The sequence below is a fragment of the Ewingella sp. CoE-038-23 genome (assembly GCF_040419245.1).
In the GTDB taxonomy this organism is placed as follows: domain Bacteria; phylum Pseudomonadota; class Gammaproteobacteria; order Enterobacterales; family Enterobacteriaceae; genus Ewingella; species Ewingella allii.
Genome location: NZ_JAZHOH010000001.1, coordinates 459,821 through 514,969 on the forward strand (window position 1 = coordinate 459,821; position 55,149 = coordinate 514,969).

Below are 55,149 nucleotides of genomic sequence, written 5' to 3' on the forward strand. Positions count from 1 at the left end.
CTGGATAATTTGGGGATGATCTGCATAGCAGCTCCTTTTTGGCTCATGACAAAACGCCCGCAGCTAATGGCAGGCTTCTTTGCGATGGATAAAAAAAAAGCCCTCGGGGCGCGAGGGCAAACACACAGCATGGAGAGTTGTTAGAGAGTCGTGCGGCTGGAGTCGAACCAGATCCGGGGTAGGGAACCCCGCGCATTGCCTTTTATGCTACCGACACAACGGCCATGCCCACTCATCTGCATCCACGGATACGCACGAACAATGAGTAAGGGAATGAGTAGGCATGCCGTTGTGTGCTGGGATGATGCCCAGCTATCCACCGCCTTTACTTTTAAGCCCAACGAACTGCTGCGGTACTCCGGGCTTTACTGCTGTTTTACTGCGGCAGAGAAGGAGTAAACGGGAATTTTGCGGCTTTGCCGTAACGGTTCTTGATCATGACGTTTTTGTAAATCATGACCTCTGCATAAAGAGATGCCTTATCGACTTCAGCTTTTAAAGCGCCGGAACCGATCGTAAGATTCGGATCTTTGAAGTCATCGTCATCAAGAAAAATGATGGTTACGTTTTTAACTTCGTACATGGAAACCTCAATGGAAATTAAAGGTGATTTTTTCGTGCTTCTGTACAGTGAGTCCCAAGACGTTTTTGTCTCAGACACCTTGTCGGGAATGGTAATAAAAAATATGGATGCCTTTACCAAAGGCAGAACCAGCGACTACTTGGTAATCGCAATGGCTGATACCGCAGAGGGGCTGGAGGAGAAAAAGCAAAAATTGCTCAAGCTTCGAGCCCTCAAGAATGAAGGGACGCTTTAAGATTGCCTTGGGGTGATAAGCACTCGTTGTATTCCGCTTCGCTCATCGCCTCTTCACCTTCTTTCAAACTGTCGAAATATTGTTCGTAGCTGCTCATGCTGTGTTCCTCATTCAGTGGTCTTGCCAAAGCCCCCGGCATAACAGGGGCAGTGGTAAAAACACTTCTCCCTCAAAGAACTAATTTGCGGTCGATCCCTCTCGGGGCCGGAGATGATTGCGTCGCTCACCTCATCGCGTGCTGCTTAGTTGGCGTCCTGCCGTTTCGATGAGGTGAATATACCCAAGGTTATTTCTCGTGACAATACCCTTAGTTATTTAAATTATAACTTTGGGTTTAATTGGTTGTAAAATAAGAGAATAAAGTCTGTAAGTTTTTTTATTGCTCGCTTTTGCGAGTTTTATTCCTGCTGGCTTGATTATTTTAATTTGAAGGGTAGTATTGGGCTGTGATTATATACAGTTGTTTTGCTGGGGGTGGCAAGTGAGGGCTTCATTCGTACGGGTTGCAGCTGGGGAGTATGTAGAGGTTTACCCTGCGTCGGACTTAAAACGCAGGGCTTTTAAAGAGATTTACTTTTTGAGGGAGCGGGCCATGTACACGACTACGCCGATGATTTTAACTTCTTCATCCACAGGCACCAAAGGCAATCGAGAATCACCGACATCCAAATAACTGTTTGATCCGCGTGATAAATATTTGTAAGCGGATAGCTCACCTTTCACATTGGCGAATACAAAGTCATGGTTGCCTGGTTGCATTTCAGTGTCGACAACGATGATGGAGTCCTCTGGCAATTCAGGGAATCCAGTCGGAAACCTTATTTTATAGGCTCTAGCGTTTCGGGTATCGACTATATCAGGAACGACCGTAAACATTTGAGTCGGGCCTGACTCGTTCCACATTTCAACAATGCGGGAAGGGTCATAGTAGATTTTCTCAGGCGGCTCTTTATAACTTGTTTCAGAGATATTTTTAGCCAAGCGATATGGACGCATGTCGCCAGTGCCATCAGCTAACCACTCTGGACGCACCTTAAGCGCTCTGGCTATATCAATCAACTTGACCGAGCTTTGAGTCCTTCCCGATACGATTTTCCAAATACTGGGCTGTGAAGTACCCGCAGCTTCAGCAAGCGACGCCTGCGTAAAGCCACCTTCTTCCATAGCCAACTTTAATCTTTGAGCGAGCGTCGTCTTGTTCATGCCAGCGAACATATAACCACGGATATTTTTAGTCAAATATCCATGGGTATTGCTTTTGTTTAGTCTCATGGTTATTATTTTCACGTGTTCAATCTCAAGGTTATTAAAATGATTAACGAAACCATCAACAAAGCTATTCAGATGGTGGGGAGTCAGAAGAAGCTCGCGCTTAGAGTTGGAGTTAGCCAGCCAAATGTCTGGTGTTGGCTGCATAACAAAAAGCGAGTATCGCCTGAAAAGGTTCCTGCGATCGTCGAGGCGACAGATGGGCAAGTGAAGGCTCATCAAATCCGCCCTGACCTACCGGAACTGTTCCCACACCCAAACGAAACTAACGAAGCCGCATAACCGCCAATTAACAAGGAGATGATAAGTGGAAACAAACGCAATAACGCGCAATTCAGAGCTACCAAAACTCAAGCCGCGTGACATGGAACAACTCGTTCTTCGCCAGCTTCAACTGCATGGGCAAAAGCCTATCGCTGATGAAATTGGGATGGATGAATCGACGCTGAGCCGCTGGAAGGCTGGCCATATTGAGCAGTTCTGCAAGTTGCTTGCAGCGCTCGGTTTGCAGCTCGCGCCGCCTGAAGCTGTCTTGGTTCGCCGGGATTATCTTTTTTCGATGGAGACGCTGGCTGAGATAGGCATGAAGGCTGAGCGCATGCGGCCTGAGCCAATAGGATTCAATTGAGGTGGGGGGATGGTTTCGTTAAGCCAAAAAAAAGCCGCACTGCGCGAACAGTACGGCCGTCACTTCTCAAAACCACTGAGGTTTTAACCATTATGCACAAGAACAAGCGCCCAGCGCAACCCCGAGAATATACCCGCTATGACTTTGTCCGGCCTGCCGATCCTATCGGCGCTGCGCCTAAAGCTTTTCAGCAACGCTTTGCCGCCGAATGGCGCAAGGTGCAGGCGCAGCATGAGGAAAAGGCAGATGAATAGCACCGCTGAAATACTTCAATTTCGCGCTAAAGAAGAGCGCGAGGAGCGTCGCGTGGCTGATACCGAAGATGGGTATTTCCGGCTGGCAAATATGCTCGTGGAAGAATATGCAGGCGCGGATTTAACCAAGCGTCAATTCAAAGTGCTACTGGCCATTTTAAGGCTGACTTATGGCTGGAATAAAAAAATGGACCGGATCAGTGATTCTCAGATTTCTGAGATAGCACGTCTCCCTGTGAAGCGTTGTAACGAAGCAAAGCTACAACTGGTTGAAATGAATGTTCTTCTACAGCAAGGGCGCCAGTTTGGCCCGAACAAAAATGTCTCTCAGTGGGTTATCCCTCAAAACGAGGGATTATCCCTCAAATCAGGGGATAAAAAATCCCTCAATTTAGGGGAGCGCCATCCCTCAAAACAGGGGGACACCAAAGACATTATTCCAAAGACAGTAAAAACAGATCCCCCTAAAGCCCCCGAGGGGCAGAGCGGGAAGGAATTTTCAGAACACGTTCTGGCAGAAGCAAAACAGGCTCTGGAGTATTACAACGAGCTGACAGATGGCAGTTGCCGTTCTGCTGAACCCTTCGCCGTGCTGCTGACTGAAACCAAGTCTCGCAGCGCCTACACCCTGCAAGACTTGCAGTTGGTCGTTCGCTGGGTAGTTCGCACTTGGAAGCGCCGAAATAACACCGTGGCCAAGCCGATGAACATCTGCCGTGTCAATCGCTTCGACGGTTACCTGTCCGACGCAGAAGCCTGGCAGAAAACCTGCGTTGATATCGACTGCCAAGCGGTGATTGACACCTACAACGCGGTAACCGACGGACGCATGGCGCCAGCCGAGCTTTACCGCGACCGTGAGCTGGCGATCCGCGAATTAGCCTGCCACCTCGCTAAACAGACCGTAGACGGCTTTAGAGCTTACTTCGAGGCATTCCTGACCGATGCACGGGAATTCCACTTCGGTGGCCCTGACGGCCTCGGCTGGCGCGCTAATTTCGATTATCTGATGAAGCCTGAGACGCTGCGCAACGTGAAGGAAGGGACACTGTGATCAATCAAGAAATCGAAGCGAGTGTGATCGGTGGCCTGATGGTGAGCGGACTCACCCCCGACGCTGGCGATGTTCTGGCAACGCTCGAGGCTGATTCGTTCAGCGTGCCGTTCTACCGTGAGACGTTCAAAGAGATTAAGCGGCAAGCGAATAACCGTGGCCTGATCGACGCGCTAATGATTGCCGAAGCAATGGGGGAAGAGCACTTCGCAAACGTCATGGAAACCATGCGCAAATGCCCGTCGGCGGCGAACCTTAAAGGCTATGCGCGCATCGTGAGCGAGTTCTCGCAGATCCGCCAGTTCCAGCGGCTCATGGAAACCTATTACGACCAGATCACCACGTCGAACAACCACGAACGAGCGATCGACACGATTCAGGAATTCGTCAGCCAGGTGATGAACATCAACCGCTCGCACGATGAGATACAGCCAGTTCACATCGATGAGCTGCTCGGCTCGTATGGCGAGTTACTTGAACACCGTCTGCTGAACGGCGAAGAGTCCGACACGCTGAAAACGGGCATTGCCGAGCTGGACGAAATTACTGGCGGCCTGAACAACGAGGATTTGATCGTGGTGGCCGCGCGTCCGGGCATGGGCAAAACCGAGTTTGCGCTGAAGGTTGCCGAGGGCGTCGCTGAAAGCAAGGTTCGCATTGGCGAGGAAGACCTCCCGCGCGGTGTTCTGATTTTCTCCATGGAAATGAGCGCCCAGCAGGTTATCGAACGCCAGTTAGCTGGTGCGTCCAACATGCCAGTATCTTCACTGCGCAAGCCTTCCCGCATGAACGATGAGGACTGGGCGCGGATCTCCATGGGCATTAGCCGCCTGCAAGGGCTGCAAGTTTGGGTTGTTGATGCGTCAAACCTTACGGTTGAGCAGATGAGGGCCATTGCCGAGCGCCTCAAGCGTAAGCATCCAAACCTTTCGCTGATCATGGCCGACTACCTTGGCCTGATTAAAAAGCCGCGCGCTGAGCGCAACGACCTCGCTATCGCCCATATCTCCGGCAGCCTGAAGCGTATGGCGAAAGAGCTGAAAACGCCCGTTATCTCCCTGAGCCAGCTCAACCGTGACGTTGAGAGCCGACCAAAGGGGCAAAAACGCCCGGTTAACTCAGACCTGCGTGACGGCGGCTCAATCGAGCAGGATGCGGACGGGATTTACATGCTCTACCGCGACGGCGTTTACGAGCCGGACAGCCCGGCCGCACCATTCGCTGAAATCATCGTGACCAAAAACCGCTTTGGTGAACTCGGTACCGTTTACCAAGAATTCAGAAACGGCCACTTCATGCCGACCGACCAGGTCCGCGCAGCCGAAATCTGCAAGGTTCGCCCGCAGCCGGCGGCGTCACAACGCACTTACGCGAAGAGGGATATCTGATGGATGACTTCTGCCTGCACGAAACGACGAAAGCACAGCTCTGGCCTGTTCTCAAAGAGCTGGTTGCGTCGGGCAAGCGCTACCGCGTCAGCATCGTTGAGTGGCGCGATAAGCGCTCGCTGAGCCAGAACGCGCTCCTGTGGAAATGGAACGGTGAGATCGCCAGCCAAGTGGCGCGGGCCGGAAAAGGCAAGTTCACTGCCGAGCAACTGCATGAATACCTCAAAGACCTGTATTGCCCGCCAAAGGCGATAACCGTCATGGGCGAAACGCGCTACGTGAAGTCCACCAAGCTGCTCGATACAGGAGAAATGACCTTGTATCTCGAGCAAGTCGATGCGTGGGCACATCAGCGCAACTTTCGCCTGACAATCCCCGCGCGCTGCGAATACCAACAACTCAGAAATCAGCAGGTGGCATAAATGCTAGAGACGCTAATTCGATTCTTTGCCGTGGTGGGCTTTGTTGCATGCGCCGGCGGCCTCCTGGTGGTTGTCCCTATGGGCGCTAACTGGCTTAAACAGCTACTGCGCAAAAAGGAAGCATGATGAAAACATACGTGATCACGCCTATCCCGAAGCCTCGCATGACACAGCGTGACCGCTGGGCGCAGCGCCCGCCAGTGCTCCGGTACCGTGCGTTTTGCGATGAGGTGCGGCTCAAGGGGATCTCATTGCCTGAGAGTGGCTGGCACGTCACGTTTGTTTTGCCGATGCCCGCCAGTTGGAGCAAAAAGAAAAAGGCTGACATGGCGGGCAAGCCGCATCAGCAAAAGCCCGATAAAGACAATCTGGAAAAAGCGTTGCTCGATGCGATTTTCGTGGACGACTGCCGAATTTGGGACGGTCGAGTAACAAAGGTTTGGGGTGAATCCGGTCAGATAATCATTGGAGAAATTAGATGAATCTTGAAGCAGCTGTTAAACATTTTTCCCCGAAAAGCCTGATGATTAGCGATTCATCTCGCGCGACAGCATCTGCGGCGCTGACAGGTACCGATGTAATGGCTGCACTGGGAATGGCCCAGTCCCGAGCAGAGCTTGGGTTTGCGCTGTTCTTTGCCAAGCACATGAAGGACCAAGAGAGCAGGGATAAGGCAATCAAGCTTCTTGCTGTTGTGGCATTACGGATAGCGCCGAAGTCAATCGGGAAAGTGGCTGGGCGGCAGATGGCAAAAGCCATGCTGATCATGTGCGGGCAAGCAGTTGATGTTTACTGCCGCACCGCTGACGATCCTCACGCACGATGCCCTCAATGCAAAGGGCGCCGAAAAGTGGCTCCAATTGCTCTCGCTAATGGCGGAGGATTGATTTGCGATTATGCGCTCATGGGCAAGGCTGAGGGGCAGATAAGCGAGCCTGGCGAAAGGGATTGCCCGCGCTGCCATGGTACCGGCCTGAAAGCATCACCATCTTCGCGCACCTATCGCGCCATTAATGCGCTGCTTCCCGATTTACCACAGCGGACATGGTCGCTTAACTGGAAACCTTTTTATGACCAGCTCATTAGCCACTGCGATGCGGAAGAGTCACACGCAGACTGGCAGTTTATAAAAATAACCAGTGGTAGCACGATAGCCGCTTGATGTGTGTTTATCGGTTATTTTGCATTCACGATGCTTGCAAAGTTGCCAAAAGTGTTATAGATTTCGCTTAACGATGGGATATTAATACCCACAACACATTTAAGCCTCGGCACTCGCCGGGGCTTTCGCGTTTCTAGGGCTGCCAAATTGGCGGCCTTTTCTCGTTTTAGCGCCCAGTCAATCAGCACCTATCTCACCATTCCCGCAAATCGACTGCGGCGCTAAATACCTACCGACTACGCACCCAACCGGAAACCCGGAGGGGGAGACTATGAAAATGGACAAATTAACTACTGTCGTTGCATACGGAGCATCGGCGGGTAGCGTCCTGAACGGCCTGTTAAACACATTTAGTCCGGATCAGTGGAATGCTATCGGCGTGCTGGCAGGCATCAGCGTTGCGGTGCTGACGTATATGACCAACCTCTATTTCAAAATCAAAGAAGACCGCAGGCGCGCCCGCGCGCTAGGCGGTGAGTAATGGCCGTTTCGCCTGGTGTTAAAAGCAAGCTCAGCAAGGCTGTGATCGCTCTAATAATTTCTGGCGCTAGCGCCTCGGCGATACTCAGCCAGTTCCTCGATGAGAAAGAAGGCAATCGCCTCAACTCCTATCAGGACGGAAAAGGCATCTGGACAATCTGTCGCGGCGCCACGCGCGTTGACGGGAAGCCAGTAGCGCAGGGTATGCGCCTTACCGCGCAAAAATGCGACCAGGTGAACCAGATTGAGCAGGAAGCGGCGATCGCGTGGGTTAAGAAGAATGTCCACGTACCGCTGACTCAGCCACAAATTGCCGGAATTGCCTCGTTCTGCCCGTACAACATCGGCCCCGGCAAATGCTTCCCCTCCACGTTCTATCGCAAGCTTAATGCTGGCGATCGTCGTGGGGCATGCGCCGAGATAAAGCGCTGGGTGCGGGATGGCGGCAAAGACTGCAACATCCGCGCGAATAACTGTTTCGGCCAGATCGAGCGCCGCGACCAAGAGAGCGAGCTGACATGCTGGGGGCTTGATGGTTAACAAAGCGGCAGTGATAGCCACGTTGATTATCTTTTTGCTGATTGGCCTGCTGCTGGCGCTGGCATTCCATTTTTATGGCGTTTCTGTAGAGGCGAAAGGCAAGGTTAGCCAGCTGCAAAGCGATAACGCCTTGCAGGCGCAGACAGTGGCCACGCAGGCGTTTAACTTCCAGCGCTCAAACCAGATAGCCAGCGCCGCGCAGCAATACGCCGTTCAGATAACGGGAAAGAGTCAGGAGCGTGAAATTGAATATCGAACGATTCTCAAGAGCGAGCCGACTTGTGCTCTGCCTATCCCTGCTGACATTGCTAACAGCTTGTACGGCTACGCGGACCGTTTACGTGCCAGCGCAATGCACGCCAATACCGGCCAGCCTATTGCAGCCGCTGTTAGTGCCACTACCTCCCGCCGAATAACTTACTGTCAGGCGGTTTTGTGGATTGACCCGCTGCTTACCTTGATTGACCAGGCGAACAGCCAGCTCGCTGGAATTCGTCAAATTGAAGAGGCCAGACAGAAATGATTAAGCGCTTTCTCGCATGGCTGAAAAGCATCTATTTCAAACCGGCAGCCGCCGACATCAAAACACCAGAGGTAGTAACCATGTCCGAACCACTGCAAGACCAGCCAATCAATCACACGCCTGTTACCTCAACCATTCCAGATGTGAATCAGCAGCAGCCTGCTCCAGCAGCGCCAATCGCTGTGGCAGAAACAGTCAAACCACTATCTCCGCTGGAAGCGCTCAAGGCGCGCGATGATGAGTTTGTGAATTTCGTGGTGCACGGCTTGGCCGTTCTCGGCGAAGAGGCTGAGGCCGAACTGGTGGCGTTGAAAGCCAAGTATTTCTAAGCCTGATAGCGCATTACAAGGGGCATCGTGTTTCGCGACGCTCCTGATAATGGTTTATCAACAAAGGGGGCTGCAATGGCAAAGCTAAATTTAGAAGTTACACCGCCGTCCACGGCAGACGTAAACGCTGTTTTTTCAGAAGTGGAGCGCAAGTATCGAGGCAAGGTCGCCACGCCGGAAACCATAGCTGATATGGAGCGTGAGGCTGCTCGACTTATTCGCCGCTTAATCAATACGAAAGTGACGTTCATTAAGTAAGGGTACCGATCATGGCAAAACCGGACTGGGGAACACTGCAAAACCAGTACCTCGCCGATCATGCCAGCACTGGAATATCCCCTAAAGAATGGTGTGAAGCGCAAGGTCTAAATTACACCTCTGCGCGCAGGTACATCAAAAAACCTTCTGCGCAAAAAACTGCGCACAAAGAATTGCGCAAAACTGCGCAAAAGCAGACGCCACTAGATGACGACCGCGCAGTAAGCGCCAGCGCTGCGCAGGAAGAACCGTCGGAAAACGAGGGTGTTCTAAAGCCGCAGCACGAACAATTTGCGCAGAACATTGCGCGCGGCATGACCCAAAAAGAAGCCGCAATCTGCGCGGGCTACTCACCGACGCGAGCTGACACTCAAGCCCCGACTCTGCTCAAGCGGCCAGACGTTCGCCGCCGTATCCGCGAGCTGAGACAGGAAGCTGCATTGCTCGTAACGTTCGACGCGAAGGATCTGGCGGAGCTTTCTTATAAATCGGCCCAGCAGGCATTACTCGATAAGAGGTTTGGACAGGTCGCGCCCAACGTTAAGAACGCCGCGCAGCTTACCGGCATCGATATGGCGGCCAGTAAGACTGAGGTCAACGTCGATTTAGCTGGCCTGAGCTACGGCAAAGTTTGCATCGTTACCCCGGCTAATTGCCCGAGCGACGTGTGGGCTTCCCACATGGAGAAGCTGCGCGCGGGAAAAACGATAGCCCAGTCATAATTGACGGTGTTCTGTACGCCTTTAGTAGTGACTGGGCGACAGATGTACTTTACGACGCGCCGATAGGTTCCGTGCGCTGGCGCTGGATGTACGGCGGTCGCGGTGGCGGTAAATCGGTTGAAATAGCTCGCTCTCTGGTTATTCAGGGCGCGATTGAGCCGATGATCATCCTCTGCGCGCGTGAGTTCCAAAACTCTATTAACGATTCGGTGCTGGCACTGCTGGACGCTGAGATCCATGCGCTCGGTCTCGCTCACTTCTATAAGGTAAAAAACAACGAAATCGAGGGGCGTAACGGCACCCGTTTTGCGTTTAAAGGCTTGCGTAACAACATCCAGAGCATCAAGTCGATGTACGGCATCAAGATTTGCTGGGTGGAAGAGGCGCAGACGGTATCGCAAGACAGCTGGGACACCCTCGGCCCGACCGTTCGCGCCAACAAGTCAGAAGTTTGGGTTTCCTATAACCCGCGCGAGGCGACCGATCCAACGTACATGTTGATGAAGCGCCACGAAGAAGACCCGCCGGACGGTGGAGCTATCATCCGCCAGGTTAACTATCCGGATAATGCCTTCTTCCCTGACGTTCTGCGGCAGGAAATGGAGTACTGCAAGCGCATCGATTACGAGGCATACGAGCATATTTGGCTCGGTTTGCCGCGCGCGATTAGCGAGGCGGTTATCTTCTCCGGCAAGTATCGCGTTGAAGCATTTCCCGATGATTTGTACCTTCAGGCAGATCGACTCTTCTTTGGCGCTGACTTCGGTTTCTCGCAAGACCCATCCACGCTCATACGCTGCTTCATGCTCGATAACTCACTGTATATCGAGTACGAGGCTTACGGCGTGGGCGTCGAGCTGGTCCAAATGGCCCAGTTCTACGACTCAATCCCCGAAGCGCGCAAGTGGCCCATTCATGGCGATAACAGCCGACCGGAGACAATCAGCTACATCGGACAGCAAGGCTTCAACATCGACGCCGCGTCGAAATGGCCCGGCAGCGTGGAAGACGGCATCACTTACCTTCGCAGCTTCGAAACGATAGTCATCCATGAGCGCTGTAAGCACATGATCGACGAGGCGCGCCTCTACTCCTACAAAACCGACCGGCTGACCGGGGAAATCCTCCCGATCATCGTCGATAAACACAACCACTGCTGGGATGCCGTGCGATATGGCCTTGATGGCTACATCACAAGCGCGGATGGCCTTGGCACGTGGGCGAAACTTGGCAGAGGCTGAACATGTCACAAACACAATCTGTCGAGTCGATAAGCATCCCGACCCACGACAGCTACGAAAACTTTGTTGCCCGACTGGGCCTGAACGAGTCGAACCAGTCTGGCGCCAGCACCTACAAGAACAACTGGACGTCGCGTAACCGGCTGCTGGTCGAGCAGGCTTACCGTTCATCATGGCTCGTCGGCGTTGGCGTTGATGCCGTTCCTGACGACATGACCCGCAAGGGCATCACCATCACCTCAAAGCTGGAAGACGGCCGCAAGAAGCAGCTCGACAACGCTTGGGATGAAATGGGGCTGTGGGAGGCACTGAACGACACGCTGAAATGGGCGCGGTTATACGGCGGCGCGGTCGGGGTGATCCTGATTGACGGGCAGAACTATTCGACGCCGCTGCGCATCGAGGCAATCGCGAAGGACTCCTTCAAAGGCATCATGGTGATGGACCGCTGGATGCTCAACGCAGCGACCGAGCAGCGCGTCAAAGAGATCGGGCCGGACTTTGGCATGCCTGAGTTTTACCGCGTAGTGACGTCTGCAACCGGCATCCCGCCGTGGAAGATCCACCACTCGCGGCTAATTCGTTTTGATGGGGTCCCACTGCCATATCAGCAGCGCCTGACCGAAAACGACTGGGGGATGTCAGTTATCGAGCGCTGTTTTGATCGCCTTCTGGCGTTCGACTCCGCGACGACTGGCGTGGCCCAGCTGATTTACAAAGCCCACCTTCGCACGTACAGCATTGAAGGGCTTCGCGGCCTGCTGGCGATGGGTAAAGACAACCCAGCATTTAAAGCGCTGATGGCGCATATGGACATGATTCGCCAGTACCAGAGCAGCGAAGGCATGACGATCATGGACGCCAAGGATAAGTTCGAGGCCCATTCGTATGCCTTCGCCGGGCTAAGCGACGTGCTGGCGCAGTTCGGCCAGCAGGTATCCGGCGCGTTCGGCATTCCTCTTGTCCGGCTGTTCGGCCAATCGCCGGCCGGATTCTCAACCGGCGACACTGATCTCGCCAACTACTACGACAACGTGTCCACTCAGCAGGAAAGAAAGCTGCGCCGTCCTGTGCGCAAGCTTTTTGCCGTGCTGCACATGAGCATGTACTCAACGCCACTGCCCGATGACTTCTCCTTCGAGTTCAATGAGCTGTGGCAGACGCCTGACGGCGAGCGCGCGGAAACGGCCAGCAAGGTTGTGGACGCTACGGTGAAAGCCGTGGACGCCGGACTGATGACCGAGAAGGCAGGCGCTCAACATCTGCAAGAGACGTCACGCGTAACCGGTTTGGGCGGGACCATAAGCGACAAGGATATTGACGATGCCAATGATCTCCCGCCGCCGAGCGAGAAAGACCTCGATGATGTCCAAGCCGCCCAACTTAAAACGGGCGGAGCGCCAGCTCGGAACACAATTACGACAGATAGCGCAGGCAGTCGGAGCAATCGTCGAGGGTTCTTACGATGGTTCCAATGATAGCGTCACCGACATCATGGACCGGCTGGAGCGATACGCCGACCTGATCGAACCATGGGCCGAGTCAGTGTCTGCGCGCCTGATTGAAACGCTGAAAATTTCGGATGATGCGATGTGGCGTGACAGGTCACAGGCAATCTCTGCTGGTCTGCGCGACATCATGGACAGCAGCACGGGTTCGGTTGTTCGCAGCATGATGTCAGAGCAAGTCAAACTCTTTAAATCTCTCCCGCTCGAGGCCGCCGACCGCGTTTACGACATTCATAACCAGGCGATTGAAGCCGTGGTGTCTGGTAAGCGCTCAACCGAGCTGCAAAAAGAAATCATGCGTACTGGTGAGGTGGCAGCTTCGCGAGCGCGCCTGATAGCCCGTACCGAAGTTGGGCGGGCTTCCACGGCAATCACTCAGGCCCGCTCGGTTGCGATTGGTTCTGAGGGGTATATCTGGCGCACTTCAGAAGATGGTGACGTCCGGCCGTCTCACGCCAAGATGAACGGTAAATATGTTCGCTGGGATTCGCCACCGACGCTGGATGGCATGACCGGCCACGCGGGCCAGTTCCCGAACTGCCGTTGTTATCCAGAGGTGGTGCTTCCACACTCCAACATCATTGCTTCTAACGCACAGCTAACCCTCGACGGAATGCGCATTGCCTCTGTCGATGGTAAATCAGTGCGGGTTAGAACTAAGGCTTAAAGATGCAATATTTCTATACCACCCGCCTAGGCAATACCCGCTTTGAAATGGCCGACGGCTCGCTGCTCTGCAAAGACGTGCCAATCGCCCGCACTGGCTCTCAGGTTTACCACGAAAGCGAGCTGGAAGGTCTGGTCGGCGATGAGGATGGCGAGATAGTCGTCACCCGCGATGCTGACGAGGTATTCCGGCCCGAAACGCTCGCTTCCTTCGAAGGCATGGCCTTCACCCTTGGTCACCCCAGCGAAATGGTTAATCCGGGTAACTGGAAAGACTTCGCGCACGGCCATATTCAAAACGTCCGGCGCGGCGCGGGCGACCAGTCAGATTTAATGCTCGGCGACATTCACATCAAGACCGCCGAAGGCATTCGAAAAGTAATGGATGGGCAAGACCAGATCTCGATGGGCTACGACGCCGAGTATGAGCAAAGCGGACCCGGAAAGGCACGGCAACACACCATTATCGGTAACCACTGTGCGAGCGTTCCAAACGGTCGCGCAGGTATTCGTTGTTCAATCGGAGATAGCAGATTCATGACAACCAAAAATCAGGGCTGGTTTAGCCAGCTGAAACGAGCGATTAAAACTAAAGATGCCGATGGTTTGGCTGATTTGGTGAATAACGCGCCCGATGAGCTGATCGAGCCTAGCCTTGATTTGGCTCGCGCAGTAAACATCACTATTAACCCCGCGCAGCCGCTACCGCCTGAGAAAGATTTGGGCGGCCTGACGACTGATGAAGACGGTGAAGGCGGAGCGACGTCAGTCGGCGAATTGGAGAAGAAGGTTGATGCGCTGACACTGCTTGTCCAGCAGTTGATTAATCCAGCCGCGGCGACCACTGACTCCGACGATCCGGACGAAGTAGAAGAGAAGAAGAAAATGACGACTGATGCCGCTTACGCTCAGGGCGTTATTTCTCGCGCGGACCTCATCATGCCGGGCGTTAAATTGCCGGAAGGTGGGAAACTCGGCTCGTTCAAGCGTTCAGTAATGGACGCGGCGTTTAAAACGACTGAGGGCTATGCGCTGCTTTCCCCGCTGGTCGGCACGTCGCCGGACTTCGCCAAAATGCCGAAAGCGACACTCGACGCGACCTTTGTCTCTGCCAGTGAAATCGCCAAGGCCCGCAACAATGCGGTTGTAAATACTACCCGCATCAGCGCATTCGACGCCTCTAACAAAAACTCTCCGGCTGCTCTTAACGCGGCTTTCGCAGCTCACTGGAAAAAATAAGGTAACCCAATGCCATCATTACTTTACCGGATGCCAGTAGGCATCGCCGGGGCTATCTCACGCCCGCAAGACCTGACCGCCGAGCCGGTTATCCTCAATGCTGCGAATACCTTCAGCTTCTACGGCTTGGCAGGTAAGGACAGCGCTGACGGTAAGTTCGTGCCGCTGGCCGCCGCAGACGTTGCGACCGTTATTACCGGCCTCTATGTCCGCCCTTATCCAACCACCTCAACGCCTGATCTGGTTCGCCAGATTGGCGGCAACGGCAACTTTACTGGCGACGTGATGAAGCGCGGTTACATGACCGTGAACATCGGCGGCACGGCGGTAAATTTGACGAAAGGCGCGCCGGTTTACGTGCGTAATGCCAATCCGACCGATGCCAGCCCGCTGGGCGCAATTCTGGGGGCCGCAATTACCGACGAGACCGTCGTGCTGCCTAACGCAACATTCACCGGTGCCGGCGATGCTTTAGGCAATGCCGAAATCGCATACAACATCTAAGAGAGCCGCTAAATATGTTTACTTTTGACCAAGCTACCGTCGATAGCACCGGTGCGTATCTGGTTGGCGAGCTTGAGCGCCTCGACCAGACGCTGAACCTTCCACTGGCGGGTTACACCTGGTCGCGTGATATCCAGCTGCGCGAAGACGTATCAATCGCTGATGACATCAGCTCATTCACAAACAGCTCGTTCGCTGCGGCCGGTACGCCAAACCCGAACGGTAAGAACTGGATCGGTAAGGAATCCACGGCCATTGCCGGTATCAGCCTTGATATTGATAAAAAAGGCTTCCCGCTGAGTTTATGGGGGATGGAACTTGGCTGGACCGTTGTTGAGCTGGCAGCCGCCGCGCAAGTTGGCCGACCAGTTGACGCGCAGAAGTACGATGGCATGCAGCTCAAATGGAACATGGACACCGACGAGCAGGTTTATCGCGGTGACATCCAGCTTGGTGTGAACGGTCTCTTCAATTACGCGGGGGCATCTGTAACCAACGCCGTTAAAACATGGGCCAACTCTACAAACCAAGAGATTCTGGACTCGATCAACTCGCTGCTGACTAATGCATGGAGAGCAACTGGATATACGCTGGTGCCGCGCGACTTGCGCCTGCCGCCAAAAGCCTTTGCGCTTCTGGCTCAGCGTATCGTATCTGATGCTGGTAATCAGTCGTTACTGACCTACCTGCAAATGAACACCATTGCCTACCACCAGAACGGCGTTCCGCTGAATATCTACGCGGTGAAATGGCTGGAAGGCGCGGGCGTTGGCGGTAATGACCGCATGGTGGCCTACACCAACGATAAAAAATACGTTCGCTTCCCGATGGTCCCTCTGCAAAACGTGCCTATCCAGTATCGCGGCATTTTCCAGCTGACCACCTACTACGGCAAGTTGGGCGCAGTCGAATCACCGTACCCTGAAACCATGGCGTATCTGGACGGCATCTAACCCACTCAAGCCCCGGAAGGGGCTTACAGGAGATTTAAATGGCTAAGAAAATTATCCGGGTGCATACGCCGTTCAACTTCAACTTTGAAGACGGTTCAAGCCAGCGCTTCGAGCTTGGAGAGCATACGGTTGACGATAAGGTGGCTGACCACTGGTTCGTTGTTGCTCACGCCGAAGTAACTGGTAAGGCAAAGGCTGCGTCTGATGCAGCAGCGTTTCAGTCGCAAATCGACAGCCTGACCGCGCAGCTGGCTGATAAGGACGGCACTATTACAGAGTTGCAGACTGCCGCGGAACAAAAAGACCAGCAGATCGCAATCCTGACCGCGCAGCTGGCAGAACTGCAAAAACCCGTAGTTGAGGAAACCAACGATGGCAAGAAACCGAAATCTACCGACGATAAGTGATTTCCGCCGCGACTTTCCTCAGTTCTCCGATGTAACCAAATACCCCGACGCAACCATTCAATTTCGCCTCAACCTCGCTGATTTACTGATTGATGGGTCCGATAAAGGGGATTTGTTCCCCTATATCGTCGAGCTTTTCGTCGCGCACTATCTGGCGCTTAACTCGGCGGATCAGCGGGCTGCTCAGGTTGGCGGCGCGGGCGGCAGTAATAGCGGGATCTTGACTTCGAAGTCAGTGGACAAGGTCAGCATGAGCTTTGACACCAGCTCCACGCTAGACCCTGACGCGAAGTTCTGGAACAACACCCGCTACGGCTCGGAATTCTGGCAATACATCTCACTGTTTGGTTTTGGCGGGATACAGCTATGAAAAGCGGGCTGACGGTGCGGGCAGATAAAAGCCGGGATGTTCTCTCCGCGCTTTTAGAAATGGTCGGGCGGGATGTGCTGGTGGGCATTCCGCAAGAAGCGGATCAGCGTGAGCCGGAAGAGGGTGTGAAGTCGGATATTGGCAACGCTGCAATTGGCTACATCAACGAAAAAGGCTCGCCGGCTAAAAACATTCCGGCGCGTCCTCACCTCCATCCCGGCGTCGAATCTGTTCAGACCCAAACGGTCGAGCAGATGAAGAAGGCTGCCATTGCTGCGCTGGATGGTGATGTCGGTGCTGCTGAGCGTGCGCTCAACTCCGCTGGGGTTATCGCCTCTGATGGCGTCAAGCGTTACATGACCATTACAGGCTTCACGCCCCTCGCGGAAAGCACGCTTAAAGCGCGTGCAGCACGCGGGCGAAAAGGGGCTGCTAAAGAGCTTGCCAGCCGCGCAGCGGGTAACGCACCGGACAATGCGAATGCGCGTCCACTGATTGATGAAGGCCAGTACCGGCGCGCCATAACCTATGTCGTGAGGAACAAAAATGCCAAATCTTGACGTGACCGAGATTCTCTTTGATCCGGACTTCGCTGACTTCTCCCTGGTTGTGACGCGGAACATTCAGGCCGTTGATGACGACGGCTACGCCAGTAACGCGCAAACGAAAGCCACTTTTGCTGGCGTGGTGACGGTTGATCGTTCACTCGAAGCGCGGCGCATGCAGGCCGGGCAGGTCGTTAATGGAGCGATCCTCATCGTCACCACGGAGCGGCTTACGCAGGGCCAGACCGGACGCGATGCAGACATCGTGACCTACCAGAATCGCGACTATCGCGTGACGTTCGTTGATCCCTATACGGCATATGGCGCGGGGTTTGTTCAGGCGCACTGCGAGTTGCAGCCGTTTGACGGAGGAACGCCTATTGAGCAATAACACCACAGCGCCGGGTTGGCTGACGCCTACCGGCAATCCCCCTGACGATGATGAGGCGCTCGAGCGAAAGCTTAATAAGTGGCTGAGGGGATTATCAGGCTTGTCCGCCGGAATGGTTCGCCCCCGCTGGACGCCAACACAGGCCGCGATGCCGCCGCAGGATGCGAACTGGTGTGCGCTTGGAATTATGGTGACTGATGATGATGCCAATCCGGCCTTTCAAAACCAAACCGATGATTCCGCTGAGATGTGGAAACATGAACAAATCGAGTGTCTGGCCTCGTTCTACGGGCCGAATAGCCAAAGTATTGCCAAGCAGTTTCGTGACGGGTTGATGGTGTCGCAGAACAACGCCCAGCTGAATGAAATCGGCCTTTCCCTCGGCACATATACCAAGCTAACCCCCGCGCCAGAGCTGATTAATAACCAGTGGGTGCGGCGCTATGACATGACCATTTACTTGCGCCGCAAGTTGGTCCGCACCTACGGAATCAAATCCATCCTCGATGCATCCGTTTCCTTTTTCGGAGATTAAACCATGCCACAGGGCTTACCTGTTTCTAATGTCGTCCAAGTAGACGTCATCATGTCGCCGACGGCGGCAACGGGGCGCAACTTCGGCGCTCTGCTGATCCTCGGCTCGTCCGAGGTTATTCCAATCTCTGAGCGCATTCGCCTGTACGCCAGCCCCGAGGATATCGGGACCGACTTCGGCATTACCAGCGAAGAATACAAAGCGGCAACCGTCTTCTTCTCACAGAAACCCGCGCCAACGCAGGTTTACGTTGGCCGTTGGGCCAAGACGATCGCCGCGGCCGAGACGGGGACGCCTGAAACGCTCTTGCAGGCTGTTAACGCTGCTTTGCAGTTCACCAACTGGTATGGGCTAGGCGTTGCTGATTCTGCTGCGCTGCCGGATGCTGACGTGCTTTCCGTGGCGACCGCCATTGAATCGGCGAGCGTTTCCCGTATTTTTGCGGTCACCACGCAAGACCCGAATACGTTGGTAGCGGCGACAACGACCGATCTGGCGTCGAAGCTAAAGACGGGGAGCTATGGACGCACGTTTTGCCAGTATTCCTCATCCAGCAAATATGCCGCGCTGTCGGCGTTCGGACGTGCGTTTACCGTGAACTTCAACGGCAACAACACCACCATCACGCTGAAATTCAAGCAAGAGCCGACGGTAACCTACGAAACGCTGACCGTCGCACAGGCTGATGCCATTGACGCGAAGGATGCCAACGTCTTCGTTTACTACCAGAACGACACGGCAATCATTCAGCAGGGCGTGATGTCTAACGGCGATTTCTTCGATGAGCGCCATGGCCTCGACTGGCTGCAAAACTTCGTCCAAACCAACCTCTTTAACCTGCTTTATACCAGCACCACCAAGATCCCTCAGACCGAATCAGGCGTCACTCGATTGCTGACCAACGTCGAGCAGTCGATGGATCAGGCTGTTTCTAACGGGCTGGTTGCGCCGGGTGTTTGGAACGGTGGACCGATTGGGCAGGTTAGTCCGGGCGATACGCTGACCAAGGGTTATTACGTTTACGCCAACCCGTTGGCAACGCAGGCGCAGGCAGACCGCGAGAAGCGCAAAGCCCCGGTTATTCAGGTGGCCTGCAAGCTGGCTGGCGCTGTTCACTTCGCAGACGTTCAAATCAACGTCGTTCGATAAGGATAAAAAATGCCAACTTATTCATTTATTGATGTTTCGGCATCTATGTCCGGTCCGACCGGCATTATTGATTTGGGCTACGGTGCGCAGAACGCCGAAGAGGGGATCACCGTCGCGATGGCCGAAGCGAAGAACACCATGACTATCGGCTCTGACGGCGAAGTCATGCACAGTCTGCATGCTGGAAAGGCCGGGACGGTGACCATCACGCTGCTCAAAACATCCCCAGTAAATAAGAAACTGTCTTTGGCTTATAACGCGCAAAGTCAGTCATCCGCGCTTTGGGGCAATAACGTTTTTGTTATCCGCAACTCAGCATCCGGTGACTTAGTGACCATTCGCTCAGCAGCCTTCCAAAAACAACCCGACTGGAATAACCCGAAAGTAGCTGGGACGGTCGCATGGGTGTTTGACGGCGGCAAAGTTGACGAACTGTTAGGGGAGTTCTAACCGATGGAATTCGAAATTAAGGGCGTGCAATACCGCATCGCCAAGCTGAGCGTCTTCGACCAGTTTAAAGTCTCCCGTAAATTGCTGCCGGTGCTATCCGGCATGCTTTCTGATTTTCAGGCGATTAAGGGACTGGCCGCTAAAGGCGACTCTGCGACCATCATGGAAAAGGTGCTGCCGAAAATTGCCCAGTCGCTTTCTGATTTGAGCGACGACGACGCCAACGCGGTGATCTATCCCTGCTTAGCAGTCGCGAAACGCAAGCACAATAAAGGCTGGGTTCCGGTCTTTGCAGGCGGCGAGCTGGCGTTTGACGATCTGGACATGCTCGGCATGCTGCAAATTGTGGGGCGCGTGGTGGGTGATTCGCTGGGAAATTTTTTGCGAGAACTCCCCGCGAAAGGCGCGGAGGAAGCGCCAGCGGATTAACCCTTGAGGCGCTGCCCGGCGGTGAGGACTGGCTGATGCGCCCCGTTAAGGCGGGGTACATCACTTACCCAAACCTGAAGGACGGCACGGTCGATCTCGCTGACATCGCCTTTATGAATGACTGCCTTGATTTGGACGCTGACAACGAGGCGCTGATAGAGCAGTGGAGAGCTGATAACGATGGATGCTGAAACTATTAAGGACTTCCTGATCAGCCTCGGTTTCCAAATCGATGATGCTGGTGCCAAGAAGTTCGACAGCGTAATTGCTGGCGTAACGGCGAACGTTTTTAAAATGGCTGCCGTGGTCGAGGGTGCCGCGCTGACGGTGACGGCGTTCACCGCCAAGATTGCCTCTGGTCTGGATGACTTGTACTGGGCGTCGCAGCGCACTGGCGCAACGGTCGCAGGCATCAAGGCAATCGGGTATGCAGCATCGCAAACCGGCTCCAGCGCGGCAGCTGCGCAAGGCTCGTTAGAAAGCCTCGCCCGATTTATGCGCAACAATCCCGGTGCCGAAGGATTCTTGAATCGGTTGGGCGTCCAGACGCGGGACGCCAGCGGGAATATGCGCGACATGTCCGCCGTATTCTCCAGCGTCGGCCAGCAGCTTAGCAAGATGCCGTACTATCGCGCTAACCAGTACGCGCAGATGCTCGGCATTGATGAAAACACGTTGATGGCGATGCGCCGTGGGCTAACTGGTTTCACTGCTGAATACTCTGCCATGGCAAAGGTGATTGGCTTCAACGCCGATCAGGCTGCCGTGAGTTCTAACCACTTCATGACCTCGCTGCGCGATTTCAGCGCGATGGCGGGCATGGCGCGGGATAAAATCGGCTCTAACCTCGCTGACGGGCTAGCGGGTTCAATTGACAACCTGCGCAAGCAAATCCTCGACAACTTTCCGAAAATCGAAGACACCATCACCCGCGGCGTAAAGGGTATCCTCTGGCTGGCTGACGCCATCGGGCGGGTAGTCTTCCGGTTGATTCAGGCGGCCGGTGATATTCGCCAGTGGTTTAACAACCTCGACAGCGGTACGCAGAAACTGATAGCTGCATTCGGTGGGTTGCTGGTGGCGTGGAAGCTGCTGAACAGCGCTTTCCTGACCTCGCCAATTGGCATGATCACCTTGCTTATTGGCTCGCTGGGGCTGCTCTACGATGACTATAAAACGTGGAAGGAGGGCGGCAAGAGCCTGATTAACTGGGCGGAGTGGGAGCCGGGCATTACCTCCGCGCTAAAGGGCATTGATCAACTACTGCAAAGCGTCAAAGGTCTGGCGAAAGAAGTTGGTGCGCTGTTTGGCATCGACCCGAAAAAGTGGACCGCGAAGTGGGAACTGGACAGCCTGACTCATCAGTTTAGTGAGCTGGCGAAAATGCTGGATACCATCGCAAAACTGCTGAATGCCATTAAAGACCGGCGATGGTCTGATGCTGCGAATTTAACGAAGGATTTGTTAAAACAGGGTAGTGACCAGCCTGATGCTATGCCGGGCGTAACTAAAAGTGCCATGGAGACACGCAGCTGGCTATTGGATAAGTACAACTCGGCGAATGATGCGTTAAATAACATCTATTTCGGGATTAATAACAGCCTGAATGGATCTTATCTCGATGCAAATCATTCATTGAATAAGGTGCTGCCTAAATGGGCCGGCGGTTCAACGGATGAACCTGAGCAGCACGCTCAGTCAACGCGAAAAATTAAAAACGCTGACTTGCCGGGTACGGTTGCCGGTCAGTTCAATGAAACTGTTGAACGCATTAAGGGCCAGAAATTCGCCGATAATTTCACGGATGCGCTGCTGCGCTTGGTAAACATGGCCGCCGCTCAGACTAATACCTCAAGCACTGACTACTCTATGCCCGAAGGCGTCACCGCGCCAAAACCGACAACGGCCGGTGCTGCGCTGCTGGGATGGCTTCAACCAACATTCAGCAAGCTCGAGGCGCTGTATAAGCTGCCAGAGGGGCTATTGAAAAGCGTGGCCATCACTGAATCAGCTGGCGACCCTAACGCCGTGTCTGGCGCTGGCGCTCAGGGTCTGTTCCAAATCATGCCGAAGACAGGTAAGGATTTGGGGCTGCGTGGCAACGATGCGTTTGATCCGGTTAAGTCAGCGCAGGCGGCTGCCAAATACCTTGCTCAGCTGATGAAGCAGAACGGCGGAGACTTGGATAAAACGCTGGCGTCTTATAACTGGGGGATTGGCAACGTGCAGAAGTACGGCATGGCGCTGGCACCCAAGGAAACACGCCAGTACGTGCCAAAAGTGAAGAGCAATCTTCCGGGCCACACGCTGAACCAAGAAACGCACATTACGGTTTATGGTGCGACCGATCCGCGCGCTACGGCCAATGAGATAGGGCAACGCCAGTCCGTTGTTAACTCAAGGGCCACTCAGCAAATGAACAAAGGGCCGAGCTAATGGATATTCTTTCCGTACTTCTTCACCAGCGGTCCCGAAGGATCGGCCTTATCATTCCCGACGTGGTGATTTCTGAGAAGCATTCGGACACGCTGGAAATCACCGAGCATCCGCTTGAGGTACCGACCAATACGGGGGATGGTTCTTCAGGGGCAGGGTTTACTTCCGACCATGCTTACCGGCGCCCCTCGGAGTTGGTAATGGATGTGGGGTTCTCTGGCGGCGGTTCTTTGCTGGACCCGAGCTTTTTGAATACCAGCTCTATCGGCCTCTCCTTGGGTTTAAGTCCGAAGGAGGTTTACCAGAATCTGCTTGATTTACAGCGTAGCCGGCAGCCCTTTGATGTCGTTACCGGGAAGCGGCAGTACCAAAACATGCTTATCCGCAATTTGGATGTGACCACGGATAAGGAAAGTGAAAACGTCTTAATGGCGACGCTCACGCTCAGGGAGGTGATCATCACCAGGACGCAATCCATTAGCGTTGCCGATAAGGGCAGCATGAAGGAGGGCGTTAGCACGTCGCCCGTGCTGAATTCGGGCGTGAAAACCCCTAAGCCAGCTAACAGTTCGATACTGAGTAGCATCTTCGGAGGATAAGTGAATATTAACGAAATCCCCCTATCCCCTGACAACCAAACATTCAGCACCACCCTTGCTGGGGTAACGCTCACCATGCGCATTGTGTGGCGTGAGGGTGTGGGCTGGGTTTTGGATTTGATCGACAACAATGATGTCGGAATAGTCACCGGTATCGCGCTGGTGAGCGGTGTTGATTTGCTCGCGCAATTCAGTCATTTACAGCTGGGCTTTAAGCTGGTGGTTGCCTGTGACGATGCTTCGCAGGAGTACCCCACGAAAACCGATCTCGGCATCAACAGTCACCTGTACGTTTTGACGGAGTAATTATGAGCCTTAACTGGATGCGCCACTTTGAGTTGCAGCTTCTCGATGATGGTGGCAGCGGCATTTCGCTGTCCGACCTGAAAGTGACTTTCGAAATTGAAAAGATGCCGAACACCATTTTTAACGGCTTCGTTGGCAACTTCAAAATTTACAACCTTTCCCCAGAGACGCAAAACCGGATCATGGGGAAGGAGTTTAAGCGCGTTCGCGTCATCGCGGGTTATGACGGACTGAAGGATGTTGCCGGTAATTACCCTGACCAAAATATCGGCCTGATATTCAACGGCGATATTCGCTTTACGATAGCCGGGAAAGAGAACATTACCGATTCGTGGGTGCTGCTTCAGTGCCTCGACAGCTGGGATGGGCACCTCAACGCCAGCGTAAAAACTACCGTGGCCGCCGGGTGGAAGTATTCGGACCTGTTCGATTTGGGCATGAAATCCTTCGAGCCTTACGGCATTACAACCGGCAGCATACCGGAAATGCCTGATACCGTTTTCCCGCGTGGCCGCGTGATTTTTCAGTCAACCAGCGTGCTGATGAACGATATCGCCCAAAAGTGCGGTGCTAACTGGTGGTACGAGAACAACCAGGTGAACATACTGCCGCAAGGGAAGTACATCCATGAGGCTGTCGTGCTAAATGCGAATACTGGCCTTGTCGGTATGCCTCAGCAGACGATGGGCGCGGGCGTGAACGTGCGCTGCCTGATTAACCCAAACATTAAGCTTGGCGGCCTAATCCGCCTTGACCAGCACTCAGTGTATCGCGCGGCGCTGTCTAACGAGCAGATCGCTGGCACGCAGGGGGCAGGGGGACAACTGGGTGAAACGGAGACGAACGGCAACCTTTCAGTCGGTGGCCTAGTTGGCTCGCAGCCTGCCTCGATTAATACCGACGGTGATTACATCGTAGGCAGCATCAACTATACTGGTGACACTCGCGGGCAAGCCTGGTATATGGACCTGCTGTGTCTCGCTAAAGGAGCTGCTGAATTGCAGAGTTTCAATACACTCAGTAAGGTTGGATGATGAAAACCATCGGTGCGTTACTTCTCTCCGCGCTTTTAACTCCTACGGTTTCTTTGGCTGCTACTCAGTGCGGGCCATTTCATCTTGAAGCTGCGCATGATGGTTTCATGCATATTAACGGTCAAAAACCCGAAACTCAGAAGATGACATTCTTAAAGCAAAAGGATGATTTTAATAACGTCATGATGCAGTGGATGCTACCTGATCCGAAGGTAGGTCGTTACTTGGGTATTGACTATGTTAAACGTGACAATAAGGCTATCCTCAACGTTGAAGTCGTCCGCACTAACATGAACCAGCCGCGCGAATTCTGGTCATATGATTGCGTGAAGGTGAAGTAAACCCTCTTGTTGTGCCAACCGTGTTACTCCCGCCTTAGCTTTTAGAAAAAATCGTTTCTGCAATGCTGAATGAACGCGGAAAGCTTGAACTTTTCGTGCTCATCCAGCGAGCGGTTTGAGTGATTTTACGGCTGATGCGAAAAGTAAACGTTTTTGAATGCCCTTTATGCGTGATAGGAAGCTCGTGGCGAGGCGCATTTCAAAATCATATGGTGGTATGCGTCAATTTCGCACATTTGTGAGAGCGTTCTAGATGTGCTTTACGTCATCAGAAGCGCAACCAAAAGTTGAAGAGTTACCTTTTAGGTAATACACTCAAATAACGATAACTGTGGTTATCGCCAGTGCTTTTGCGGATAAACATGAATTATTAGTGAGTTGCGAAGCATCAAGGACGGCATTTTGTAGCGAATGAATTCGTTGCATCTCAGAAAGCGGATAGTTCTCTGAGTAGGAGGAATGTATATGAGAAACGTAAAAAGCTTCATGGCTAGGCTAGCTGATCCAGACCGTATCATGGATTTGTTTGTTGACAATCGCTGGGATACTGCTGAAAGTCCGGCATCCCAAAATTCCAATAGTCGTTATTATTTCGACAGAAGCGGTGCGTTAATTGTTAACAATAAAAACGCAGACGTTAGAAGGTCGTTTGATGAAAATATTAATGCTTTAGCAAGTAAAAAACTTCGTCAAGGATAAAGATGAGCGCTGCATTAATCGTTGTCGTTTTAGTATGTGGCTATATGTACATCAATAGCCACATACCATCAAAGCATCAATTCAAAAAATCAACGGGATGGCAATCTTATTTTCAGGTAGCCATGAAAGGCGCTTATTACGTTAGTATATCTTTTATATCGCTTTTGATTCTTTGGCTCGCACTTGTATTGGTAATGTTAATATTTAACATCCCATTGCTGTTCAAAGAAAAGCCTGAATATTTCACCTTTGCGTATGATCTTCTACAGATTAAGTTTGTTGGTTTAGGCCTTCCATTTGTACTTCTTGTAATAATTGCCGGAATTCTTAGCTTTATCGAATCAAAGAACGAAGAAAAGAAACTTGTCGATCCTGAGCAAAGAGATAGAATTTTCAATGAAATAGCTCAATCCAATCCTATTGAAGGAATTATTCTCGAATCTTTTACAAGTAACCAGCACCTGCTAGTTTCAATTACATTGAAATCAAGAAAAGTCTATGTGGGAATGCCACAGGAATTAAGGCTTGAACATCTTAATACTGATGTGATCGTATTAATACCATTCCTTAGTGGCTACCGCGATAAAGACACTTTGTCATTCATTGAAGATGTCAACTATGCTGATCATTATCAGGAATGTAGCATTGGTTTTGATACTCAACCACTTTCATTGAAGCAGTATAGGCACGTAATTCCACGTGATCAGATTGAGTCAGTTTCACTATTTAACGCTGAAGTTTATAAGAAGTTTAAAGAATCAAAATAAAACCTAATTCAACAAAACCCGCCGCGTGCGGGTTTTTTTATGCCCGGAGAAAAGTATGCCAGTACCGCTTAATTCACAGCTTGGTAGCGAGCAGCACCTTGATACCGCTTTGGCTAAAGAAATCATGAGCACTTTGCGCGTCGCGATGCCCGGCATTATTCAATCGTTCGATCCTGAAACTGTGACATGCGTCGTTCAGCCAGCTCTAAAGGGAGCAGATACAGACAGTGCCGGAAACCAAGCATCTCTCGATTTGGCGCTGCTGGTCGACGTGCCGGTGGTGTTCCAGCGTGGCGGCGGCGTCACGATGACTTTTCCGGTTAAGGAAGGCGATGAGTGCCTGGTCATTTTCGCTGACCGCTGCATCGATTTCTGGTGGCAGAACGGCGGCGTGCAAGAGCCAGTTGATTCTCGCCAGCATGCCTTATCGGATGCGTTCGCCATTGTCGGCCCTCAGTCGCAGGCAAAGAAGATCAGCGGCATCAGCATGACCGCCGCGCAGCTGCGTACCGATGACGGCGCGGCGTTCGTTGAAGTGTCAGCGGGCCATGACATAACAGTTAAAACGCCCGGCAAGCTGACCGCCAGCGCGGAAGGCGGTACCGAAATCACTTCGCCGACCATCGTACTTAACGGCGCAGTGACGATAAACGGCTCACTGAGCCAAGGTATGGGCGAAAGTGGCGGCGGCGCGACGATGCTGGGACCAATTATCGTAACCAATGATGTGACCGCGGGCGGCAAGAGCCTACAAAATCACATTCATGGCGGTGTACAGACGGGCGGCGGCCAGACGGGGAAACCATCATGAGATATCGACGCGAAGATGCTGACGGCGATTATACCTTCGGGCAGGGTGACAATACCTTTCTGGTTAACTCTCCCGAGGCGGTAGCGCAGGCGGTAAAAACGCGGTTTATGCTTTGGCGAGGTCAGTGGTTTCTTGACCAGACCAGCGGCACGCCGTGGATACAATCGGTTCTCGGCAAGCAGCCGCCGGACGTCTACAACCTGGCTATTCGCCAGCGCATCCTTCAAACGCAGGGCGTCAGTTCTATTATCAGCTTTGACACCTCTGTAGACGGCAAAACGCGGCGCGTTTCATTCACGGCAACCATAGACACTATCTACGGAGCAACGACCTTCACAAGCGAGGCATAATGCTTAATCTCGATACGCTGGGGCTGTCCGCCACCGTGACCGCCTCCGGGATCAGTGCGCCCGATTACCAGACAATCCTCTCGACCATCACCAGTTACTTCCAACAGATTTACGGTACTGACGCTTATATCGACCCAGACAGCAAAGACGGCCAGATGATCGCCCTTTACGCCTTGGGAATTCATGACGCCAATAATGCCATGATCACCGTATACAACTCGTTTTCCCCGGCAACGGCGCAAAGCGGGGCATTGAGCAGCAACGTTAAAATCAACGGTATCACGCGCCAGGCGGCGACGAAATCCACGGCTGATTTAGTCATTACAGGGGAACCAGGCACGCTCATAACGGCCGGTGCTGTACGTGATGCCAATAGCGGCTTATGGGACCTGCCAGTCAACGTCAATATTGATGTGTCTGGAACAATGACGGTGACGGCAATCAGCCGCCAAAGCGGCAATGTTGCGGCGCTGGCAGGAACTATAAATCAGATAGCGACGCCGACGCGCGGGTGGTATACGGCTATTAACCCGTTGGCAGCCACGCCCGGCAGCAACGCTGAAACAGACCTACAGCTGCGGCAACGGCAGGAGAGGAGTACGGCCCTGCCTTCACAGACAACCCTTGATGGTATCGACGGCGCGTTATTTGAAGTGAATGGCGTAACGCGTGTTCGCATCTACGAGAACGACACTGATGTCACTGATGGAAATGGACTCCCGCCCCACTCAATAAGTTGCGTTGTAGGTGGAGGAGATTCAACAGCTATTGCGACCGTGATCGCCAAGAAAAAAGACCAAGGGACTTTTACCTTTGGCACCACGGCGATCGGCATTATTGGGAAGTATGGGGAACCAAAAGTAATAAGGTTTGCTCGTCCATCCGACGTTGGCATATTCGTCAATATCAGCCTTTCAGTTTATGCCGGTTACACATCATTGGTGGGGGATTCTATTAAGGCCGAAGTCAAAAAATATATCAATTCTCTCCAAATTGGCGATGACGTACTGGTAAGTCGCATCTATTCCCCAGCCAACCTCGGAGTGATGTCGGGTGGTGATAGTCGCTATTACGATATCAACTCGCTGACAATCGGCAGGAGCGCAAGCACAACGGCAGCGTCAAATATCTCCATTGCCTATAACGAGGCGGCGAGCAGTGATATAGCCAATATAAATATCACGGTGGCATGATGAGTAAATACACTGACCTGATCACTAATTATCACGCTTTAAAGCCCCTCTATTTTCAGCACATCGATTTAATCACACGGCCATTTACCAACATCTCAAGCGCTGCAAAAGGCATGCTTGATCAATTTGATTTGGATAAGGCCGCCGGCCAGCAGCTGGATATTCTTGGGATTTGGATAGGACGAAAGAGAACAGTCTCAACACCGATCACCAATGTCTATTTTTCGCTAGATACGGAAGGGCTGGGATTTGATCAAGGGAGCTGGCAAGGGCCTTTTGACCCTGATAACGGTTTTACTTCGCTGAGTGATGATACCTATCGCTTAGTGCTAAAAGCCCAGATAGCGATCAATCGGTGGGATGGAACTGTGGGGGGGCTTGAGGATTTAATGGAGTCCATCTTCGCGGGAACGGGGATCGAAGTGCAGGTGATAGACAATCAGGATATGTCGATAACGATAAACGCCATCGCCATTAATGGATTACAAAACACCTCAGCAGAATTAATAGAAGTCATTAAATCTGGTGAGTTAACGGTAAAAGCCGCTGGGGTACGCGTTAAGAGTCTGAATATTGTAGACCCGCAACACCCTGTTTTCGGTTTCGATATTAACAGCATAGCAACGTCCGGATTTGATGCCGGCTATTGGAGTTAGAATGCCAACCAATGATTTTAAACCTTTCGCTACATCCCCAGGCGCGAACGTTCTTAGCCAAGCTGATTATAACGCGCTGACTGCCGTCTTAACCGGATGGCAGAGCGGCGTTGCTAAGTCTACGGAAGTTAACAAAGCAATGCGGCAGGCCACTTTTATCGCGTCCGCTATTGCACAGTTTGTGGCTGATTCATCAGGGCGGGACGTTCTTGATGACGGAAGTGTCGCTAATTTCATTACTAAATTGAAGTTAGCAAATAGTTCTCAATACCTAGGAAATGGAAACAACCTATCAGAGATTGCAGCATCGGGTGGGGCAGCCCAGCTACAGGCGAGGGAAAGCATTGGATTGACGGGAATGGGCATTGGAGTCGCCCCCCTGCAGGCACTGCCATCGCTAGATTGGCAGCAGTTCGATTTTGTGGCTGGGGCGAATTACGCCTCGCTCTTTAGCTCGTGGGTGAACCAACCAGCAGGCGTTACCTACCCTTCAGGAAGCTTTATCTCAATTACGGTGGACTATCTTTTAAATGGTGGTGATTTCGGGGTGACCGTGCTTCCAAATACATCATCTAATCCCAATTACATGGTTTATAAGATAAGAGGTAGCGGAGGGAAAGGGGCTAGGACTTTTAATGTAAGGCAGGTGTTCACATCAGCAGACACAATCCCACTTTCCAGCGGCGGCCTAGGAGCAACAACTCCAGCAGGGGGAAGGGCGGAATTGGGGCTGGGTACTGCTGCTTTGGCCAATGTGGGTAATGGCTCCGGACAACTTCCTGACATGTCATATTTCACCACTGGGGCGGGATGGATAAAATATCCAAATGGGAAAATAATCCAATATGGATATTTGCAAACTAGCACCTCAAGCTCCGTTGTTGCTAGTTTCCCAATCCCATTCCCATCACAGTGCTACGGAATTACAAGCTCAGGCACGGATGCAAGTGCAGCAAATATCAGTGGGTGCCAAATTATAGACCGAACCAGTTTTTTTGCATCAGCATGGCTTGCAACTGCGGGTAGCGTGAACCGCACGGCGACAAACATTTCATGGATAGCGGTGGGAATTTAAAATGACATATTTATTTAATGCAGCACAAAAGGCCTTTTATCCGACATCCCTCAAGGATGCTTATGAGGCGGCAGGGACGTGGCCAGACGAAGGGGCCGAGGTCGATGAGAGTGTATTCGATGAATTTACCGCTCAGCCTCCAAAGGGAAAGGTTCTTTCCTCAACAGAGCAAGGACTTCCATGCTGGGATGATGCGCCAAAGCCCACGCCAGAGCAACTAGCTCAGCAAGCGGAGAGTGTTCGCCAACAGTTAATATCGAACGCGAACCAAGTTACTTCCGATTGGAGAACTGAACTATCACTGGGAATTATCAGCGATGATGACAAGGCATCTTTAACAGCATGGATGCAATACATTAAGGCTGTAAGGGCTGTTGATGTGACCCAGTTGCCGGTGACTTTCCCTGCTCAGCCTAAATAATTTTCTTTCCTTCCCGATCAGCAGCATACCAGTCGTAAACAAAATCGAGCTTTTCAACCCAAAAAACTCATGATTATACTGTATGCATAAACAGTATTTTGTGGGAGTGGATTATGGGTAGACGATACGAAATTGACGCAGCATTCAAAGCTGCAATCAAGATCAGTGAGAAGGAGCGGCGCACGGTCGCTACTGAGGATTTCTGTGCCGAATTGGAGAAAGTGAATTGTCGCTGGGAATTGAAGGAGGCGAACCAGTGGATTGAAATATATGTCAGCGCATTCCGTGATGTATGGGAAAGAGACGGAGAGCACCGCATTTTCATGCTTTATAATCCAAACGGAGGTCTTTGACATGGGCTTCCCATCTCCAGCAGCAGACTATGCAACCAAGCGATTAACACCGAACGATGCCTGTCACTGGTCCGACAGTCCGGGCCAATATCTCATGCGCGCTGCTGTTTCCAGTTGGCGCGCAGGAATTAAAAAGGACGCATTGTTGATAATCGACTCAGCCCGCAAGCCTTGTGACGGTAGCATTGTCGTCGCTGAGGTTTGCGGGGAGTTCTTGCTGAAGCGTATGCGCTTTCATCCGACGCTGTGCCTTGCTGATCTGGACCAGCCAGAAGATGTGACGCTGATCGATGGCGGAGATTGGGAAGGCGAGGAGACGATTATTTTCGGAGTGGTGACGCATGTGATCAACGACGCGACGACGGAAGAGTTCGATGACAGCCCACTGATGTGAAAGCGGTGAGGGATTAGCCTCACCGATAGCACCTCACCGCATTGCAATGTAGAATCCCCGCCTAAGAGAAAAATTTAATTTGTACATAGCGTTGTACATAGTTGAGATAAAAACAATGAGTAACCTGAGTTTAGCCGCAGAAATAGCGTCTCGACGCACTTTTGCAATCATCTCTCACCCCGATGCGGGTAAAACGACCATCACTGAAAAGGTGTTGTTATTCGGACACGCGATTCAGACCGCCGGTACGGTAAAAGGCCGTGGCTCCAATAACCACGCGAAATCCGACTGGATGGAAATGGAAAAGCAGCGTGGTATCTCCATCACTACCTCCGTGATGCAGTTCCCGTACCGCCACTGTCTGGTTAACCTGCTCGACACCCCGGGGCACGAAGACTTCTCTGAAGATACTTACCGTACCCTGACGGCGGTGGACTGCTGTCTGATGGTGATCGACGCCGCGAAAGGTGTAGAAGACCGTACCCGCAAGCTGATGGAAGTTACCCGTCTGCGCGATACGCCAATTCTTACCTTTATGAACAAACTCGACCGTGACATCCGCGACCCAATGGAAGTGATGGACGAAGTTGAGCGCGAGCTGAAAATTGCCTGCTCGCCAATTACCTGGCCTATCGGCTGCGGTAAGCTGTTCAAAGGGGTTTACCACCTCTATAAAGACGAAACTTACCTGTATCAGACCGGTAAAGGTCACACCATTCAGGAAGTGCGCATTGTTAAAGGGTTGAACAACCCTGACCTCGACGCCGCCGTGGGCGAAGATCTGGCGAAACAGCTGCGCGAAGAGCTGGAGCTGGTGCAGGGCGCGTCCCACGAGTTCGAGCAAGAAGCATTCCTCAGTGGCGAACTGACGCCAGTGTTCTTCGGGACTGCATTGGGTAACTTCGGCGTTGACCACATGTTGGACGGACTGGTTGAGTGGGCACCTGCCCCAATGCCACGCAAAACCGACCTGCGCGAAGTGAAAGCCAGCGACGAGAAGTTCACTGGATTCGTGTTTAAGATCCAGGCCAACATGGACCCGAAACACCGTGACCGCGTGGCTTTCATGCGCGTGGTGTCCGGCAAATATGAAAAAGGCATGAAACTGCGTCAGGTGCGTACCGGCAAGGACGTGGTGATTTCCGACGCGCTGACCTTTATGGCGGGAGACCGTTCGCACGTGGAAGAGGCTTATCCGGGCGATATTATCGGCCTGCATAACCACGGCACCATTCAGATTGGTGACACCTTCACTCAGGGCGAGAACATGAAGTTCACCGGCATTCCGAACTTCGCCCCAGAAATGTTCCGTCGCATCCGTCTGCGCGACCCACTGAAGCAGAAACAGCTGCTGAAAGGGCTGGTTCAGCTGTCGGAAGAGGGCGCAGTGCAGGTATTCCGCCCAATCGCCAACAACGATTTGATTGTTGGCGCAGTCGGCGTACTGCAGTTTGAAGTGGTGGTCGCGCGTCTGAAGAGCGAGTACAACGTTGAAGCGATTTACGAATCCGTCAACGTCAGCACCGCCCGATGGGTTGAATGCAGCGACGTGAAGAAGTTCGAAGAGTTTAAGCGTAAGAACGAAGTTAACCTGGCGCTGGACGGCGGCGATAACCTGACTTACATCGCGCCAACCATGGTGAACCTGAACCTGGCGTCAGAGCGTTACCCGGAAGTGACGTTCCGCAAAACCCGCGAGCATTAATTTTCACTGCTCGGTTAACCTATTTCATTGGTTAACTCAGCCCCCCTCAAAAGGCGACGATCCGGTCGCCTTTTCTCTTCCCGCTTGCACAATTCTGCTGTTTTAATCTTTCCGCTGCGAAACTACTTTTGCGGTTTTCGTTGATTTATTGGGCAATATTGTGGTGTTTTGATCGGACTTGTCTGCATTTGGCGCCGATTTGGCATTCTTTCTCCCCATCTTCGATTTCTCAGCTATATTAAATCTGTGTGTAGCGAACGGTGGGTTAAACCACTGCTTCCGATTAATAAAGCAGAGTGTTATAGGGTAAAGGTGACAAATCTCACCCTTTAACAAATGACTCTACTGCACATGCAATAAGAGAAAGGTTTTTAACTAAGTTACAGACCTTGAGTCTGGTTCGATATTGCACAAAACCGTCACGACCATGTGACGTAAAGAGTCCGCCATTTAGGACTTATAAACTAAAGGAAGAAATCGATGAAAAAGTCTAACTTTGCCTATTCCATGCTGGCCGTTGTTTTGAGCACCGCTGTAATGAGCGGGAGCGCATTGGCTGCAACCACCACTGATAGCGCGGGTGCAAAAATCGATAGCTCCATGAAGAAAGTTGATAGCTACATGGGCGACAGCGCCGTTACAGCAAAAGTTAAAAGCGCACTGATCGATGACAAAGCGATCAAGAGCAATGATATCTCCGTTAAAACCGACAACGGCGTCGTCACGCTGAGTGGTTTTGTCGGTTCACAGGCTGAAGGCGAGCAAGCCGTGGCCGTTGCAACTAAAGTTGAAGGCGTAAAATCCGTCAGCGATAAACTGCACACTAAAGACAGCAAAGAGCAGTCCGCAAAAGGCTATGCTGGCGACACCGCCACCACCACGTCGGTGAAAGCTAAGCTGCTGGCTGATGACATCGTTCCATCACGCATGGTCAAAGTTGAAACCACCGACGGTGTTGTTCAACTTTCCGGTTCAGTGAAAGATCAGGCGCAGGCCGATCGTGCTGAAAGCGTGGCTAAAACCGTTGACGGTGTAAAAAGCGTCAAAAATGATTTGAAAATCGCACCATAAGATTTTCGATCAAAGATTGCCTGTTTAGGCAGGCAATCTGCTCTTCAGCAGTAAGCGTTAACACCATAAAACAGAACTCATGGGACCTTTCGCGCCATAAAACAGTCAGTTTTCCTAACAGTTTCATTTTTACGACTATCTTTAAAAGGTAAGCATTTTTCTTTCAACACGTAAAAAGCACTTTTGAAGCAGCCGAAAAGAAATGTTTAAAGCTGAACTGAGGCCCGGAATATTGGGTACCACATTGATTTGGGTAAAAGTTAAATAGGGTAAGGAGAAGCTTATGTTTCGTTGGGGCATTATATTTTTAATCATCGCGCTTATCGCGGCGGCACTTGGTTTCGGTGGTCTGGCTGGTACAGCTGCTTGGGCTGCAAAAATCGTCTTCGTCGTCGGTATCATTCTGTTCTTGGTGAGCTTGTTTACCGGACGTAAACGACTCTGACACCAGGTCGGAAAGATTAAGTAGCACTTAGAATCCTGCCGGGGATTAAATCTTACGCTGAGTACCAACTTCTAGAGATTAGATAGCTTGGTTAACAGAAAGTAACGATTTAATCCCCGGTATTTTGTCTGTTGATTACCCATATTAGAAAGACAATGTATGCTCTTAGTTGAGGCCCGCCATCTGTGAGGCTGAAATACTGAGGGAAAGGCGTTGGGATACAGAATACCTGTCACGCTCGGCAACATTGAACCACTGGCTTACAAACCCTACAAACCAGGCAAGATAGCGCTGGTGTGCGAAGGCGGCGGACAACGCGGAATTTTCACCGCTGGCGTGCTGGATGAGTTCCAGCGTGCGGGGTTTAATCCGTTCGACCTGTATATCGGCACCTCTGCCGGGGCACAAAATCTCTCCGCTTTCGTCTGCGGCCAGCCGGGTTATGCCCGACGCGTCATCACTCGCTACACAACCAGCCCACACTTCTTCAATCCACTGCGCTTTGTGCGTGGCGGCCACCTGATCGATCTCGACTGGCTGGTGGAAGAAACCTCAAAAAATATGCCGCTGGCGATGGATACCGCCGAAAAGCTGCTGATCGACGGCCGCGAGTTCCTGATGTGCGCCTGCCGCAGCGATGACTACTCCGCCAACTACTTTGCGCCGACGCGCGAGAACTGGCTGCCGGTGATCAAAGCCTCCAGCGCCATTCCGGGCTTTTATCGCATGGGCGTGGAGCTGGACGGCGTGAGCTACCAGGACGGCGGCATCAGTGACGCCATCCCGGTGGAAGAAGCCTATCGCCGTGGCGCGGACACGATCGTGGTGATCCGCACCGTGCCGTCCGCCATGTTCTACACCCCGCAGTGGATGAAGCGGATGGAGCAGTGGCTGAGCGAAAGCAGCCTGCAACAGCTGGTGCGCATGATGCAACACCATGAAAGCAGTTATCACCGTATTCAGCAATTCATCGAAAACCCACCGGGCGATCTGCGCATCTTTGAGATTTTCCCGCCAAAACCCCTGGCCAGCCACGCGCTGGGCAGCCGTTTCCCGGCGCTGAATCAGGATTACCATCTCGGACGCCGCTGTGCGCGCTACTTCCTGTCTGCTGCGTCACACTGGCTTATCCCGCGCGAAAAAGATAAACCCTTGCCCTACATTTTGCCGCGCAAAACCCGGCCAAAACGCGTGGTGGTGCCGGAAGATAATCCAGAAAACGTGGTGCCGATCGCCGCGCAGGCCGGTCCGGTGGAGCAGATCATACTCGATCCCGCCGTGCTCACTGACATCGTGGCAGATGGCGGCATGGTACGCCCGGCCGCATTCCACGATGAAAGCCAATACGCCGCCAAAAGCAGCGCGCCTAAGCCCGACGCCTCGCCAAAAGCCGAGGACAAACGCAGCGATGGTGAGAATCTGTAATGGCGCATTTTATTGATACCCACTGCCATTTTGATTTCCCGCCTTTTACCGGCGCCGAGGCTGAGAGCCTCTCCATGGCGGAACAGGCGGGTGTCCGCCAAATCATCGTGCCTGCCGTTACCTCAGACCGTTTTCAGGGCATCGTGCGGCTAGCCAAACAGCATCCCCAGCTTTACGCCGCGCTGGGCCTGCATCCGCTGTATATCGCCCAGCACCGGGATGCCGATATTGATTTGTTGGACGGTTTTCTGGCTCAGCGTGATAACAAGCTGGTGGCGGTAGGGGAGATTGGTTTAGATCTCTATATGGAAGAGCCGCAGTTTGAAAAGCAGCAGCGGCTGCTCAAATCGCAATTTGCCTTGGCGAAACGCGAAAACCTGCCGGTTATCCTGCACTCTCGCCGCAGCCACGATCCGCTGGCCGCCATGCTGCGTCAGGCGAAACTGCCGGCGACGGGCGTGGTTCATGGTTTTGCGGGCAGCCTTTCGCAAGCACAAGCCTTTGTTAAATTAGGCTTTGCTATTGGCGTCGGTGGTACCATTAGCTACGAGCGAGCGCAGAAAACCCGCAATGTGATGGCCCAGCTTCCTCTCTCCAGTCTGCTACTTGAAACCGACGCGCCGGACATGCCGCTGCAAGGTTTTCAGGGCCAACCCAACCGCCCCGAGCGCGCCGCAGCGGTATTTGATGTGCTGTGCGAACTGCGGGAAGAGTCCCCGGAGCAGATTGCCAGCGCACTGCTGGAGAACAGCCGCCGCGTTTTCGCCCTTCCGCTTTAAATTTCCCGGTCAGTTTGGGCTTCTTAAATGTAATTTTGTTATTTAAATAACATTTATAATCCACCAAATTTCTAGGTATAGCTTTTAGTGCGCTTTTTAAACGCGATGCTTCTCCTTTAAATGTTATTATTATAACATTCATTTCAAGATCACCGGTCGGTGATCACAGAGTGGGCAACCCGCCATCAGTTGTCATGAATCGGGTGTACACTCTTATTAGGGCCGGATATTGAGCATAATTGCGCCAATCTCAGAATTGCTGCAGCGTAAGTGTGATGCGAATCTCATTTGTGGAAGTAACGTTGCAAGCGGTTTTCATAATTTGTGAAATACTGCACAGAGCAACCTGATACGGCGTGTTCAAATAGTCACAACGCATTGGCTGATGCCAATCAGGTGCGGTGAGAAGGATCTCATCTGCCAGCAGGGCGCAAATTCGCCTCTGTTCGCTGTCTTCAAGGAACCAAGTCCGCTCGCCAACCGTGCAGAGTTCGGCATCTTTTGCCGGGTTCATGACTGTATGCTCAGTTCTGGCTGGTCGCTGGAATTGAAAATTGTTGGAGAGTTTTATGACCGATTTAACCGCCGCAGCACAACGCGCACTGAACCTGATGGATTTAACTACCCTGAATGACGACGACACTGACGAAAAAGTGATCGCCCTGTGTCATCAGGCCAAAAGCCCGGCGGGCAACACCGCTGCTATCTGCATCTATCCACGTTTCATTCCGGTTGCGCGTAAAGCCCTGCGTGAGCAAGGCACTCCTGACATCCGTATCGCGACCGTCACTAACTTCCCGCACGGCAACGATGACATTGAGATCGCCGTGGCTGAAACCCGCGCGGCTATTGCCTATGGCGCAGATGAAGTTGACGTTGTATTCCCATACCGCGCGCTGATTGCGGGCAACGAGCAGATCGGTTTTGAGCTGGTAAAACAGTGCAAAGAAGCCTGTGCTGCCGCCAATGTGCTGCTGAAAGTGATTATTGAAACTGGCGAACTGAAGCAAGATTCGCTGATTCGTAAAGCCTCAGAAATCGCCATCAAAGCCGGTGCTGACTTCATCAAAACTTCAACCGGCAAAGTCCCGGTCAACGCGACCCTGCACAGCGCAGAGTTGATGATGACAGTGATTGCAGAGATGGGCGTAGGCAAAGACGTTGGCTTCAAGCCAGCGGGCGGCGTGAAAACGGCTGAAGACGCCGCGCAGTATCTGGCACTGGCAGACCGCCTACTGGGCCGCGAATGGGCTGACTCGCGTCATTTCCGTTTCGGCGCATCCAGCCTGTTAGCCAGCCTGCTGACCACGCTGGGCCACGCTGACCAAAAGTCTACCAGCAGCTATTGATCGTTAAGGCAATTCGCTAACGCATTCGGCGTTACGGGGTCCGGCTCGCCGGGCCCCAGCCCTGGAACATCAATAACTTCCTCTCTACATTCCTAGTCATTCAGGAGCACTCCGTGTTTCTCGCACAAGAAATTATTCGAAAAAAACGTGACGGACAGCCGCTAAGCGAAGAAGAGATTCGCTTTTTCATCAATGGGATCCGTGACAGTCAGGTATCGGAAGGGCAGATTGCTGCCTTGGCGATGACCATCTATTTCAACGACATGAACATGAAAGAGCGCGTGGCGTTGACCATGGCGATGCGCGACTCCGGCACCGTTCTGAATTGGAACAGCCTCAACCTCAACGGGCCGATTGTCGACAAACACTCCACCGGCGGCGTGGGCGATGTGACTTCGCTGATGCTGGGGCCGATGGTAGCGGCCTGTGGCGGCTACGTGCCAATGATCTCCGGGCGCGGTCTGGGCCATACCGGCGGCACGCTGGATAAACTGGAAGCCATTCCTGGCTTTGACATTTTCCCGGATGACAACCGTTTCCGCAGCATTATCAAAGACGTGGGCGTGGCAATCATCGGCCAGACCAGCTCTTTGGCTCCGGCGGACAAACGCTTCTACGCCACCCGTGATATCACGGCCACCGTCGACTCTATCCCGCTGATCACTGGCTCGATTCTCGCCAAAAAGCTGGCGGAAGGGCTGGACGCGCTGGTGATGGACGTCAAAGTCGGTTCCGGCGCCTTCATGCCGACCTACCAGCTGTCCGAAGACTTGGCGCAGGCGATCGTTGACGTAGCCAACGGCGCGGGTTGTAAAACCACCGCGCTGCTGACCGACATGAACCAGGTGCTGGCATCCAGCGCGGGTAATGCCGTGGAGGTGCGCGAAGCCGTGCGCTTCCTGACTGGCGAATACCGCAATCCACGCCTGCTGGAAGTCACTATGGCGCTGTGCGTCGAAATGCTGATTTCTGGCGGTTTAGCCAGTGACGACGCCGATGCACGCCGCCAGCTGCAAGCCGTGCTCGACAACGGCAAGGCGGCAGAGATCTTCGGCCGCATGGTCGCCGCGCAAAAAGGCCCGGCTGACTTCATCGAGCGCTACGACAGCTATCTGCCGAAGGCGACCCTCAGCAAGCCTGTGTATTCAGAGAAAGCCGGGATCGTCAGCGCCATGGACACCCGCGCGCTGGGCATGGCGGTGGTATCACTGGGTGGCGGCCGTCGTCGCGCCAGCGACCCAATCGACTACAGCGTTGGGCTGACCAACATGGCGCAATTGGGCCAGCAGGTGGACACCCAGCAGCCATTGGCGATGATCCACGCCAGCAATGAAGAAGCCTGGCAGAGCGCCGCTGAAGAAGTTCGCGCGGCGATTGTCCTCAGTGACAAGGCGCCGGAAACCACCCCGGTGGTGTATCGCAGAATTAAATAATCTGATATTTGGGGGTTGAAAATGCGTAGCGACGCCCCCAAATCAATATGATCTGTGTGTCGGCCTGAACCGATGCACGCAACGAATAATTGAGCATAGGAGTGCAAGATGAAACGTACGTTTATCATGGTACTGGACTCATTCGGTATTGGTGCCAGTAAAGATGCTGAAAAATTCGGTGATGCAGGTTCTGACACATTGGGCCATATTGCCGCTGCCTGTGCACGTGGCGACGCCAACGTTGGACGCCAAGGCCCACTGAATCTGCCTAACCTAACCCGTTTAGGTTTGGCGAAAGCTGCCGAAGCTTCTACCGGCAAGATCCCTGACGGTATGGACGGTAACGCTGAGATAACCGGCGCTTACGCCTACGCCAGCGAGCTTTCTTCCGGTAAAGACACCCCGTCTGGTCACTGGGAAATCGCCGGTGTTCCGGTCTTGTTCGACTGGGGTTACTTCAGCGACACCACCAACAGCTTCCCGCAGGAACTGCTGGATAAGCTGGTAGAGCGCGGCAACCTGCCGGGTTATCTGGGCAACTGCCACTCTTCCGGTACTGTGGTGCTGGACGACTTGGGCGAAGAGCACATGAAAACCGGCAAGCCGATTTTCTATACCTCTGCTGACTCCGTGTTCCAGATTGCCTGTCACGAAGAGACTTTCGGCTTAGATCGCCTGTACGAGCTGTGTGAAATCGCTCGTGAAGAGCTGACCGAAGGCGGCTACAACATTGGTCGTGTTATCGCGCGTCCGTTCATTGGTGACAAAAAAGGTCACTTCGAGCGCACCGGTAACCGCCATGACTTAGCCGTAGAGCCGCCAGCGCCAACCATTCTGAAAAAGCTGGTTGATGAGAAAAACGGCAACGTGGTGTCTGTGGGTAAAATCGCCGACATCTATGCTCAGGTGGGGATCACCAAAAAAGTGAAAGCCACTGGCTTGGACGCGCTGTTTGACGCGACCATTCAAGAGATGAAACTGGCTGGCGACAAAACTATCGTCTTCACCAACTTTGTAGATTTCGACTCAGCTTACGGCCACCGCCGTGACGTGCCGGGCTACGCGGCTGCGCTAGAGCTGTTCGACCGCCGTATGCCAGAGCTGCTGGAGCTGGTGAAAGAAGATGACATCATCATCTTCACCGCCGACCACGGTTGTGACCCAACCTGGCGTGGTACCGACCATACCCGCGAGCACATTCCAGTGTTAATCTACGGCCCGAAAGTGAAACCTGGCTCGTTAGGTTACCGCGACACCTTCGCGGATATCGGCCAGACCGTGGCGAAGTACTTCGATTTGTCGCCGATGGATTACGGTAAATCCATGCTGTAAACACAGCGCCTTTCGCGCCGTAGCGTTGTTGGCTTCGCGCCCGGCTACGGCGTGAAATCCACCCTGTTTTTTATCTATAAAATCTAAAAAGAATGAAAGGACGATAACAATGGCAACTCCACACATTAATGCCGAGATGGGCGACTTTGCTGACGTAGTGCTGATGCCGGGCGATCCGCTGCGCGCCAAGCACATTGCTGAGACTTTCCTGCAAGACGTGAAACAAGTGAACGACGTGCGTGGCATGTTGGGCTTCACCGGTACTTATAAAGGCCGCAAAATTTCTGTAATGGGCCACGGCATGGGTATTCCTTCTTGCTCAATCTATGCCAAAGAGCTGATCACCGAATTCGGCGTGAAGAAAATCATCCGTGTGGGTTCTTGCGGCGCAGTTCGTCCAGACATCAAGCTGCGCGACATCGTTATCGGCATGGGCGCATGTACGGATTCCAAAGTGAACCGTATGCGTTTTAAAGACCATGACTACGCGGCTATCGCTGACTTCGACATGGTGCGCAACGCCTCTGACGCGGCCAAAGCCAAAGGCATCACCGCGCGCGTGGGTAACATCTTCTCCGCTGACCTGTTCTACACGCCAGACCCGCAAATGTTCGACGTGATGGAAAAATACGGCATTCTGGGTGTTGAAATGGAAGCTGCCGGTATCTACGGCGTGGCAGCAGAGTTCGGCGCTAAAGCACTGACTATCTGTACTGTTTCTGACCACATCCGTACTCACGAGCAAACCACCGCTGAAGAACGCCAGACCACCTTCAACGACATGATCGAAATCGCGCTGGAATCCGTTCTGCTGGGCGATAAAGAGTAAGTTCTGTAGCCAGACTACAAACAACAAAACGGGGACCCTTAAAAGTCCCCGTTTCTATTCATATTTTTCAGCTTTTCTATTCACGAAATCACGGTTTTTTGTGCTTTATTTGATCGAAAATCTTTCTCGTATTTTCAGTAATCGCCCTAAATTTCTATTTTTAATGGTTTTTTCCTCGCTTGTTCTTTAGTGTTGATCTATAAATAATTATCTCTTTCTATTCATCTTTCTATCCAGGATGCTATTCATCGATGAGCGAGTTAGCTGATTTACTGCGTCAGGGCAGCCTGACGGCGAAAGAGATCATGGCCCAAATCGGGGTAAGTCAGGCAACCCTTTCCCGCAGGCTTGCCGAGCAGAATGATGTACGCAAGATTGGCCGCGGGAAGTCGACGCGCTACGCCTTGCTGCGATCCATTGGTGGAGAGAGCGAATTTGCATTCTACCGAATTGATACCCAGGGGCAGGCGGAGCAAGTAGGCCGCATTGTGTCGATATGGCCTGCGGAGAGCTGCGCGTTTGAAACTGTCGATGGCCAATGCGTGCTGTTCGACGGGCTGCCGTGGTTTATTACCGACATGCGCCCTCAGGGATTTTTGGGCCGCGCGTGGGGTCGGGATATCAGCGCGCTGCTGGCCTTACCTGAAGACATTAAGCTGTGGAATGAATCGCAAACCCTGCTGGCCCTCAGCCGACATGGCAATGAAACCGTGGGCAACCTCATTGTGGGGCAGGCCGCGTATCAGCAGTGGGCGTTAAAGCCGGATGAGGCGGCCGTGGCTTTCCAAGATAAGATCTCTGCTTTCGAGAAGCTGGCGCAAAAAAGCCTCGCGGGGCAAGAAGTGGGTTCTTCGGCCGGGGGAGAGCAGCCGAAGTTTAGCGTTTTTGTCGAGCACCAGCAGAAGCCCGCTTCCCACGTTTTAGTAAAATTTTCACCACAAGAAGCCAATGAAAACACCCGGCGCTGGGGTGATTTACTGCGTGCGGAGGCTCACGCGCTGGCCGTGCTGCAACAGGCAGGCATTGCAGCGGCGCAGGCAGAGGTGTACAGCGGAAGTCATGGTGAGGTGTTCTTAGAGGTCGAACGCTTTGATCGCCTTGGCGAGCGCGGGCGGCGCGGTTTGGCCTCGCTGGAGGCCGTCGCCGCTGAATTCACGGGCAGCCACGGTAGCTGGGTCGCCATCGCGGCAAAATTGCAGCAGGAGAAACTGATTTCGCAGAGCACGCTGATGCGCATTGGCGAGCTTTACGCCTTTGGCAAGCTGATCGCCAACGGTGACATGCATCAGGGCAACCTGTCGTTTATCGACCCACCGCTGTTGCCGAATAAGTTCGCCTTCGAGCTATCGCCGGTTTACGACATGCTGCCGATGAGCTTCGCGCCGGACAGAAGCGGCAACATGAAACGGCAGGCAATCAATATTGTTTTAGACCCGGCCGTGGCGAAAAGCCAGTGGCTGCGGGCCCAGCGCTGGGCGTTAGATTTTTGGCAGAAGGTGGAGCAGGATGCGCTTATCAGCCCTGAATTCCGCCTGATAGCCAGCCAGATGCTGGCTCAGGTTACGGAAATCACCGCCAATATTCGGCGGCTGGCCTAATCCCGCTTTTCGCGGCTGCGTTTCAGGCTGCGGTAGGCGGCCTGAGCGGCTTCTTTGGTTTGTTGCTCGGTGGCGGGTTTCGCGGGAGCGACCTCGGCGTCTGGCTCGGTCATGTTGAGCGTCGGCGGTGGGCCAAACTCGTCCGTTTCTTCTTCCTCTGGCTCATCATCCTCTTTCACCGGCGTGCTGGCAGTCAGCAGGAAAGGGGATTGCTGCCAGCGGCTGCGGCGGCCCTGCAGCAGGGTGCGGGCGAGAATAATGCCGACGCCTAGCGCGGCGAGCATCATCAGGCGCAGCAGGTTGGTGGTGTTATCCACCTGTTTGGATTCGGTTGCCAGCACGTGGGTGTCGAGGGTCAGGCGCAGAAAGCCGTTCGGGCCGTCTTTATCTTCAATCGGCTGAACGATTTGGTGGTTGAAGTAGCTTCCCGCGCGCTTGCCGTCGAGTGCCAGCCGGTCGCGAACCGGCACCTTTTCACCGGCATGGGCGATCAGCGTGCCGTCCATCTGATACACGCTGGCATCAAGAATGCGACTGTTGTCGGTAAGTTGATTCAAAATAGTGGAAATCTGGGCGATATCCGCGCCATCATTCTCGCTGTCCATCAGCGGAGCCAGAGTAAAAGCCACCTGTTTCGCCAGTGTCTGGGCAAGTTGTTCCACCTGCTGGGAACGAGCAAGCTGATGCCCCAAGCTAAAGTAAGAAGCTCCTTGCATCAGAATTACCAATAAAGCCAAGCAAATCAAAACGATAGCTGTGCGATGCAGGCGAAATTTCAGTTTGGCCTTTGCCATTCTGTTTCCTTAAGATTTTCGACGACTTTAATGTTGCCAGAAGCGCGGGCTATAGGGTAGCTTGTTGCCTCATTTATACCCTGCATCCTTCGCGCTGCCTCTGCGTTGGCTTCACTCAGTTACCCGAATCACTTACTGGAGTAAGCTCATCGGGATACCTTCGTTTGCCGCCTTGACGCAACGCGAATGATATTGGGTATTATGTGGTGAAATCTTTGTTTTTCTACGCCTAACTGCTCGACAGGAGTAATCATGCCAAACAGTCTGACCTATTGCGATCTTCCCGCGGAGATCCACCAATGGCCGGGACTTCCCCTTTCACTCAGCGGTGACGAAGTGATGCCGTTGGACTACCGTGCTGGGCATACTGGCTGGCTGCTGTACGGCAGGAAACTGGACAAAACAAGCATTACGAACTTCCAACGCCGTCTGGGCCGCGCTCTGGTGATTGTCAGCGCCTGGACCGTTGATGATTATCAGGTTATTCGTCTGGCCGGTGCATTGACCGCGGAAATAGAAGCGTTGGCCGAGTCCTTCGAGCTTGATGTCACCCAGCTTGGCAAAGTGCCGCACATGCGCACGCCGGGGCTGCTGGTGATGGACATGGATTCTACCGCGATTGAGATTGAATGCATCGACGAAATTGCCAAACTGGCGGGCGTCGGAGAGCAGGTGGCTGAAGTGACCGAACGCGCGATGCGCGGCGAGCTGGATTTTTCGGCCAGCCTGCGTCAACGCGTCGCCACCCTACAAGATGCTGATGCCGGTATCCTGCAACAAGTGCGTGAAACTCTACCGCTGATGCCGGGCCTGACCAAAATGGTGCAGCGCCTGCAAGAGCTGGGCTGGCACGTGGCTATCGCCTCCGGCGGCTTCACCTATTACGCCGAATACCTGCGCGACAAGCTGAACCTGATTGACGTGGCGGCCAACGAGCTGGAAATCCGCGACGGTAAGCTAACTGGGCGCGTGATTGGTCCCATCGTCGATGCACAATATAAAGCCGATACTTTGCTCAAGCTGGCAGAGAAGCTTGAGATCCCGAAAGAGCAAACCGTGGCCATCGGCGACGGCGCGAACGACCTGAAGATGATGGCCGTCGCGGGCATGGGCATTGCCTACCACGCTAAGCCGAAGGTCTACGAGCAGGCGGAGGTTTGTATCCGTCATGCCGACTTAATTGGCGTTCTCTGCATTTTAAGCGGAAGCTTAGCCTAAGTTTTAAATCCAATATTTCGAGGTAAGTTGTGGTAAAAGCAGCAAAACGAGCATTTGTGTGTAATGAATGCGGCGCAGATTATCCGCGCTGGCAGGGGCAATGCAGTGCCTGTCAGGCCTGGAACTCCATTACCGAAATCCGTTTGTCTGCATCGCCAACCGTGGCCCGCAACGAGCGTTTGAGTGGTTATGCCGGCGATGCGGGCGTTAGCCGCGTGCAGAAGCTGTCTGAAATCAGTCTCGACGAACTGCCGCGCTTCAGCACCGGGTTCAAAGAGTTTGACCGCGTGCTGGGCGGTGGCGTGGTGCCGGGCAGTGCGATCCTGATTGGTGGTAATCCGGGGGCGGGTAAAAGTACGCTGCTGTTGCAGATCCTCTGTAACCTCGGCGAAAACATGAAAACCCTGTATGTCACCGGCGAGGAGTCACTCCAGCAGGTAGCAATGCGCGCCCATCGCCTCGGGCTGCCGACCGCCAACATGAACATGCTGTCTGAAACCAGCATTGAACAAATCTGCCTGATTGCCGATCAGGAGAAGCCGAAGCTGATGGTGATCGACTCCATTCAGGTGATGCACATGGCGGACATTCAGTCGTCGCCGGGCACGGTGGCGCAGGTGCGCGAGACTGCCGCCTACCTGACGCGCTTCGCCAAGACGCGCGGCGTGGCGATTGTCATGGTCGGCCACGTGACTAAAGATGGCTCTCTGGCCGGGCCGAAGGTGCTCGAGCACTGTATCGACTGCTCGGTGCTGCTGGACGGCGATGCCGACTCCCGATTCCGCACCCTGCGTAGCCATAAAAACCGTTTCGGCGCGGTCAACGAGCTTGGCGTGTTCGCCATGACCGAACAGGGTTTGCGCGAAGTGAGCAACCCGTCGGCCATCTTCCTGAGCCGCGGTGATGAGATAACGTCCGGCAGCTCGGTGATGGTGCTGTGGGAAGGGACTCGCCCGCTGCTGGTGGAGATTCAGGCGCTGGTGGACCACTCGATGATGGGCAACCCGCGTCGCGTGGCGGTAGGCCTTGAGCAGAACCGACTGGCGATTCTGCTGGCGGTGTTGCACCGTCACGGCGGCTTGCAGATGGCGGATCAGGACGTGTTCGTCAACGTGGTCGGCGGCGTAAAAGTCACGGAAACCAGTGCTGACCTCGCACTTCTGCTGTCGTTGGTTTCCAGCCTGCGTGACCGCCCGCTGCCGCAAGATTTAGTGGTGTTTGGTGAAGTGGGGCTGGCGGGAGAGATTCGCCCGGTGCCGAGTGGTCAGGAGCGAATCACCGAAGCCGCCAAGCACGGCTTCAAACGCGCCATCGTGCCTCATGCCAACGTGCCGAAAAAGGTGCCCGCCGGAATGCAGGTGTTTGGCGTGAAGAAGCTGGCAGATGCGCTGGCGATCCTCGACGATCTGTAACATTTTCTGAGTATTCCTCTACCCGCCAGTTGTGCTATTTTTGTTTAGTAAATTAAACGCAGGGTAGAGGACAAGATATGTCACAGTTTGATTATCTGAAGACGGCAATTAAGAAACAGGGATGTACATTACAGCAGGTCGCGGACGCCAGTGGCATGACCAAGGGCTATCTAAGCCAACTGCTGAATGCCAAAATCAAAAGCCCAAGTGCGCAAAAGCTGGAAGCGCTGCACCGTTTCCTCGATCTTGAATTCCCCCGCCGGGAAAAAAACATCGGCGTGGTGTTTGGTAAATTTTATCCCCTGCATACCGGACACATCTATTTAATCCAGCGCGCCTGTAGCCAGGTCGATGAACTGCACATCATCATGGGCTATGACGAACCTCGCGACCTGAGCCTGTTTGAGAACAGCTCCATGTCTCAGCAACCCACGGTGAGCGACCGACTGCGCTGGCTGCTGCAAACCTTTAAGTATCAGAAAAACATCCATATTCATTCGTTTAACGAAGAGGGAATGGAGCCTTATCCGCACGGCTGGGACGTGTGGAGTAAGGGGATAACCGACTTTATGAACAAGCAGGGGATCGTGCCGAATACCATCTATTCGAGCGAAGAGAACGATGCGCCGCGCTACCGCGAGCATCTGGGGATCGAAACCGTGCTTATCGATCCCAAACGCTCGTTTATGAATATCAGCGGATCGCAAATCCGCCGCGACCCATTCCGCTATTGGGATTATATCCCGACCGAAGTGAAGCCGTTCTTTGTGCGAACCGTGGCGGTTCTGGGCGGCGAGTCCAGCGGAAAGTCCACGCTGGTCAATAAGTTAGCCAATATTTTCAACACTACCAGTGCGTGGGAATATGGCCGCGATTATGTCTTCTCCCACCTCGGTGGTGACGAGATGGCGCTGCAATATTCCGACTATGACAAAATCGCGCTCGGGCAGGCCCAGTACATCGACTTCGCGGTGAAATACGCCAACAAGGTGGCTTTCATCGATACCGACTTCCTGACCACGCAGGCATTTTGCAAAAAGTACGAAGGCCGCGAGCATCCCTTTGTCCAAGCGTTGATGGACGAATACCGGTTTGATCTGGTGATCCTGCTGGAGAACAACACGCCGTGGGTGGCGGACGGGCTGCGCAGTTTGGGCAGCACCACTGACCGATCCTCCTTCCAGAACCTGTTAATCGAGATGTTGCAGCAGAACAACATCGACTACGTGCACGTGAAATCCTCGGACTACGACGAGCGTTTCCTCGAGTGCGTGGAGCTGGTGCAGATCATGCTGGCGGCCGATACCAGCCGGGTGAGCGCGCTGCCGAAAGAGTAAATAGTCATAATGAAAAAGCCCTCGATTCTCACAAATCGGGGGCTTTTTTATGCAAACTCTCCGGCTTAGAAGGCGATAACCACTTTGCCTTGCATATGGCCGTCGAGCACTTTGGCGTGGGCGGCTTCAATGCTTTCCACCGTCAGGCCGTGCAGGGTGTCGCTCAGCGTAGTTTTCACTTTGCCCGCGTCCACTAACTCAGCCACCTGCTTGAGGATTTCACCCTGCTGGGCGATGTCCGGCGTGTTGAACATGCTGCGGGTAAACATCAGCTCCCAGTGCAGCGCGGCGCTTTTCACTTTCAGGCTGCTCTGGTCCAGCGGATGCTCATTCTCAACGATGGTGCAGATGTGGCCCATTGGCGCGATCAGGTCGCTGATGGCGGCCCAATGGCCGTCGGTGTCATTCAGGCAGAGGATGAAATCTACCTGTTTGATGTCGTGTTTCGCCAGCTCACCTTTCAAATCTTTGTAATTCACGGTCAGGTCCGCGCCGCGATCCAAACACCATTGGGCTGATTCCGGGCGTGAGGCGGTGGCGATCACTTTCACTTTGCTGCGCAGCGCGGCAAAAGGAATAGCCAGCGAGCCAACGCCACCGGCACCGCCGATGATCAACAGGGTTTTCTCTTCACCGGCGTTTTGAATATGCAGGTGTTCGAACAGGGCTTCCCACGCGGTCAGCGCGGTCAGGGGCATGGCGGCGGCTTCTGCCCAGTTGAGCGAGCTTGGTTTGCGGGCCACGATGCGCGAGTCAATCAGCTGCTCGGTGGCGTTGCTACCTGAACGAGTGATGTCACCGGCGTACCAAACTTCGTCGCCCGCCTTAAAGTTTTTCACCGCGCTGCCGACGGCTTTCACCACGCCGCTGGCATCCCAGCCCAGCACGCGCGGGGCATCCAGGCCATTTTTCTGTGCGCCTTTGTGCACCTTGGTATCGACCGGATTGACGGAGACGGCTTTTACTTCAACCAGCAGGTCAAACTCGCCGACTTCAGGCTGTGGCAGTTCAATCGCAATAAAGTGCGCAGGGTTCTTCGGGTTTACGGCAATAGCGTTGATGGACATGTGGGTTCCTCCATTAAGGGTTACACAGAGTGTAGTCGCCATGAGCTAAGCTGATAAGATGGACAATAACTAACAAAGTGTTCGTCTGAGGTGAACAATCATGTTCAAACAATTGCAGGATATGGCGCTGTTTGCCTTGGTCGCCGAGTGCGGCAGCTTTACCGCCGCCGCCGAGCGCGCGGGGTTGCCCAAGTCGAGCGTCAGCCAGCGCGTGAGCCAGTTGGAGAAGTCAGTGGGCATTCGCTTACTGAACCGCACCACGCGGCAGCTCAATCTGACCTTCGCCGGTGAGCGCTATTTGATCCACTGCCAAGAGATGATGCTGGCGAGCGAACGCGCCGAGCTGGCGATCCGCCGTCTGCGGGACAACCCCAGCGGCCGCCTGCGCATCACCAGCCCGGCGGGGCTGGGTGCGACGCTGCTGGCGCGCATGAACGTCGAGTTTCAAAAGCGTTATCCAGACGTGTCGCTGGAAGTGTCGGTGTCGGACGCGATGGTCGACCTGGTGCAGGAAGGCTTCGATTTGGCGCTGCGCACCGGCAAGCCGCAGGACTCGTCGCTGATTGGCCGCGAGCTGGGCCACAGCCCGCGCTATCTCTTGGCCTCCCCCGCCTATCTCGCGGCACACCCGCCGCTGGCGCATCCGCAGCAATTGGCGTCGCACCACTGTATCGCGCACCGGGCGTGGGCGGAGTGGGTGCTGCATCGCGGCGAGACTTATCATCGCTGGCTGCTGCCGGGGGCGCACTCCACCGACAACCTGCTCTATGCCCGCGAATGCGCGGTGGAAGGGGCGGGGATCACGCTGCTACCGGCGTTTTTATGTCATGACGAAGTGGCGAAAGGGCTGCTGGTGCGGGTTCTACCAGAGTGGGAAGCCGAGGGCAATGACCTCTATTTGGTCTACCCGAGCCGTAAGTTGAACTCACCGGCGCTGGCCTGTTTTATCGATTTTATGCTGGAAGAGTATGGCTTTGCGAAAAGCTACAGCGAGGCGTTGGCGGTTAAAGCGGAGCAATAAAAAAGGCCCGTTTCCGGGCCTTTCATCAAGCAAAGGATCGGGACTTATTTGATCATCTTCTTGTATTTGATACGCTTAGGTTCCAGCGCGTCAGCGCCCAGCGTGCGTTTTTTGTACTCTTCGTATTCGGTGAAGTTACCTTCGAAGAATTCAACTTTACCTTCATCCTGGTAATCAAGGATGTGAGTCGCGATACGGTCGAGGAACCAGCGGTCATGGGAAATGACCATGGCGCAGCCCGGGAACTCCAACAAGGCGTTTTCCAGTGCGCGCAGGGTTTCGATGTCGAGGTCGTTGGTTGGCTCATCGAGCAGCAGCATGTTGCCGCCCACTTGCAGCAGTTTCGCCAAGTGCAGACGACCGCGCTCACCACCGGACAGCTCGCCGACGCGTTTGCCCTGATCAACACCTTTGAAGTTGAAGCGGCCAACGTAGGCGCGGCTTGGCATTTCGGTGGTGCCGATGCGCATGATGTCTTGACCACCAGACACTTCTTCCCACACGGTTTTACTGTTGTCCATTGCGTCACGGAACTGATCGACAGAGGCCAGTTTCACGGTGTCGCCCAGTTCAATGGTGCCGCCGTTTGGCTGCTCTTGACCAGACATCATGCGGAACAGGGTAGATTTACCCGCGCCGTTTGGACCGATAATACCGACGATCGCGCCTTTCGGTACGGAGAAGGAGAGGTCGTCAATCAGAACGCGGTCGCCGTAGGATTTGCTCAGATTCTTCACTTCGACCACTTTGTCGCCTAAGCGTGGACCAGGTGGAATGAACAATTCGTTGGTTTCGTTACGTTTCTGGTATTCCGTGCTGTTCAGCTCTTCGAAACGTGCCAGACGGGCTTTGCCCTTAGACTGACGGCCTTTCGCGCCCTGACGCACCCACTCCAACTCTTTCTCGATAGATTTACGACGCGCCGCTTCAGAAGACGCTTCCTGCGCCAGACGTTCATCTTTCTGCTCCAGCCATGTGGAGTAGTTGCCTTCCCATGGAATACCTTCACCACGGTCAAGCTCCAGAATCCAACCCGCAACGTTGTCGAGGAAGTAACGGTCGTGGGTGATCGCCACCACGGTGCCTTCGAAGTCGTGCAGGAAGCGTTCCAGCCAGGCCACGGACTCGGCGTCCAAGTGGTTAGTGGGTTCGTCGAGCAGCAGCATTTCTGGCTTTTCAAGCAGCAGGCGGCACAGCGCCACGCGGCGGCGCTCACCACCGGATAGGGTGGCCACTTTGGCGTCCCAGTCTGGCAGACGCAGGGCATCAGCAGCGCGCTCCAACTGGGTGTTCAGGTTGTGACCGTCGTGTGCCTGAATGATCTCTTCCAGCCTGCCTTGCTCGGCAGCCAGTTTGTCGAAATCTGCATCCGGGTCTGCGTAGAGAGCATAGACTTCATCAAGGCGTTTTAACGCGCCGACGACTTCTGAAACCGCTTCTTCCACTGACTCGCGGACGGTGTGCTCCATGTTGAGCTGAGGCTCCTGAGGCAGGTAGCCGATTTTCAGGTCCGGCTGCGGGCGAGCTTCGCCTTCGATGTCGGTATCAATGCCGGCCATAATGCGCAGTAAGGTGGATTTACCAGAACCGTTAAGACCCAGTACGCCGATTTTAGCGCCAGGGAAGAAACTCAGGGAGATGTTCTTAAGAATATGACGCTTCGGCGGAACCACTTTGCCGAGGCGATGCATTGAGTATACGTATTGAGCCACGTTGTTTTGAGCCTCTTTCTATGCGAGCCGCGCGCTGTCTGCAACAAGCAGGCGCTGCGGCGGATTAAAGTCAGCCCCGCCGTAAACGGCATGACTGATAAGTGTTCCGACTGCGAAGTTTAGCCTGTTTCGCTACGCTTCCCAACCATCGAACCTCACAGGACGCCAATAATCTCCTTTAAAGATGAAAAATGATCGCGCGGGAGAGAAATCGGCTTGCTGTCGTCTGGTATCTGCGCGCGGCTTGCACCACACTGTGTAAAGTTTGTGATGCTGTGTACGCATGACTTCAATTTTAAAAATGAATCGATTAGCGTAGTTGGTGTCTACGCATTGCGGCCTTGATTCGTCATTGATGAGCGACGAAGGCTGCACCCTGTTTGGCAGTCAGCAATACAACCAGCGAGGATAAAGGCAAGTATGGTCAAGGTGGACAAAGGGTATCTTTTGGCAGCAGGCATGTTGTTGGTGGCCGTTTCTGGAGTCGCAAAAGCGGACTCATTGGACGCTCAGCGCCAGCGTTATATGCAAATCAAGCAGGCGTGGGACAATAACCAGATGGACGTGGTTAATCAGCTGATGCCAACCCTGAAGGATTATCCGCTTTATCCTTATTTGGAATACCGTCAGTTGACGCAGGACTTAAGTCTGGCGACGCCGCAGCAGATCAGCAGCTTCGTGCAGTCTCATCCTACTTTGCCTCCGGCGCGTTCTCTGCCTTCACGCTTCGTCAATGAGTTGGCCAATCGTCAAGACTGGACGGGCTTGCTCACCTTCAGCCCGCAGCCGCCAAAGCCGGTGGCCGCGCGCTGTAACTACTATTACGCCAAATGGTCGACGGGCGATCAGCAAACCGCGCTGAACGCGGCGAAAGACATCTGGCTAACCGGCACCTCGCTGCCGAACGCCTGCGACAAGCTGTTTAGCCTGTGGCAGCAGGGCGGCAATCAGACGGCGCTAGTGACCCTGCAACGCATTGGTTTGGCGATGAAGCAGGGCAACAGCAATCTGGTGAATTTCCTCGCCAAGCAGCTGCCTGACGACTACCAGACTATGCGCGACGCCTTGCTGAAACTGCAAAGCGACCCGAACAGCATTGAAAGCTTTGCCCGCAGCGTCGGGCCGACCGATTTCACCCGTAATGCCGTGGCGATCGCTTTTAGCCGCATTGCCCGTGAAGACGTGGAAAACGCCCGCTCGATGCTGCCGATTTTGGCTCGCTTGCAGAAGATGAGCGACAGTGACCGCCTCGAGCTTGAAGAGGCCGTGGCGTGGCAACTGATGGGAAGCACCGCGACGCCAGAGCAGGCCAAATGGCGCGATAGCGTGATCCTGCGCAGCCATTCGACCTCGCTGGTGGAGCGCCGAATTCGCATGGCGCTGGCCGCCGGGGACCGCCAAGGGCTGAGCCAGTGGATGGATCGCCTGCCTGCGGATGCGCAACAGGAAGATGAATGGCGCTACTGGGAAGCCTCGGTGCTGATTGACCAAGGTAAACGCCAGCAGGGCGAGACCATTCTGCGCACGCTGATGCAGGGGCGTGGCTTCTACCCAATGGCCGCTGCACAAAAGCTTGGCGTGCCTTATCCGATGCAGGTGTCTGTCGCTACCAAGCCTGACGCCAGCTTTGCCTCACTGCCTGAAATCGCCCGCGTGCGTGAGCTGATGTACTGGCACATGGACAATCTAGCGCGCACCGAATGGACCTATCTGGTGCTGAGCCGCAGCAAAGACCAGCAGTCAGCGCTGGCGCGTTACGCCTTCGAGCGCAATTGGGCCGATCTCAGCGTGCAGGCGACCATTGCCGGCAAGCTGTGGGATTACCTCGAGGAGCGCTTCCCACTGGCGTGGGCCCCTGAATTTAAGCAGGCGACGGACGATAAAGGCATTACGCAGAGCTACGCGATGGCCATTGCGCGTCAGGAAAGTGCGTGGAACCCGGAGGCTCGCTCGCCGGTTGGCGCTTCTGGCCTGATGCAGGTGATGCCTGCCACGGCGCAGCACACGGTGCAGATGTTTAACCTGCCGGGCTATACCAGCCCAAGCCAGCTGTTCGACCCGCAGACCAATATCCTGATTGGCACCAACTATCTGGAATATGTTTATCAGCAGTTTGGCCGCAACCGTATTCTGTCCAGCGCCGCCTATAACGCCGGTCCATCGCGCGTGAATACGTGGTTGGGCACCAGCGCGGGCCAAATCGACGCCGTGGCCTTTATCGAAAGTATCCCTTTCTCCGAAACTCGGCGATATGTTAAAAATGTGTTGGCGTATGACGCGTTTTATCGCTACTTTTTGCATCAGCCGGCGAAAGTTTTGACCGATGCCGAATGGCAGAGGCGTTACTGATTTTTAACAGCTATGTTATGCTGCCGTACTAGTTTAATAGTATGGCAGCCATGACATGACCCAAACTCCGGTAAACGATCCCGCTCTTTCCCAACAAGGCAATGAGGACTGGCAGTGCTTTATGGCGCTGTTACAGCAATCTTTCGCTGAAAATCTCCACCACGAACTGCTGCAATTGCTACTGACGCCTGATGAAAGGGCTGCCTTGGGCACGCGTGTCAGAATTGTTCAGGAGTTGATGCGTGGCGAACTCAGCCAGCGAGAGTTGAAGAATCAATTGGGGGCTGGGATAGCAACGATCACCCGAGGGTCTAACGGCTTGAAAAACGCACCGGCCACGCTGAAAGCTTGGCTCGGCACGCAATTATTAGGTCCGGATGAAGTCAGTAAAGATGTCTGACGGAGCCGTCAGTGCGTTTGCACTCTGACTTGATACACCGCGTTGTGGAAGGGTGCTAACGCCAACACCAGCGCCTGATGATACACGCTGGTACGGGTCAGTTTACCGGCGGTAAAAATGCCAATCGCCCCGCCTTTGCGTTTAACTTCGGCAATTCCCGTCAATTTTTCCATTTCATCGCCCAATTCACTGCCTTGGTTGATC

General features: G+C 53.7%; 69 protein-coding genes (2 of these 69 only partly in view). 61 read left to right on the forward strand and 8 right to left on the reverse strand.

Annotated features, from left to right (window positions below; translation table 11 throughout):
* Together V2154_RS02215 and V2154_RS02220 are read right to left on the reverse strand one after the other, a co-directional pair.
* On the reverse strand, positions 1-26 hold the start of the coding sequence (locus V2154_RS02215; protein ID WP_353500887.1) for a hypothetical protein. The gene continues 361 nt to the left of window position 1, outside the view; the window shows 26 of its 387 coding nt (coding positions 1-26); its start codon is at positions 24-26; its stop codon lies off the left edge, out of view.
* Between the two features lie 350 nt (positions 27-376).
* Positions 377-583 (reverse strand): hypothetical protein, encoded by a 207-nt coding sequence (locus V2154_RS02220; protein ID WP_353500888.1) that lies wholly within the window; start codon positions 581-583, stop codon positions 377-379.
* 10 nt (positions 584-593) lie between these two features.
* Between V2154_RS02220 and V2154_RS02225 the strand changes: the two genes are divergently transcribed.
* Positions 594-818 (forward strand): hypothetical protein, encoded by a 225-nt coding sequence (locus tag V2154_RS02225; protein WP_353500889.1) that lies wholly within the window; start codon positions 594-596, stop codon positions 816-818.
* Positions 819-1,388: 570 nt separating this feature from the next.
* On the opposite strand, the gene V2154_RS02230 is transcribed toward V2154_RS02225, so the two are convergent.
* Positions 1,389-2,234 carry a helix-turn-helix domain-containing protein gene (locus V2154_RS02230; protein WP_353500890.1) on the reverse strand — a complete coding sequence of 282 codons (846 nt, stop codon included), beginning with the start codon at positions 2,232-2,234 and terminating at the stop codon, positions 1,389-1,391.
* On the opposite strand from V2154_RS02230, the gene V2154_RS02235 reads away from it, so the two are divergent.
* The 49 genes from V2154_RS02235 to V2154_RS02475 all read left to right on the forward strand — a co-directional run bounded on the left by V2154_RS02235 (position 2,130) and on the right by V2154_RS02475 (position 37,094).
* On the forward strand, positions 2,130-2,369 hold the full coding sequence (locus V2154_RS02235; protein ID WP_437341986.1) for a transcriptional regulator: 240 nt from the start codon (positions 2,130-2,132) through the stop codon (positions 2,367-2,369). The two genes, V2154_RS02230 and V2154_RS02235, sit on opposite strands and share 105 nt — an antisense overlap.
* A 25-nt stretch (positions 2,370-2,394) precedes the next feature.
* Positions 2,395-2,715 carry a CII family transcriptional regulator gene (locus tag V2154_RS02240; RefSeq protein WP_437341987.1) on the forward strand — a complete coding sequence of 107 codons (321 nt, stop codon included), beginning with the start codon at positions 2,395-2,397 and terminating at the stop codon, positions 2,713-2,715.
* A gap of 92 nt (positions 2,716-2,807) precedes the next feature.
* Positions 2,808-2,969, forward strand: a complete 162-nt coding sequence (locus tag V2154_RS02245) for a hypothetical protein (RefSeq protein WP_278879016.1) — start codon at positions 2,808-2,810, stop codon at positions 2,967-2,969.
* Entirely contained in the window at positions 2,962-4,023 is a 1,062-nt protein-coding gene (locus V2154_RS02250; protein WP_353500891.1) for a replication protein, read from the forward strand. The genes V2154_RS02245 and V2154_RS02250 overlap by 8 nt, the downstream gene beginning before the upstream one ends.
* A complete protein-coding gene (locus V2154_RS02255) occupies positions 4,023-5,411 on the forward strand; it encodes a replicative DNA helicase (protein WP_353503887.1) in 1,389 nt (462 codons plus the stop codon). The genes V2154_RS02250 and V2154_RS02255 overlap by 1 nt, the downstream gene beginning before the upstream one ends.
* Entirely contained in the window at positions 5,411-5,833 is a 423-nt protein-coding gene (locus V2154_RS02260; protein ID WP_353500892.1) for a NinB/YbcN family protein, read from the forward strand. Before V2154_RS02255 ends, V2154_RS02260 begins: the two co-directional genes overlap by 1 nt.
* Positions 5,834-5,958: 125 nt before the next feature.
* A complete protein-coding gene (locus tag V2154_RS02265) occupies positions 5,959-6,315 on the forward strand; it encodes a RusA family crossover junction endodeoxyribonuclease (protein ID WP_353503888.1) in 357 nt (118 codons plus the stop codon).
* Positions 6,312-6,995: an antitermination protein Q gene (locus tag V2154_RS02270; protein ID WP_353500893.1), complete on the forward strand. Its 684-nt coding sequence runs from the start codon at positions 6,312-6,314 to the stop codon at positions 6,993-6,995. The genes V2154_RS02265 and V2154_RS02270 overlap by 4 nt, the downstream gene beginning before the upstream one ends.
* 271 nt (positions 6,996-7,266) lie before the next feature.
* Complete coding sequence (locus tag V2154_RS02275) at positions 7,267-7,476, forward strand: class II holin family protein (protein ID WP_353500894.1); 210 nt, start codon at positions 7,267-7,269, stop codon at positions 7,474-7,476.
* Positions 7,476-8,015 carry a lysozyme gene (locus tag V2154_RS02280; RefSeq protein ID WP_353500895.1) on the forward strand — a complete coding sequence of 180 codons (540 nt, stop codon included), beginning with the start codon at positions 7,476-7,478 and terminating at the stop codon, positions 8,013-8,015. Before V2154_RS02275 ends, V2154_RS02280 begins: the two co-directional genes overlap by 1 nt.
* A complete protein-coding gene (locus tag V2154_RS02285; RefSeq protein WP_353500896.1) occupies positions 8,008-8,538 on the forward strand; it encodes a hypothetical protein in 531 nt (176 codons plus the stop codon). Before V2154_RS02280 ends, V2154_RS02285 begins: the two co-directional genes overlap by 8 nt.
* Positions 8,535-8,867, forward strand: coding sequence for a hypothetical protein (locus V2154_RS02290; protein ID WP_353500897.1), 333 nt, complete (start codon positions 8,535-8,537; stop codon positions 8,865-8,867). Before V2154_RS02285 ends, V2154_RS02290 begins: the two co-directional genes overlap by 4 nt.
* Before the next feature lie 75 nt (positions 8,868-8,942).
* Positions 8,943-9,125, forward strand: coding sequence for a hypothetical protein (locus V2154_RS02295; RefSeq protein ID WP_353500898.1), 183 nt, complete (start codon positions 8,943-8,945; stop codon positions 9,123-9,125).
* 11 nt (positions 9,126-9,136) lie between these two features.
* Entirely contained in the window at positions 9,137-9,847 is a 711-nt protein-coding gene (locus V2154_RS02300; protein ID WP_353500899.1) for a terminase small subunit, read from the forward strand.
* Positions 9,848-9,933: 86 nt separating this feature from the next.
* Positions 9,934-11,088, forward strand: a complete 1,155-nt coding sequence (locus tag V2154_RS02305) for a PBSX family phage terminase large subunit (protein ID WP_353503889.1) — start codon at positions 9,934-9,936, stop codon at positions 11,086-11,088.
* A gap of 2 nt (positions 11,089-11,090) precedes the next feature.
* Complete coding sequence (locus V2154_RS02310; protein WP_353500900.1) at positions 11,091-12,566, forward strand: DUF1073 domain-containing protein; 1,476 nt, start codon at positions 11,091-11,093, stop codon at positions 12,564-12,566.
* Positions 12,454-13,263: a phage head morphogenesis protein gene (locus tag V2154_RS02315; RefSeq protein ID WP_353503890.1), complete on the forward strand. Its 810-nt coding sequence runs from the start codon at positions 12,454-12,456 to the stop codon at positions 13,261-13,263. Before V2154_RS02310 ends, V2154_RS02315 begins: the two co-directional genes overlap by 113 nt.
* A gap of 2 nt (positions 13,264-13,265) precedes the next feature.
* Positions 13,266-14,501 (forward strand): DUF2213 domain-containing protein, encoded by a 1,236-nt coding sequence (locus V2154_RS02320; protein WP_353500901.1) that lies wholly within the window; start codon positions 13,266-13,268, stop codon positions 14,499-14,501.
* A 9-nt stretch (positions 14,502-14,510) separates the two neighbouring features.
* A complete protein-coding gene (locus V2154_RS02325; RefSeq protein ID WP_353500902.1) occupies positions 14,511-15,005 on the forward strand; it encodes a structural cement protein Gp24 in 495 nt (164 codons plus the stop codon).
* Positions 15,006-15,019: 14 nt separating this feature from the next.
* Positions 15,020-15,958 carry a DUF2184 domain-containing protein gene (locus tag V2154_RS02330; RefSeq protein WP_353500903.1) on the forward strand — a complete coding sequence of 313 codons (939 nt, stop codon included), beginning with the start codon at positions 15,020-15,022 and terminating at the stop codon, positions 15,956-15,958.
* Positions 15,959-15,996: 38 nt separating this feature from the next.
* Positions 15,997-16,365: an STY1053 family phage-associated protein gene (locus tag V2154_RS02335; protein WP_353500904.1), complete on the forward strand. Its 369-nt coding sequence runs from the start codon at positions 15,997-15,999 to the stop codon at positions 16,363-16,365.
* The gene (locus V2154_RS02340) at positions 16,331-16,735 is read left to right on the forward strand and encodes a DUF4054 domain-containing protein (RefSeq protein ID WP_353500905.1); all 405 of its coding nucleotides are present in this window, start codon (positions 16,331-16,333) and stop codon (positions 16,733-16,735) included. The genes V2154_RS02335 and V2154_RS02340 overlap by 35 nt, the downstream gene beginning before the upstream one ends.
* Positions 16,732-17,295: a hypothetical protein gene (locus V2154_RS02345; protein ID WP_353500906.1), complete on the forward strand. Its 564-nt coding sequence runs from the start codon at positions 16,732-16,734 to the stop codon at positions 17,293-17,295. The genes V2154_RS02340 and V2154_RS02345 overlap by 4 nt, the downstream gene beginning before the upstream one ends.
* Positions 17,282-17,671, forward strand: coding sequence for a head-tail adaptor (locus tag V2154_RS02350; RefSeq protein ID WP_353500907.1), 390 nt, complete (start codon positions 17,282-17,284; stop codon positions 17,669-17,671). The genes V2154_RS02345 and V2154_RS02350 overlap by 14 nt, the downstream gene beginning before the upstream one ends.
* Positions 17,661-18,206, forward strand: coding sequence for a phage neck terminator protein (locus tag V2154_RS02355; RefSeq protein ID WP_353500908.1), 546 nt, complete (start codon positions 17,661-17,663; stop codon positions 18,204-18,206). The genes V2154_RS02350 and V2154_RS02355 overlap by 11 nt, the downstream gene beginning before the upstream one ends.
* Before the next feature lie 3 nt (positions 18,207-18,209).
* Entirely contained in the window at positions 18,210-19,355 is a 1,146-nt protein-coding gene (locus tag V2154_RS02360) for a DUF3383 family protein (RefSeq protein WP_353500909.1), read from the forward strand.
* Between the two features lie 9 nt (positions 19,356-19,364).
* Positions 19,365-19,805: a phage structural protein gene (locus V2154_RS02365; protein WP_353500910.1), complete on the forward strand. Its 441-nt coding sequence runs from the start codon at positions 19,365-19,367 to the stop codon at positions 19,803-19,805.
* Positions 19,806-19,808: 3 nt separating this feature from the next.
* A complete protein-coding gene (locus V2154_RS02370; RefSeq protein ID WP_353500911.1) occupies positions 19,809-20,234 on the forward strand; it encodes a phage tail assembly chaperone in 426 nt (141 codons plus the stop codon).
* Positions 20,235-20,269: 35 nt separating this feature from the next.
* Positions 20,270-20,425 carry a DUF6889 family protein gene (locus tag V2154_RS02375; RefSeq protein WP_278879049.1) on the forward strand — a complete coding sequence of 52 codons (156 nt, stop codon included), beginning with the start codon at positions 20,270-20,272 and terminating at the stop codon, positions 20,423-20,425.
* The gene (locus tag V2154_RS02380) at positions 20,415-22,670 is read left to right on the forward strand and encodes a lytic transglycosylase domain-containing protein (RefSeq protein ID WP_353500912.1); all 2,256 of its coding nucleotides are present in this window, start codon (positions 20,415-20,417) and stop codon (positions 22,668-22,670) included. The genes V2154_RS02375 and V2154_RS02380 overlap by 11 nt, the downstream gene beginning before the upstream one ends.
* Positions 22,670-23,269: a phage baseplate protein gene (locus tag V2154_RS02385; protein WP_353500913.1), complete on the forward strand. Its 600-nt coding sequence runs from the start codon at positions 22,670-22,672 to the stop codon at positions 23,267-23,269. The genes V2154_RS02380 and V2154_RS02385 overlap by 1 nt, the downstream gene beginning before the upstream one ends.
* Complete coding sequence (locus V2154_RS02390) at positions 23,270-23,575, forward strand: phage baseplate plug family protein (protein WP_353500914.1); 306 nt, start codon at positions 23,270-23,272, stop codon at positions 23,573-23,575.
* A 2-nt stretch (positions 23,576-23,577) separates the two neighbouring features.
* Positions 23,578-24,609: a baseplate hub protein gene (locus tag V2154_RS02395; protein WP_353500915.1), complete on the forward strand. Its 1,032-nt coding sequence runs from the start codon at positions 23,578-23,580 to the stop codon at positions 24,607-24,609.
* Positions 24,609-24,950 (forward strand): hypothetical protein, encoded by a 342-nt coding sequence (locus tag V2154_RS02400; protein WP_353503891.1) that lies wholly within the window; start codon positions 24,609-24,611, stop codon positions 24,948-24,950. The genes V2154_RS02395 and V2154_RS02400 overlap by 1 nt, the downstream gene beginning before the upstream one ends.
* A 465-nt stretch (positions 24,951-25,415) precedes the next feature.
* Positions 25,416-25,649, forward strand: coding sequence for a hypothetical protein (locus V2154_RS02405; RefSeq protein ID WP_353500916.1), 234 nt, complete (start codon positions 25,416-25,418; stop codon positions 25,647-25,649).
* A gap of 2 nt (positions 25,650-25,651) precedes the next feature.
* Positions 25,652-26,416: a hypothetical protein gene (locus V2154_RS02410; protein WP_353500917.1), complete on the forward strand. Its 765-nt coding sequence runs from the start codon at positions 25,652-25,654 to the stop codon at positions 26,414-26,416.
* Between the two features lie 55 nt (positions 26,417-26,471).
* Positions 26,472-27,227 carry a Gp138 family membrane-puncturing spike protein gene (locus V2154_RS02415; RefSeq protein ID WP_353500918.1) on the forward strand — a complete coding sequence of 252 codons (756 nt, stop codon included), beginning with the start codon at positions 26,472-26,474 and terminating at the stop codon, positions 27,225-27,227.
* Positions 27,224-27,577, forward strand: coding sequence for a contractile injection system sheath initiator (locus tag V2154_RS02420; protein WP_353500919.1), 354 nt, complete (start codon positions 27,224-27,226; stop codon positions 27,575-27,577). The genes V2154_RS02415 and V2154_RS02420 overlap by 4 nt, the downstream gene beginning before the upstream one ends.
* A complete protein-coding gene (locus V2154_RS02425) occupies positions 27,574-28,770 on the forward strand; it encodes a baseplate J/gp47 family protein (protein WP_353503892.1) in 1,197 nt (398 codons plus the stop codon). The genes V2154_RS02420 and V2154_RS02425 overlap by 4 nt, the downstream gene beginning before the upstream one ends.
* On the forward strand, positions 28,770-29,426 hold the full coding sequence (locus V2154_RS02430; RefSeq protein WP_353503893.1) for a baseplate wedge 1 family protein: 657 nt from the start codon (positions 28,770-28,772) through the stop codon (positions 29,424-29,426). Before V2154_RS02425 ends, V2154_RS02430 begins: the two co-directional genes overlap by 1 nt.
* Before the next feature lies 1 nt (position 29,427).
* On the forward strand, positions 29,428-30,501 hold the full coding sequence (locus V2154_RS02435; RefSeq protein WP_353500920.1) for a gp53-like domain-containing protein: 1,074 nt from the start codon (positions 29,428-29,430) through the stop codon (positions 30,499-30,501).
* A 1-nt stretch (position 30,502) separates the two neighbouring features.
* Positions 30,503-30,922 (forward strand): tail fiber assembly protein, encoded by a 420-nt coding sequence (locus tag V2154_RS02440; protein ID WP_353500921.1) that lies wholly within the window; start codon positions 30,503-30,505, stop codon positions 30,920-30,922.
* A 113-nt stretch (positions 30,923-31,035) separates the two neighbouring features.
* Positions 31,036-31,275: a DNA polymerase V gene (locus tag V2154_RS02445; protein WP_353500922.1), complete on the forward strand. Its 240-nt coding sequence runs from the start codon at positions 31,036-31,038 to the stop codon at positions 31,273-31,275.
* Position 31,276: 1 nt separating this feature from the next.
* A complete protein-coding gene (locus tag V2154_RS02450) occupies positions 31,277-31,669 on the forward strand; it encodes a HumD family translesion DNA polymerase (protein WP_353500923.1) in 393 nt (130 codons plus the stop codon).
* A 115-nt stretch (positions 31,670-31,784) separates the two neighbouring features.
* Positions 31,785-33,374 (forward strand): peptide chain release factor 3, encoded by a 1,590-nt coding sequence (prfC, locus tag V2154_RS02455; RefSeq protein WP_353500924.1) that lies wholly within the window; start codon positions 31,785-31,787, stop codon positions 33,372-33,374.
* Positions 33,375-33,854: 480 nt separating this feature from the next.
* On the forward strand, positions 33,855-34,445 hold the full coding sequence (gene osmY, locus V2154_RS02460; protein ID WP_034786952.1) for a molecular chaperone OsmY: 591 nt from the start codon (positions 33,855-33,857) through the stop codon (positions 34,443-34,445).
* A gap of 283 nt (positions 34,446-34,728) precedes the next feature.
* The gene (locus V2154_RS02465) at positions 34,729-34,890 is read left to right on the forward strand and encodes a DUF1328 domain-containing protein (RefSeq protein ID WP_013577105.1); all 162 of its coding nucleotides are present in this window, start codon (positions 34,729-34,731) and stop codon (positions 34,888-34,890) included.
* Positions 34,891-35,103: 213 nt separating this feature from the next.
* The gene (locus tag V2154_RS02470; protein ID WP_353500925.1) at positions 35,104-36,315 is read left to right on the forward strand and encodes a patatin-like phospholipase family protein; all 1,212 of its coding nucleotides are present in this window, start codon (positions 35,104-35,106) and stop codon (positions 36,313-36,315) included.
* The gene (locus V2154_RS02475) at positions 36,315-37,094 is read left to right on the forward strand and encodes a TatD family hydrolase (RefSeq protein WP_353500926.1); all 780 of its coding nucleotides are present in this window, start codon (positions 36,315-36,317) and stop codon (positions 37,092-37,094) included. The genes V2154_RS02470 and V2154_RS02475 overlap by 1 nt, the downstream gene beginning before the upstream one ends.
* A 250-nt stretch (positions 37,095-37,344) precedes the next feature.
* On the opposite strand, the gene V2154_RS02480 is transcribed toward V2154_RS02475, so the two are convergent.
* Positions 37,345-37,608: a hypothetical protein gene (locus V2154_RS02480; RefSeq protein ID WP_353500927.1), complete on the reverse strand. Its 264-nt coding sequence runs from the start codon at positions 37,606-37,608 to the stop codon at positions 37,345-37,347.
* A gap of 55 nt (positions 37,609-37,663) precedes the next feature.
* Here V2154_RS02480 and deoC point away from each other — a divergent pair, with 55 nt between their 5' ends.
* The 5 genes from deoC to yjjJ all read left to right on the forward strand — a co-directional run bounded on the left by deoC (position 37,664) and on the right by yjjJ (position 43,635).
* Positions 37,664-38,443, forward strand: a complete 780-nt coding sequence (gene deoC, locus V2154_RS02485) for a deoxyribose-phosphate aldolase (RefSeq protein ID WP_353500928.1) — start codon at positions 37,664-37,666, stop codon at positions 38,441-38,443.
* Between the two features lie 113 nt (positions 38,444-38,556).
* The gene (deoA, locus tag V2154_RS02490) at positions 38,557-39,876 is read left to right on the forward strand and encodes a thymidine phosphorylase (protein WP_353500929.1); all 1,320 of its coding nucleotides are present in this window, start codon (positions 38,557-38,559) and stop codon (positions 39,874-39,876) included.
* A 108-nt stretch (positions 39,877-39,984) separates the two neighbouring features.
* On the forward strand, positions 39,985-41,208 hold the full coding sequence (gene deoB, locus V2154_RS02495; RefSeq protein WP_353500930.1) for a phosphopentomutase: 1,224 nt from the start codon (positions 39,985-39,987) through the stop codon (positions 41,206-41,208).
* 109 nt (positions 41,209-41,317) lie between these two features.
* The gene (deoD, locus tag V2154_RS02500; protein WP_353500931.1) at positions 41,318-42,037 is read left to right on the forward strand and encodes a purine-nucleoside phosphorylase; all 720 of its coding nucleotides are present in this window, start codon (positions 41,318-41,320) and stop codon (positions 42,035-42,037) included.
* 251 nt (positions 42,038-42,288) lie between these two features.
* Complete coding sequence (gene yjjJ / locus V2154_RS02505; RefSeq protein WP_353500932.1) at positions 42,289-43,635, forward strand: type II toxin-antitoxin system HipA family toxin YjjJ; 1,347 nt, start codon at positions 42,289-42,291, stop codon at positions 43,633-43,635.
* Here yjjJ and V2154_RS02510 read toward each other — a convergent pair.
* Entirely contained in the window at positions 43,632-44,429 is a 798-nt protein-coding gene (locus V2154_RS02510) for a YtjB family periplasmic protein (RefSeq protein ID WP_353500933.1), read from the reverse strand. The genes yjjJ and V2154_RS02510 overlap by 4 nt on opposite strands.
* Before the next feature lie 252 nt (positions 44,430-44,681).
* Here V2154_RS02510 and serB point away from each other — a divergent pair, with 252 nt between their 5' ends.
* From serB to nadR, 3 genes are all read left to right on the forward strand, one after another.
* The gene (serB, locus tag V2154_RS02515; RefSeq protein WP_353500934.1) at positions 44,682-45,647 is read left to right on the forward strand and encodes a phosphoserine phosphatase; all 966 of its coding nucleotides are present in this window, start codon (positions 44,682-44,684) and stop codon (positions 45,645-45,647) included.
* A 29-nt stretch (positions 45,648-45,676) separates the two neighbouring features.
* Positions 45,677-47,059, forward strand: coding sequence for a DNA repair protein RadA (gene radA / locus V2154_RS02520; protein ID WP_353500935.1), 1,383 nt, complete (start codon positions 45,677-45,679; stop codon positions 47,057-47,059).
* A gap of 77 nt (positions 47,060-47,136) precedes the next feature.
* Positions 47,137-48,396: a multifunctional transcriptional regulator/nicotinamide-nucleotide adenylyltransferase/ribosylnicotinamide kinase NadR gene (gene nadR / locus V2154_RS02525; protein ID WP_034786984.1), complete on the forward strand. Its 1,260-nt coding sequence runs from the start codon at positions 47,137-47,139 to the stop codon at positions 48,394-48,396.
* 65 nt (positions 48,397-48,461) lie between these two features.
* Here nadR and V2154_RS02530 read toward each other — a convergent pair whose 3' ends face one another.
* Positions 48,462-49,463 (reverse strand): zinc-binding alcohol dehydrogenase family protein, encoded by a 1,002-nt coding sequence (locus V2154_RS02530; RefSeq protein WP_034786986.1) that lies wholly within the window; start codon positions 49,461-49,463, stop codon positions 48,462-48,464.
* A 100-nt stretch (positions 49,464-49,563) separates the two neighbouring features.
* On the opposite strand from V2154_RS02530, the gene V2154_RS02535 reads away from it, so the two are divergent.
* Positions 49,564-50,484, forward strand: a complete 921-nt coding sequence (locus V2154_RS02535; RefSeq protein ID WP_353500936.1) for a LysR family transcriptional regulator — start codon at positions 49,564-49,566, stop codon at positions 50,482-50,484.
* Between the two features lie 44 nt (positions 50,485-50,528).
* Here the strand turns inward: V2154_RS02535 and ettA are convergent, their stop codons facing one another.
* Positions 50,529-52,196 (reverse strand): energy-dependent translational throttle protein EttA, encoded by a 1,668-nt coding sequence (ettA, locus tag V2154_RS02540; protein WP_353500937.1) that lies wholly within the window; start codon positions 52,194-52,196, stop codon positions 50,529-50,531.
* A 420-nt stretch (positions 52,197-52,616) separates the two neighbouring features.
* Between ettA and sltY the strand changes: the two genes are divergently transcribed.
* Together sltY and trpR are read left to right on the forward strand one after the other, a co-directional pair.
* Positions 52,617-54,545, forward strand: a complete 1,929-nt coding sequence (gene sltY, locus V2154_RS02545; RefSeq protein WP_353500938.1) for a murein transglycosylase — start codon at positions 52,617-52,619, stop codon at positions 54,543-54,545.
* A 55-nt stretch (positions 54,546-54,600) separates the two neighbouring features.
* Complete coding sequence (trpR, locus tag V2154_RS02550; RefSeq protein ID WP_034786996.1) at positions 54,601-54,945, forward strand: trp operon repressor; 345 nt, start codon at positions 54,601-54,603, stop codon at positions 54,943-54,945.
* 8 nt (positions 54,946-54,953) lie between these two features.
* On the opposite strand, the gene yjjX is transcribed toward trpR, so the two are convergent.
* Positions 54,954-55,149, reverse strand: partial view of an inosine/xanthosine triphosphatase gene (yjjX, locus tag V2154_RS02555; protein WP_034786997.1) — the 3' portion only. It continues 338 nt past the right edge of the window; 196 of the gene's 534 nt are visible here — the last part of the coding sequence; its start codon lies off the right edge, out of view; it ends in the stop codon at positions 54,954-54,956.

Bases quoted from the DNA above. Each gene is read 5' to 3' on its own strand.
- V2154_RS02220 (WP_353500888.1), bottom strand. From the start codon at position 583: ATGTACGAAGTTAAAAACGTAACCATCATTTTTCTTGATGACGATGAC.
- V2154_RS02225 (WP_353500889.1), top strand. From the start codon at position 594: ATGGAAATTAAAGGTGATTTTTTCGTGCTTCTGTACAGTGAGTCCCAA.
- V2154_RS02235 (WP_437341986.1), top strand. From the start codon at position 2,130: ATGATTAACGAAACCATCAACAAAGCTATTCAGATGGTGGGGAGTCAG.
- V2154_RS02230 (WP_353500890.1), bottom strand. From the start codon at position 2,234: ATGCAGCCAACACCAGACATTTGGCTGGCTAACTCCAACTCTAAGCGC.
- V2154_RS02245 (WP_278879016.1), top strand. From the start codon at position 2,808: ATGCACAAGAACAAGCGCCCAGCGCAACCCCGAGAATATACCCGCTAT.
- V2154_RS02250 (WP_353500891.1), top strand. From the start codon at position 2,962: ATGAATAGCACCGCTGAAATACTTCAATTTCGCGCTAAAGAAGAGCGC.
- V2154_RS02260 (WP_353500892.1), top strand. From the start codon at position 5,411: ATGGATGACTTCTGCCTGCACGAAACGACGAAAGCACAGCTCTGGCCT.
- V2154_RS02265 (WP_353503888.1), top strand. From the start codon at position 5,959: ATGAAAACATACGTGATCACGCCTATCCCGAAGCCTCGCATGACACAG.
- V2154_RS02270 (WP_353500893.1), top strand. From the start codon at position 6,312: ATGAATCTTGAAGCAGCTGTTAAACATTTTTCCCCGAAAAGCCTGATG.
- V2154_RS02275 (WP_353500894.1), top strand. From the start codon at position 7,267: ATGAAAATGGACAAATTAACTACTGTCGTTGCATACGGAGCATCGGCG.
- V2154_RS02280 (WP_353500895.1), top strand. From the start codon at position 7,476: ATGGCCGTTTCGCCTGGTGTTAAAAGCAAGCTCAGCAAGGCTGTGATC.
- V2154_RS02285 (WP_353500896.1), top strand. From the start codon at position 8,008: ATGGTTAACAAAGCGGCAGTGATAGCCACGTTGATTATCTTTTTGCTG.
- V2154_RS02290 (WP_353500897.1), top strand. From the start codon at position 8,535: ATGATTAAGCGCTTTCTCGCATGGCTGAAAAGCATCTATTTCAAACCG.
- V2154_RS02295 (WP_353500898.1), top strand. From the start codon at position 8,943: ATGGCAAAGCTAAATTTAGAAGTTACACCGCCGTCCACGGCAGACGTA.
- V2154_RS02300 (WP_353500899.1), top strand. From the start codon at position 9,137: ATGGCAAAACCGGACTGGGGAACACTGCAAAACCAGTACCTCGCCGAT.
- V2154_RS02305 (WP_353503889.1), top strand. From the start codon at position 9,934: ATGTACGGCGGTCGCGGTGGCGGTAAATCGGTTGAAATAGCTCGCTCT.
- V2154_RS02310 (WP_353500900.1), top strand. From the start codon at position 11,091: ATGTCACAAACACAATCTGTCGAGTCGATAAGCATCCCGACCCACGAC.
- V2154_RS02315 (WP_353503890.1), top strand. From the start codon at position 12,454: ATGTCCAAGCCGCCCAACTTAAAACGGGCGGAGCGCCAGCTCGGAACA.
- V2154_RS02320 (WP_353500901.1), top strand. From the start codon at position 13,266: ATGCAATATTTCTATACCACCCGCCTAGGCAATACCCGCTTTGAAATG.
- V2154_RS02325 (WP_353500902.1), top strand. From the start codon at position 14,511: ATGCCATCATTACTTTACCGGATGCCAGTAGGCATCGCCGGGGCTATC.
- V2154_RS02330 (WP_353500903.1), top strand. From the start codon at position 15,020: ATGTTTACTTTTGACCAAGCTACCGTCGATAGCACCGGTGCGTATCTG.
- V2154_RS02335 (WP_353500904.1), top strand. From the start codon at position 15,997: ATGGCTAAGAAAATTATCCGGGTGCATACGCCGTTCAACTTCAACTTT.
- V2154_RS02340 (WP_353500905.1), top strand. From the start codon at position 16,331: ATGGCAAGAAACCGAAATCTACCGACGATAAGTGATTTCCGCCGCGAC.
- V2154_RS02345 (WP_353500906.1), top strand. From the start codon at position 16,732: ATGAAAAGCGGGCTGACGGTGCGGGCAGATAAAAGCCGGGATGTTCTC.
- V2154_RS02350 (WP_353500907.1), top strand. From the start codon at position 17,282: ATGCCAAATCTTGACGTGACCGAGATTCTCTTTGATCCGGACTTCGCT.
- V2154_RS02360 (WP_353500909.1), top strand. From the start codon at position 18,210: ATGCCACAGGGCTTACCTGTTTCTAATGTCGTCCAAGTAGACGTCATC.
- V2154_RS02365 (WP_353500910.1), top strand. From the start codon at position 19,365: ATGCCAACTTATTCATTTATTGATGTTTCGGCATCTATGTCCGGTCCG.
- V2154_RS02370 (WP_353500911.1), top strand. From the start codon at position 19,809: ATGGAATTCGAAATTAAGGGCGTGCAATACCGCATCGCCAAGCTGAGC.
- V2154_RS02375 (WP_278879049.1), top strand. From the start codon at position 20,270: ATGCGCCCCGTTAAGGCGGGGTACATCACTTACCCAAACCTGAAGGAC.
- V2154_RS02380 (WP_353500912.1), top strand. From the start codon at position 20,415: ATGGATGCTGAAACTATTAAGGACTTCCTGATCAGCCTCGGTTTCCAA.
- V2154_RS02385 (WP_353500913.1), top strand. From the start codon at position 22,670: ATGGATATTCTTTCCGTACTTCTTCACCAGCGGTCCCGAAGGATCGGC.
- V2154_RS02395 (WP_353500915.1), top strand. From the start codon at position 23,578: ATGAGCCTTAACTGGATGCGCCACTTTGAGTTGCAGCTTCTCGATGAT.
- V2154_RS02400 (WP_353503891.1), top strand. From the start codon at position 24,609: ATGAAAACCATCGGTGCGTTACTTCTCTCCGCGCTTTTAACTCCTACG.
- V2154_RS02405 (WP_353500916.1), top strand. From the start codon at position 25,416: ATGAGAAACGTAAAAAGCTTCATGGCTAGGCTAGCTGATCCAGACCGT.
- V2154_RS02410 (WP_353500917.1), top strand. From the start codon at position 25,652: ATGAGCGCTGCATTAATCGTTGTCGTTTTAGTATGTGGCTATATGTAC.
- V2154_RS02415 (WP_353500918.1), top strand. From the start codon at position 26,472: ATGCCAGTACCGCTTAATTCACAGCTTGGTAGCGAGCAGCACCTTGAT.
- V2154_RS02420 (WP_353500919.1), top strand. From the start codon at position 27,224: ATGAGATATCGACGCGAAGATGCTGACGGCGATTATACCTTCGGGCAG.
- V2154_RS02430 (WP_353503893.1), top strand. From the start codon at position 28,770: ATGAGTAAATACACTGACCTGATCACTAATTATCACGCTTTAAAGCCC.
- V2154_RS02435 (WP_353500920.1), top strand. From the start codon at position 29,428: ATGCCAACCAATGATTTTAAACCTTTCGCTACATCCCCAGGCGCGAAC.
- V2154_RS02440 (WP_353500921.1), top strand. From the start codon at position 30,503: ATGACATATTTATTTAATGCAGCACAAAAGGCCTTTTATCCGACATCC.
- V2154_RS02445 (WP_353500922.1), top strand. From the start codon at position 31,036: ATGGGTAGACGATACGAAATTGACGCAGCATTCAAAGCTGCAATCAAG.
- V2154_RS02450 (WP_353500923.1), top strand. From the start codon at position 31,277: ATGGGCTTCCCATCTCCAGCAGCAGACTATGCAACCAAGCGATTAACA.
- prfC (WP_353500924.1), top strand. From the start codon at position 31,785: ATGAGTAACCTGAGTTTAGCCGCAGAAATAGCGTCTCGACGCACTTTT.
- osmY (WP_034786952.1), top strand. From the start codon at position 33,855: ATGAAAAAGTCTAACTTTGCCTATTCCATGCTGGCCGTTGTTTTGAGC.
- V2154_RS02465 (WP_013577105.1), top strand. From the start codon at position 34,729: ATGTTTCGTTGGGGCATTATATTTTTAATCATCGCGCTTATCGCGGCG.
- V2154_RS02475 (WP_353500926.1), top strand. From the start codon at position 36,315: ATGGCGCATTTTATTGATACCCACTGCCATTTTGATTTCCCGCCTTTT.
- V2154_RS02480 (WP_353500927.1), bottom strand. From the start codon at position 37,608: ATGAACCCGGCAAAAGATGCCGAACTCTGCACGGTTGGCGAGCGGACT.
- deoC (WP_353500928.1), top strand. From the start codon at position 37,664: ATGACCGATTTAACCGCCGCAGCACAACGCGCACTGAACCTGATGGAT.
- deoB (WP_353500930.1), top strand. From the start codon at position 39,985: ATGAAACGTACGTTTATCATGGTACTGGACTCATTCGGTATTGGTGCC.
- deoD (WP_353500931.1), top strand. From the start codon at position 41,318: ATGGCAACTCCACACATTAATGCCGAGATGGGCGACTTTGCTGACGTA.
- yjjJ (WP_353500932.1), top strand. From the start codon at position 42,289: ATGAGCGAGTTAGCTGATTTACTGCGTCAGGGCAGCCTGACGGCGAAA.
- V2154_RS02510 (WP_353500933.1), bottom strand. From the start codon at position 44,429: ATGGCAAAGGCCAAACTGAAATTTCGCCTGCATCGCACAGCTATCGTT.
- serB (WP_353500934.1), top strand. From the start codon at position 44,682: ATGCCAAACAGTCTGACCTATTGCGATCTTCCCGCGGAGATCCACCAA.
- nadR (WP_034786984.1), top strand. From the start codon at position 47,137: ATGTCACAGTTTGATTATCTGAAGACGGCAATTAAGAAACAGGGATGT.
- V2154_RS02530 (WP_034786986.1), bottom strand. From the start codon at position 49,463: ATGTCCATCAACGCTATTGCCGTAAACCCGAAGAACCCTGCGCACTTT.
- V2154_RS02535 (WP_353500936.1), top strand. From the start codon at position 49,564: ATGTTCAAACAATTGCAGGATATGGCGCTGTTTGCCTTGGTCGCCGAG.
- sltY (WP_353500938.1), top strand. From the start codon at position 52,617: ATGGTCAAGGTGGACAAAGGGTATCTTTTGGCAGCAGGCATGTTGTTG.
- trpR (WP_034786996.1), top strand. From the start codon at position 54,601: ATGACCCAAACTCCGGTAAACGATCCCGCTCTTTCCCAACAAGGCAAT.